Below are 57,671 nucleotides of genomic sequence, written 5' to 3'. Positions count from 1 at the left end.
AGATCATAATATTTGAGATCAATGTCGAGATAGGGATGGATTAATTTATCTTTGATATATTTCCAGATGATACGGGTCATCTCATCCCCATCAAGTTCAACAACGGGGTTTTCTACTTTGATCTTTACCATTAGAAGTCCTTTTTTTTTAAGCGATACTACTTTATAGCACTTTCAAGTTTATAATGAAAAGTAAAAACAAGGGAAAAAAGCATTCAAATATGAGCTTTTAGAATATATTATCAATAGAGTGTAAAGTTTTTTTGGAGGGTTTAATTTTTGAAAAGAAGTGATGTGTTTACAAATCTATAATTATTCTATGATCGATGAAGAATCTGTTTACTAGATAAGGTAGTTAGATCACTGGGGAAGAGGGATTATGCATTTTTATTTATCAGAGATTCTATTTAATAAGTTGATCGTATTCTAAATTATAGTTTCTTGATTTGTTGTGTTAGGTGAATAAGAATCTATTTTTATATCGTATTTCAATTCTAAGATTACGGTCTGTTTGTTTATAGAAAAATTTAATGTGATACAAAGGCACTGTAATTAGAAATGCTTCATACAAAATGCGTTTTGGGGTAAATTTCAGTTTTGAAGGTTGGAAGAAACGTATAAATGATGTGGCTGGTTTTAATTTAAAAATTAACGGCATACGCAAGAATATGGTTTATAAACTTACCGTATCATGAGCTAGAACCCTCTAGTTTTTATATTTTATCGATTTTTATTGTTATCAACTGTGCGCAGTAAAGCACTACTATCGAAATGCAACAAAGAAATTAATCATCTAATGATTCTCGTATCTTTTTTACGAAGAGATCCCTTTAAAAATCTTATTCCTCGTTTTTATTTATACATTCCTCGTTTTTAAAAATACAAATAAAATGAATGTATTAAACATAGAAAAAAGGATTATGGTACGCCCAAGGGGAATCGAACCCCTGTTTCCGCCGTGAAAGGGCGATGTCCTAACCGCTAGACGATGGGCGCAAACCATTGATGAGGCTTATAGAGAGGATCTTTTTACTTCGCAAGCCCTCTGTGTCATTTTTTTTGAAAAAAGTGTGTTTTATTGAATAATTTTTGAGCAATTCCTGTTTGGATTGTTTCTTTTCAGTTTGAGTAGTAGGCAAAAATGATCAAAACATTATTTTAAATGTGTTTATTTTTTGCATATTTTATCGTTTGTTATCTTTTCTTGCACATGAGAATATTATTTAACTTGCTTGAAAGAGCCTTTATACAGAAGCTTTCTTATTTGAGCTTATCATAAAGCAAAAAACTGTATAAATTTATGAAGTATAAAGCAAATATTTATTACCAAATTAACAAATAATAATAATCATACAAAAGTTTTTTGAGGATTAAGCTATATATTACTTTTATTTTAAAAATATAAATATATTATGTATGATGAAAATGAGAATATTAAATCAATTTTACAGAATATATTAAAAATATTTTTCTTATCTTTACTTTTACATGTTTGTGAGAAATTTAAAATTAAAACCCCTTCATTTGTTCCCTCACATATTTGGAAGGTTATTTATTTGAAAATGAATTAGCTTGGGTGAAGGGCAGATTGAGGTTTTTGTCATTTCAATTCGCTAGTTTTTCAAAGGGGTGGCGATAAGTTTAGGTAAAATATTCGAGTTTTGCAAATTTATTCTCCATATTTATAATATTGCAGAATTATGGTGTGCACATATTAAGTTTTGTTTTTTACTTTAATGTAAGGTTCTATTTTGATATATGGGTGCATTAAAGATTTATAGTTCAAGCTATGGAATGGTAGGAAGGAATGTGTTATTATCTACTGCTCTACTTTGTTTTATCCATTCTCTTAATTTATCATATGAAAGAATGTTTTTTGTCCAGTACTTGTTGATTTAGAAGAGATGTTTTTATTCTTTCTTACCAAGTATTCAATATTCTTTAATTTGTTATTGATTATTTTTTAGAACTTTTCTTTATGGCAACTTGCATTTATTAGTTTTACAGATTTTCATTCTGAATTAGATATTTTATAAAGATTCTGAAATCTTTGAAGACAATAAATATTATATTTTTAGGAATGTTGATTGAACAAGCGGGGATAATTCTATTGGAGAACATGGAGTGAATAGAGCGGGGTATTTCTTTTGTTCTTATGGATGTAAGTACTCTTTGTGTTGATTGGCACATCATTTAAACGATTTTTCAGTGAAGATAGGGATCAGTGGTTAATAATGGCAGAAGCTTTAAAAGTTGGTGTTGCGGGACTTGGTACGGTTGGTACTTCAGTTGTTCGAGCTCTATGTGAAAAAGCGAATAGTTTAGCTTGTCAATGTGGGCGATTCATCAAAGTCGTTGCTGTTAGTGCGCGCGATAAAAGCCGTAATCGTGGAATTGATCTCAGTGATATAAAATGGTTTGATTCACCTGTGGAGTTGGCTGCTTCTGATGAGATTGATGTTTTTGTAGAGTTAATTGGTGGTGAATTAGATGTGGTGTACACCGCTGTTAAGAGAGCGCTTGAGGCAGGACATCATGTTGTAACAGCCAATAAAGCTCTTCTTGCTCGACATGGAGTAGAGCTGGCTATAATTGCAGAAAAAAAAGGTGTTTTTCTTCATTTTGAAGCAGCTGTTGCAGGTGGAATTCCTGTCATCAAAGCGATGAGAGAATCACTTGTCAGTAATCACATATCCCGAATTTATGGTATTCTCAATGGAACCTGTAATTATATATTAACACGCATGTTTACGGAAGGCCTTTCATTTAAAGATTGTTTAGCAGATGCACAGAGACTTGGGTATGCTGAAGCAGATCCAAGTTTTGATATTGAGGGAAATGATACTGCTCATAAATTAGCTTTGTTGACAAGCTTGGCATTTGGAACGGCTGTTTCGTTAGATGATGTTTATGTTGAAGGAATTCATAATATTTCGCAAATTGATATTCGGGCAGCTGATGAATTAGGGTATCGGATTAAGCTTTTAGGGGTTGCATTAAAAACGGATTCTGGAATAGAGCAACGCGTTCATCCAACAATGGTACCAACATCTTCAATGATTGCACAGATAAATGGCGTAACCAATGCTCTTTCTATTCAAAGTGATTTATTAGGTGAATTACTGTTTTCTGGTCCTGGCGCCGGAGGAATGGCAACAGCATCAGCCGTTATTGGTGATTTGGCTGATATAGCAAAAGCGCGTTCTGGTTTTCAGTATGCACCTGTTTTAAGACGTCCAGCATTAGAACTTGCTCCTCATAAAAAAGCACGTATTTCGCATCATGCAGGGGGGTATTTTATTCGTTTAAATGTTCATGATCGTACTGGTGTTTTTGCTGCGGTCGCAAGGCATATGGCTGATAATCACATCTCATTGGAGTCGATTGTTCAAAGATCTTTTGTAGAAGATCAAATTGAAAAAACAATTATTTTAATTACGCATGAAACAACAGAGGTGAATGTACGACAGGCACTTGCAGAAATTGAAAAAGATGGACATCTTGTTGCAAAATCTCAATTTATTCGTATTGAGCCTATGGCAGAGAATTGATAACTTTCTTGATAATGACAAAAAGGCAAGCTTGAGTCCTTTTGTCTCTTGTGGAAAATTTTCATCTTTGCCAAAAACTTTATTCTTAGTATTTAATAAGGACTCATATTTTTTCTGGTATTCATTCGGTAGGATTTTTTCATATGCCCACAACTCAGAAGATTTTAAATGGACTTGATCGTATTTTGACGCTTGAATTGGTACGTGTTACTGAACGTGCTGCTGTTGCTGCTGCACGCTGGCGCGGGCGTGGCGATGAAAAAGCTGCGGATCAGGCTGCTGTAGATGCAATGCGGCAGGAACTTAATCGATTGCCTATTGATGGTACAGTGGTGATTGGTGAAGGTGAGCGGGATGAAGCGCCTATGCTTTATATTGGAGAAAAAGTAGGTCTTCAAAGTGGATTGGCGATCGATATTGCACTTGATCCACTAGAGGGAACAACACTTTGTGCTAAAAATATTGCCAATTCTTTGGCAGTAGTTGCAATTGCTGAAAAAGGTAATCTCCTTTATGCTCCTGATGTTTATATGAAAAAAATTGCTATTGGTCCTGGTTATCCAAAGGGAGTAGTAGACATAGATGCTTGTCCTACCGATAATATCTATGCTCTTGCGAAGGCTAAAGGAGTGGCTGTTAATCAGATTGTTGTTTGTATTATGGATAGGCCTCGTCATGAAAAGTTAATTAATGAAGTACGAGCGACAGGGGCATCGATTCGCTTGATTGGGGATGGAGATGTTGCTGCTGTTATTGATACAACTGATCCAGAAGAAACAGGTATTGATATCTATATGGGGATTGGGGGAGCACCTGAAGGTGTTTTAGCTTCTGCTGCTTTGCGCTGTATTGGAGGACAGATGCAAGGTCGTTTGCTGCTAGATACAGAAGAGAAAATTGCTCGTGCAGCTAAAATGGGGATTAGTGATCCCAATAAAGCTTATACAATGGAAGAAATGGCAAAGGGTGATGTTTTGTTTGCAGCAACAGGGGTGACAGATGGCAATATGCTTTCTGGTGTTAAATTTACATCTCGTTACATTCAAACGGAAACTCTCGTAATGCGCTCCCATACGGGTACAGTCCGTAATATTAAAGCGCAGCATAGAGATCATTCAAAATTTGATTAATGTTTTCTTTTTTCGTCATTAAAAATAGAGGGAGTTTTTTAGGAAATACGCTTCCATGAATCTGCTTTCATGGAAGCGTTTATAGATATGAGAATATCTTATTATTATGAGAGCTGGACAGAATGAACCCAGCCATTTTTATCTTCTATGTTCCCTTTTTGAAGGCCAACCAATTGTGTACGAAGCTGCTTTGTAACTTCTCCAACTGTTTCATTTCCAATAATAAATTCTCCCCCTTTATATTTAAAACGACCAATTGATGTGACAACGGCAGCTGTACCACAAGCAAAGACTTCTTTAAGGTGTCCACTCTTTGCATCTTCTTGAAGCGCTGCAAAAGAATAAGGACGCTCTTCTATTTTTAAACCCATTTGTTGAGCTAATCTTAAGATTGAATCACGAGTTATCCCTGGAAGGATAGTTCCATTAAGTGTGGGGGTTACAAGTGTATTATTGTCCATAATAAAGCAGACATTCATACCACCAAGTTCTTCAATCCATTTATGTTCAATCATATCAAGGAAGAGTACTTGGCTACAATTGTTTTCAGTTGCAGTTTTTTGTGCAAGTAAGCTTGCTGCATAGTTTCCACCACATTTGGCAGCGCCTGTGCCCCCTGGACCAGCGCGGCTATAATCTGTTTCAATCCATACACTAACAGATTTTTCTTCTCCTTTGAAATAGGATTCAACTGGAGAGGCTATGATACAAAAAAGATATTCTTGAGAAGGGCGGACTCCCAAAAAGTTTTCATTGCCAAACATAAATGGACGGATATAGAGGCTAGCGTTGGGATGATCAGAAACCCATTTTTGATCAATTTTTACTAATTGATGAACGGCATCCAGAAAAATATCTTTTGGCAATTCTGGCATAGCTAAACGCCTCGCTGATTCTATAAAGCGTTGTGCATTGGCATCAGGACGGAAGAGCAAGATGCGCCCATCTTTTGCTCGATATGCTTTTAAACCCTCAAAAATTTCCTGTCCGTAATGTAAAACGGTACTTGCAGGGTTAATTTCTAAAGCTTTGTATTGAGAAATGATGGCATTATGCCAGCCTTTGTCTTCAGTCCATTGAATAGTACACATGTGGTCTGTAAAAAATTGACCAAAACCGGGACTTTTTAAAATTTCTTCACACTTTTCTTCTGACAGAGGAGATGGGTGTTTTTCTATTTTAAAGGGAAGCGACGATATAGGAGATTTCATAAAAAAACCTTTTGAGTATGTTTCATTTTTATTAATAAAAATAATGAGATATTTTGATCACAACTCTATTATTAACAAAACCTTTGTGTCAATGTTTTATTATAGAACACAAAGAGGTTTATTATAGAATTCAAAGGCTATGATAGATATTTTAATTCTACTTTCGCCTCTTTTTCTCAACTTTATGAAGTAAGCTGGAACTTTTTTCTATAATTATCGTTTTCTCAAAATAAGTATCTGAATAATTTCATATATGCATATTGTCTAGAAATTAAAAGGTAAGGGAATTGAGAAAAGGAATCTACTATGATTGATAAAAATTATCACACATATGAAGAACGTATGGCAGCAGAAAGAAGAGATAGTGAACAACGTGTTTCAATCGCTAAGGGTATTTTTGCTATTCTTCTTGCGATCGTTATTATCTGGTTTGTTTTTGGTTTTTTAGGATCTTTTTTTGCAAAATCTCCTGAACATAGTTCGCGTTATAATACTCCAGAAACAAGTCAAAGCGTAACAACGCCCAAAAAAGATTTAAATTCGCTCCCTCCTGTACCTTATACTTATAAGGGTACGGAATGACTTTTTCATAAATATAATCTTTTAGATAGGGCGAAAATCGACGTAGATTAAGGAATAAAGTCAGCACAAAGACATAAAAAAGATTGGACGATTTTAATTTCTGAAGTTTTTGATAAGTAATTAAATGGTATGGAAATAAATCATGCAACGGTTGTTAAAACCGTTGCATGATTGGTTTAGCGTGTGATGAAGCAGCTTCCACCAGAACTTTTAATGGATTCACAAAGGATTATGGCTTCATTACGGTCTTGCGCTTGAATCCGAACACGGTAATAAGTACCTTTTCCTGGTATAAAAGCGGATTGAATATTTAAAGAACGGGCACCGATAAGGAATCCAAACTTAGATTTCATATTTTTTAAAGAATTTCTAGCTAGCTCATGCGTTGGTTGAGATGCAAGTTGTACGTAATAACTTTCTGAATTTTGTGCTGCGACTTTGTTTGATGATGTGGGGCGAGACGCGGCGGGTGTTTCAACTTGTGTATTTCTTTCTGCATGAGAAGGAATAGGGATAAATTTTTCTTCAATATTTGAGTTAGAAGTACTTTCTGCGATTATTTTATCAATATTATTTTTGAGATCAAGATCTATTTCTTGATTGTTTATATCAGAATCATGCGACGAAACAAGGGACGAATCTTGAAGTTCATTAGGAGTTTGATCAATGTTTTCTTCAGACTGAGCAGCAGTTTTGCCCTTTGTTTGATGTACGGGAGCTAGTGTAACTGTACCATCTTGATTTACAATAACAGTTTGTACTTCTTGCGTGGGAATAGTATGGTTTATGGCTTCTGTGACTGCATCTTCAACATCAGATTCATTTAAAGAAGAAGATGAAGCGTTTGAAGATTCTTCAGGATTTAATTCTTTTAAATTTTCAGGTTGTTCAGAGTTATCAATAAGAAATTGTTGTGTGTTTTCTTGTTTTTCATTTTGTTCAGTTGTTTGCTTATAGATATCTAAATTATGTGCAACATCATTTTTCGGTTCAGTTGTTTCTGGTTTGAATTTAAAAGGCGCATTATCAGCGTGGATAATGATCGTTTCTTCATTTTTTTGTGATGACATAAAAAAGTGCGAATAACCAGCAAATCCAATTCCTATTAAAATAAGTATAAAAATACCTTTAATGAAAGTTTTACCAAAAATAAAACTTTTTAAGGGAGGAGGAGCTGGTGGATGCGTGGGAACTTCATCTGAGCTTGTGTATGATGAATTCTCGCTAAAAGGGGGAAAATTATATTCCATATTGGCAGAAGAAAAATAGTCGGAATTTTGTTCTTTAGAGTTTATATAAACACCTTCTTTTGAATTTTGCATAGACTGATGAAAAACTTCACTAAAAACCTCATTTTTCTGTTGTTTTTGAGAAAAATTATCCGTTGGGACATTTCCTACATTAAGTACATCAGCAAATTCTTCCTCTAAACCACCACTAGTTGGCACATCATATTCTGGCGCTTCATACGGGACTTCTGGAACCATAATAGGGCCAGTTTTTTCTACGATTTCCTCTGAAAATTTATAAGTATCAACATTGGGAGGGGGAGTATCTCTGTGCGTATAGTTATGGGCAAAAAAGCCATCCGTTTGTTTTGTATTCAAAGAGGCTGATGAGGAAAGAAACTCATCTGAATTACTTTCATCATATGAAATTTCTCTATTTGGGTTAGAGGTACTTTCGGTGTTATTGATGTATTGGGCTTGAGCCTCATTATATATTGGAACTTTTTCGCTATAAGTTTCTTTTTGTGAAGGGTTTTCTTCAAAAAAATGGGGATAATTGGTTGTATGATCTTCTTGTGAAGCCCCCTTTAAATAAGATTGTCTATCAACTGGTGGAGAATCCAAAGGTGAGGAGAAGGTACTTTTTGTTTGATTTCTTGCAGTGTTTTGTCTTTCTGACATAAGGTTAGAAGATGAGAAAAACTCATTTGCCTCTGTAGAAGAGGAGACATCAGAATAATCTTTTTTGATCCAATTTTCTTGATCAGCTGAAATTTTATAGGGATGGTTTACAGGAGTGTCATAGAGGTTTTGATTATCATCATGAGTTTGTTGTATATTCGTAGCTTTAGGCTGTTGTGAATTTGTTTGTGAAAAACGATTGGTTTGTTCAACAGATTCTGGAATCTCTTTCTTATTTTCGCGCCTTTCAGATTTATCAAAAAAGAAATTTTCTGATTCTGATTGTGAAATAAGATTACTTTTTTTATGAAACGAATCAGCACTGGTTGCTGTTGTTTTCTCTTGAGGGGATTGGTTCTTCGGGATTGGTAATGGAGAAAGCTCATCTAAAATTTGTTCTTCATCATGACTGCTAGGTGAAGAATATTTCTCTTCAGATAAATTATTTTGTTTTGAATGGTTGAAAGAAGCAGCTTGTGCGATATCTGAGGCTGTTGCGTTGCTGGTTGCATGCAAGTCCCATTGTTTTTTTTGATCATCAAACGGTAAGTCATGTGCTAAATTATTTTCAAGTTCCTCTTCTAGAAAGGACAAATAAAAATCATCATCATGGGATGATGTTTCGGGGTGAGATGTTGATCGATCTGTCTGTAAAGAAGATTGCTCATTTTGGTTTCCGCTTTGTTTGTGCGGATTAAAAATGCGCGTAAGTCTTTCCAAAGGATCATGGTGTTCATGATCGTGTTTTGTTTCGTGTAGATTTTTGCGATCGTTATCGCTCATAGCTTTTCTCACATGGTGATTTGCACTTACGTGCAATCAATGGTTGATTTTGATTTGTTATATTAAAATTATAAATTTTCCCCCTCTCATGCAAGGATACATGAAAAAGTTTATCAATAGAGTACCTATTGTATGTATTTATAGAACTTTTTCAACGCATTTCTATTGGTGCTTCGACTCCTATGATGGTAAGTCCTGATGATAAAATATTGATAACAGCTTGTATCAACCCCAATCTTGCAAAGGATAACTCTTTATCATCAGGTTGAATAAAGCGTAAATTGAGATTTTCACTCCCTTTATTCCAATGGGTGTGAAAGCTGGAAGCAAGGTCATAAAGATAAAACGCTAATCGATGCGGTTCCTTATGAACGACGGCCTGTTCAATGATACGTGGATATTCAGAAAGTTTGCGTATTAACAATATTTCATGGTCATCTGTTAATCGATGAAGATGGGCGATTAATGTATCATTTGAAAAGCTTTTAATATGAAGCGCTTCCTGTGCTTGACGAAAGACTGAGTGACAACGTGCACTTGCATATTGTACGTAAAAGATGGGGTTATCTTTTGATTGTTCTGTTACTTTTGCAAAATCAAAATCAAGAGGTGCTTCACACTTACGGTATAGCATCATAAAACGCACAGGATCACGCCCAACCTCTTCGACAACATCGCGTAGAGTGACAAAAGATCCTGCTCTTTTTGACATGCGTACAGGATGACCGTTGCGAAAAAGTTTTACCAACTGACATAAGAAGACGCTTAATTTAGCTTTATCCCCAGAAATTGCTTTTGCCATTGCCTCTAGCCGCTTTACATAGCCAGCGTGGTCTGCGCCTAGAATATAAATCATTTCATCAAAATGACGATTAAATTTATCCCGAAAATAAGCAACATCAGCAGCAAAATAAGTGTAAGAACCATCAGATTTGACTAAAACACGGTCTTGGTCATCACCAACATTTGTTGAACGGAACAAAGTTTGTTCACTTGGTTCCCAATCTTCTGTATTTTTTCCCTTGGGAGGGGGGAGTTTTCCTTTGTAGATATAACCATTTAAAGTGAGGTCGTTGATGGTGTTACGAATGGCGCGTGCATTATCTGCATAAAGCATTCGCTCAGAGAAAAAGATATCATGATAAATATTAAGAGCAGCCAAATCTTCGCGAATCATGGTCATCATTGCATGAATTGCACGTTCTTTCACAAGAGATAAGGCTTCATCTTTATCCATCGTGAGGAGTTGGTCACCAAACTCTTGAGCAAGCGATTGTCCCAATGGTATCAAGTATTCTCCAGGATAGAGCCCTTCTGGAATTTCATTAATTTCTTGCCCAAGAGCCTCACGATAGCGCAATAGTACAGAGTGGGCGAGGACTTCGATTTGTTGACCAGCATCATTGATATAATATTCTTTCGTAATGTTATAGCCCGTAAATTGCAGCAAATTGGAGAGAACATCTCCAACAACCGCTCCGCGGCAGTGCCCTACGTGCATTGGTCCTGTCGGATTTGCTGAGACATATTCAACATTGACGCGTTTTCCTTGTCCCATTGGGATACGACCATAAGAAGTGCCTGATTCAAGCATGGATTTTATAGCATCTTGCCAAAATAATTTTGTAAGCTTTATATTTATAAAACCAGGACCGGCAACATCTATATTTTCGATAGAGGAATCATTTTTAAGAAGTTCTATGATTTTATCTGCAAGTGCACGTGGATTGATTCCAATAGATTTTGCAAGCACCATAGCAGCATTGGTTGATAAATGACCATGGGAGGAATCACGCGGAGGATCAACAGTGATTTTTGATAAATCTAGATCTTCTCCATTTTTCCCTTTTATATCAGATAATTCAATTGATCTCTTAATTTTTTTTTCGAAGTTTTTAAAGATATTCATATTTAGCTTCCATGATGATTCCAAAAGCCATTAGACGAAATTATCTGTATGGTCAAATAAACGGTGATATTCACGTAGAGCGTAGTGATCTGTCATGCCTGAAAGAAAGTCAGCAATCAAACGTGCTAACTCTTGATTTTTTAAGTGCACTGTTTTGTTCTGCCAACTTTCAGGCATTGTATTTGGTTTTTCATAATAACAATTGAATAATTTTTGTACAATGCGTTTTGCTGCATTGCGACGACTAAGAACTTGTTCATGGTAGTAAAGATTTTTAAATAAAAAGTTTTTTAGTTCTTTTTCATAAACAGTCATTGTTGGTGAAAAGGTGACAATAGTTTGTTTTGCTTGGTGAATATCGTTTATGCTTGCTGGTTTGATGCGTGCTAAATTTTCTTGTGATTGTTTGATAACATCTTCAACCATGGTTGTTATTTGTCTTCGTACAAGTGTGTAACCACGACGCGCTTGGTCGAGATGGGGGTGCTCATCTGTTATATCTTTTAATATTGCTGCTGTTAGTGAAACATGTTCAAATTGATCGAGTGTTAAAAATTGCGAACGTAGACCATCATCAATATCATGCGCATTGTATGCGATATCATCTGCAATAGCAGCACATTGCGCTTCTAGTCCTGCAAAACAATCGAGTGCAAGGTCTTGCTTTGCATTGTATTGTAAAATATCGATAGGAACCTCCTTATTCTTCGCGTGAGGACCTAACAGGGGACCATTATGCTTTACAAGTCCTTCGAGGGTTTCCCATGTAAGGTTAAGTCCATCAAAATTTGCATAGCGCTGTTCTAGTTTTGTGACAATGCGTAATGCTTGTGCATTATGATCAAAGCCACCATAATGTATCATGGCTTCATTAAGCGCATCTTCTCCAGCATGGCCAAAGGGCGTGTGTCCAAAGTCGTGAACAAGGGCAATGGCTTCGGCAAGGTCTTCATCAAGACAAAGGGCACGGGCTAATGTTCTTGCAATTTGAGAGACCTCTATGGAATGGGTTAGGCGAGTACGATAATGATCGCTTTCATCAGCAATAAACACTTGCGTTTTATGTTTAAGACGTCGAAATGCATTAGAATGGATAATACGATCTCTATCTCGTTGAAAAGGTGAGCGTGTGGCGCTCATCGTTTCATGAAATAATCTACCACGGCTTGTTTGCGGATGAGCACTGTACACTGCTCGAGATTGGTAATTGAAGTTGATATTGCCTATATCCATTGCAAGCTGCCCATTATCATCTTAGAATTGAGAGTGGTTTATGACAAATAAACTTCTCTTTGAATATGGGATACTCTTTCTTGATGGTTTAATGCAAGGATATATAAAATGAATGTGAAAATTTCAGATGTTGCTGCCAAAAAAATTGCACAGATACTTTTGCGTGAACCCGATAAAATAGCATTGCGTATTTCTGTTGAAGGTGGTGGGTGTTCTGGTTTTTCTTATAAATATGACTTGGTTTCTGAAATGTGTAAAGATGACCTCGTTCTCAAAAAAGATGGGGCAGTTGTGTTTATTGATTTACTATCACTTCCTTTCATGGAAGGAGCTGAGATTGATTTTGTTGATGATCTTATGGGGCAGTCTTTTCAAATCCATAATCCCAATGCTGTTTCATCATGTGGTTGTGGTGTAAGTTTTTCAATTTAAAATGATGGCTTTGTGATATTGTTTCTTGAAAAAAATATCATGTTGGTCAACAATGTGAAAATGGGTATTCTTATAAAAATAGTGCACCGATGTGTATGGTTGTGCGTGGTGCTTGCTTTATTGATCTGGAGCCACTGTGCTTTTTCTGAAGAAGGAGAAGGGAAAGATCAGCAGCAGGGACAATCAAGGAGTTTTATTGTAAAGTCTCAAGAGCAGGAAAAAGAAAATGTAGCATCTCAAACACAACTCATTTTGAATGCTCGATTAACAAATAGTTATCCGGATATTGAAAAAGGGCTTGTCTGGCGGGTTTATGCCCCTATTATAGGGATTGATAATAAATTACCATTAGTGGCAACCTATAAGGGGGGAAGTGCGCGTTTTGATCTCGAACCAGGAAGTTATCTTGTTCATGTCTCATTTGGTCATATGAGTGCTGTGCGCCATATTCGTTTAAAAAATGGACAGAGTCTTGTAAAAAACTTTAATCTTGAGGCTGGTGGTGTCATTTTAAATGCAACACTGCTCAATGGTGTAATGAATGAAAAGGAATTACGTTTTACCATTTATGAGGATGAAAAAGAAAATGATGATACGGGGGTGATTTTATCAAATGTTAAACCCCAATCAGTTGTGCGTTTAAAAGCTGGCCGCTACCATGTTGCTTCCCATTATGGTTCTATTAATGCGACGGCTCGTTCGGATATTCAAGTGGATGCTGGTAAAATGACAGAAGTTACCCTTGAACATCAGGCCGCTCAGATTGTCTTAAAGCTGGTACGACAAGAAGGAGGGGAAGCGCTTGCAGATACCAGTTGGTCTCTTGCTAATGATTCTGGTGATATCGTTTATGAAACAGTTGGTGCTTATGTTTCACTCGTGTTAGCGGAGGGAGAGTATATTGCAATTGCTAAAAATAAAGATAAAATCTATCAAAAAGTTTTTTCAGTCGTTTCTGGTCATGATGAAGATATAAGTGTGGTGGCGAATGAGCAAAATATGCAACGAATTGATGAAGATGTGGATTGATCGTTGTTCATGGGGGTAAACTATGATGAGAGACGGGGTATGAGTTTTGATTGAAATTTCAACAGTTGGTGTGTTTTTTGCTGGGGCACTCTCTTTTTTGTCGCCCTGTGTTTTGCCATTAGTTCCTCCTTATTTGTGCTATATGGCAGGTGTTGGTATTGATGATTTTCGCTCAGAAAATCGTGATGAGAAAGTCTTTATACGGTGGGCTTTATTGTCTTCTGTTATTGCTTTTGTTCTCGGGTTTACGACTGTTTTTGTTGCTTTAGGTGCCAGTGCTAGCACAATTGGGAAATTCATCGGTTATTATCGTGATTGGTTCGCCCTTGCTGCTGGAATTGTCATTATTATTTTTGGTTTAAATTTTTTGGGGATTTTCAAGATCGCTTTTTTATTCCGTGAAGCGCGTTTTCAGACCAAAAAAACACCTTCTGGTCCTTTGGGCGCGTATATTATTGGGTTAGCTTTCGCTTTTGGTTGGACACCGTGTATTGGCCCCATTTTAGGTCCTATTATAACGCTTGCTGGAACAAAAGAAACTGTGGGAGAGGGAGCTATCTTATTAGCGGTTTATGCATTAGGTCTTGCTATTCCTTTTATGTTGGCAGCTTTATTTTCGAGCAGTTTTATGCGATTTTTAGGAGCTTTTCGTATTCATTTAGGAAAAGTTGAAAAAATTATTGGTGTTTTTCTTATTCTTACAGGGATTTTGTTTTTAACAGGCTCTATGCAGGATCTTTCATTTTGGCTTTTAGAACATTATCCTTCGTTGAGCTATATTGAAGATATTCGTTGGCACGATATTATGATTTTTTTTGGATTTTCTCGTTAGTCTTATGTGTTTTTATGGTTAGAAGTTGTCTTTCTATTGTTCTTGCTGCAGGTGAGGGGACGCGCATGAAATCGTCTCTGCCTAAGGTACTTCATAAAATTGCTGGATTGCCTCTTATATGCCATGTTCTAAAACAAATAGAATTGGCAGGCTCTTCACAATTAGCAGTCGTTGTGGGATTTGGTGCTAAGGAGGTTACGCACGTTGTTCAGTCATTTGTAAAAGATGCGATGATTTTTGAACAAAAAGAGCGTTTAGGAACAGCTCATGCTGTTTTATCTGCTCGTTTAGCTTTGCAAAAGGAAGTGGATGATGTTCTCATTGTTTTTGGGGATACTCCTCTCATTCAGCAAGATTCATTGCACCAAATGCGTGCACAGCTTGCTGATGGAGCAGATGTTGTTTTTGCAGGTTTTCATACCCAAAATCCAACAGGTTATGGGCGTCTTCTTGAAAAAAATGGTCAATTGATCGCAATTGTAGAAGAAAAAGACGCTAGCGATGAAGAAAAAAAGATTTCTTTTTGTAACGGCGGAATACTCGCTATGCGCGGAAAACATGCACTTTCTCTTTTAGAGAAAGTTGATAATAACAATGTGAAAAAAGAGTATTACTTAACAGATATTGCTTCTCTTGCAACACGTGAAGGATTAGATGTGCGTGTTGTTGAAGTTCCTTTTGAAGATATTGTAGGAATTAACAACGGTCTTGAGCTTTCTGAGGCTGATTCTTTATGGCAAAAACGTAAATCGCGCGATTTAATGTTATCGGGTGTTACGCTTTTAAAACCAGAAACACTCTATTTTTCTTATGATACAGAAATTGAACCAGGGGTGGTGATAGAACCAAATGTTTATTTTGGATTAAGCGTGAAAGTACAATCTGGTGCTGTTATTCATGCATTTAGTTATCTCGAAGGTGCTGTGGTTGGTAGGGATGCACAGATTGGTCCCTATGCACGTTTGCGTCCTGGAACAGAGTTGGCGAAGTCCGTAAAGATTGGAAATTTTTGTGAAGTCAAACAAGCTAAGATAGGAGAATCTTCTAAAATCAATCATTTAAGTTATATTGGTGATGCTGAAATTGGTGCACATACCAATATTGGAGCCGGTACGATTACCTGCAATTATGATGGATTTAACAAATATAAAACCATGATTGGTGATCATGCTTTTGTTGGGTCTAATACGGCACTTGTTTCCCCATTGGTAATAGGGGATGGCTCTTATGTTGCTTCAGGAAGTGTTATTACTGAAAATATTCCTATGAACAGTATGGCTTTTGGGCGTGCACGACAGGTTATAAAAGAGGGCTATGCGACAAAATTTCGAGAGCGCTTGTTAGAAAACAAACAGAAAAAATGATTATTTTCAGCTTATTCCTTTGTTTCGTGTTATTCTAACGATCGATAGGATGTTTATTCTTAAAGATTGCCGTACTCCATGTTTGAATTATTTTATTATTTATAGTTTTAAATAAAGGCTGTTGGATTGTTTTATAAGATTTAAATCTTAAGATGTGGGTTGGAGCTTTTTAATGTGTGGAATTATTGGAATTCTTGGAAAGAGGTGTGTTACGTCTTCTTTGGTTGAGGGGTTAAAACGTCTTGAATATAGAGGGTATGATTCATCTGGGGTGGCAACGGTCCATAATGGGCATCTTTATCGTGTACGTTCTGAGGGGAAGCTTGTTCATTTAGAAGAAAAATTAAAAAAAACACCTCTGGAGGGAAGTTTAGGGATTGGTCATACCCGTTGGGCTACGCATGGAATTGCTGTTGAACGCAATGCGCATCCCCATGTGACTGAAAAGCTTGCGATTGTTCATAATGGTATTATTGAAAATTTTGTAGAATTGCAAAAGGAACTCATAGAGGATGGTTATATCTTTGAAACAGAGACGGATACGGAAGTTATTGCACATTTAATAACGCGTGCATTAAAAGATGGTCTTTCTCCGCAAGAAGCTATGCGTACCAGTTGGAAAAGGCTGCAGGGGGCTTTTGCTATTGCTCTTATTTTCGAAGGAGAAGATAACCTTATGATTGCGGCTCGTTCTGGTCCACCTCTGGCAATTGGTTATGGAAAAGATGAATTTTTTGTTGGGTCAGATGCGATTGCTTTGGCACCATTCGTTGATTATATTAGCTATATGGAAGACGGGGATTGGGCTGTTCTCACACGGGAAGGCGTCACAATTTATGATGTATATAATCAACCGGTAAAACGTCCTGTGACAACATTACTTGAAGAGGCTTTATTGATTTCTAAGGGTAATCATCGCCATTTTATGCACAAGGAAATGTTTGAACAACCTGAAGTGATTTCTCATAATTTGGCGCATTATCTTGATCTTGGAAATTATGCCGTTCGACCTTTTAAGAATTTGATTGATTGGAAAAATATTCATCGCCTCCTTTTTGCGAGTTGTGGAACGGCTTATTATTCAACCTTAGTTGCGCGCTATTGGTTTGAGAAATTTGCCGCTTTAAGTGTTGATAATGATGTTGCTTCGGAGTTTCGTTATCGTGAACCTCCTATAACATCTGATGTGTTGTCGCTGTTTGTTTCTCAATCAGGTGAGACAGCTGACACATTGGCTTCTTTGCGTTATTGTCGTGAGCGGGGTGTAAAAACAGCAACAATTGTGAATGTAGAGCAATCAACAATGGCAAGGGAGGCTGATTTTATTCTTCCAACACTTGCCGGACCGGAAATTGGTGTTGCGTCAACAAAAGCTTTTACCTGTCAATTGGCAACGCTTGCTTCACTAGCACTTAGTGCTGCTAAACAACGTGGCTATCTCTCTGTTCAAATGGAACAGCAGTTGGTTCAACAATTGGCAGAAGTTCCACGTATTTTAAATGAGGTCTTAAAATTAGAGAGCAAAATTGAATGTATTTGTCGTGATTTAGTGAATGCAAAAAGTGTTCTTTATCTGGGACGTGGGACTTCTTATCCGATTGCTTTGGAGGGAGCCCTTAAACTGAAAGAGCTTTCTTATATTCATGCTGAAGGTTATGCGGCGGGTGAGTTGAAGCATGGACCAATTGCTTTGGTGGATGAGACAATACCTGTTATTGTTGTTGCACCTTATGATCGGTGGTTTGAAAAAACTTTTTCTAATATGCAAGAAGTGGTAGCGCGTAATGGTCGTATTATTTTAATAACCGATAAAAGGGGAGCAGAAGTAGCTTGTCTTAAGACTTTATCAACGATCACTTTGCCAGAAGTTCCAGAATTTATTTCTCCTATTATTTATGCACTCCCTGTTCAGTTAATCGCTTATCATACGGCTGTTTTATTAGGAACAGATGTCGATCAACCCCGTAATTTGGCAAAATCAGTCACGGTTGAATAAAAGTATATTTCTGAATCTTTGGAAGAATAATCAAGTGTAAGAAACTGATTGATAATGATAGCTTATTTTTTCCACTTTTCTCTGTTGAACGAGAATACCGGAGACGGGATTTTTCTTTCTAAATTCTTTACGATAAAACAAAAAATATTTTCTTACCTGTCAAAAAATAGATCAGCTATGTGAATATAATGATAGAAAAATGCGCAATATTTCTTCTACTGTTTTAATGCAAGAATAATTTAGATTGAAAGAAAAGATGCTGTTGTTGGGTTGTTACTCTTTCATGAAGCATAAAGATGGTAAGGGATTGCATAGATTGTTTATGGGTTATTCTAAGAGAGAGAACCGTATTTGAACAGAGAGGTATTTTAATTTTTATTAGAGGGTCTTTATTATCCTGCTCGCAAGAGGCGTGTAGCATCATCGTGTCCGAAAAGATAAAGCAGCAACCGTAAAGCTTGTCCTTGCTGAGAAGAAAGATGAGGATCGCGTTGTAAAAATAAACGAGCATCTTTTCTTGCCATTGACAAAAGATCACTATGAACAGCAAGGTTTGCTATATGAAATTCAGGGACTCCGGATTGTTTTGTACCTAAAAGCTCTCCTTCGCCTCGCAGACGCCAATCTTCTTCAGCGATTTCAAAACCATCTTCTGTATTGCGTATAATATTAAGGCGTGTTGCTGCTGTTTTAGTCAGTGGATCTTTATAGAGCAAAATGCAGGAAGATTTTTTATCGCCTCGTCCTACACGTCCACGCAATTGGTGCAGTTGTGAAAGGCCAAAATGTTCGGCGTGTTCGATGATAATGATCGAAGCATCTGGAATATCTACTCCCACTTCAATAACAGTAGTTGCAACTAAAATACGTGTATTTCCACATTTAAAAGATGCCATAGCGGCTTCTTTTTCTGCTGTAGACATTTTTCCGTGGATCATACCAACGTGTGCACCAAAGCGTTCATGGAGAAATGCAAAGCGGTTTTCAATTGAAGTGAGATCAAGAGCTGTCGATTCCTCCACTAAAGGACAAATCCAATAGAGCTTTTCTCCTTTTTCTAATGCAATTGCGATTCGCTCTATAAGCTCATGAAGACGTTTCAAAGAAAGCATTGCTGTTGTAATGGGTTGTCGTCCCATTGGTTTTTCTGTAATTTTAGATACATCCATATCACCAAAAGCTGTTAAGACAAGTGTGCGCGGAATGGGCGTGGCGGTCATAACCAGCATATCAGGTTTATTGCCTTTTTCTGTAAGAGCGATACGTTGATGGACACCAAAACGGTGTTGTTCATCGATAATGGTTAAGGCAAGATTGTTATAAGTAATGCTGTTTTGTATGAGAGCATGGGTTCCGATGATAATAGAAACTTGACCTGATAGAATATCATTCAAGATATTTGTCCGCAATTTTCCTTTTTCTCGCCCTGTTAAAAGAGTTGTTTGTAATCCGACCTTTTCGGCAAGAGGAGCGATGGTGGCAAAATGTTGCCTGGCAAGTACTTCGGTTGGCGCCATTAAAGCTGATTGTCCTGAATTTTCAGCAATTTGTGCCATTGCCATCAATGCAACAACAGTTTTTCCTGCGCCTACATCACCTTGGAGTAGTCTTAGCATCGGTTCTGGTGAAGCAAGATCATTTGCGATATCTTCTACTGCTTTTTTTTGTTCGGTTGTGAGTTGAAAGGGGAGGACATTAAGCAATTTTTTAGTATAAATTCCTGTTGCTGGTCGAGAAGTGCCTACAAGAGATTTGGTTTTTAAACGCACGAGTCCTAGCGCCAATTGACAAGCGAGCAATTCATCATAGGCAAGACGTTTGCGTGCTGTACTTTCTAGGGATAGATCGTTGGGGTTAATGGGCGCATGGATACGGCGTAAAGCAACAGAAAAAGAAGAAAAATTTTGCTGCTTTTTCACATTTTCATCTATCCATTCTGGGAGGAGAGGAATAAAATCAAGAGCGTTTTGTATGGCGCGTCTTAGTGTTTTTGCAGTTAGTCCTGCAGTAGAGGGATAGACAGGTTCGATGAGAGGAATCTGATTTGATTGTTCGCTTGGCGCAATATAGTCGGGATGCGCCATTGAAAATTGCCCATTAAACCATTCAACTTTTCCTGATACAGTAACTTTTTTTCCTTCAGGGAGTTGTTTTTTTAGCCAAAGAGGCTGAGCGTGAAAAAAGACTAAATTTATTTTTCCTGTTTGATCATGGGCAATAACACGATAGGGGATTTTGTTGTGACCACGGGGCGGTGGTTGATGTTGATCGATGATAATTTCGAGCGTAACAGTGTCTCCTTCTTTTACACAAGCGATGCTGGGACGCATTCTGCGGTCTATGACGGAATGGGGCATTAATTGAAGAAGATCAATAAGGGTTGCTTCGCGTTGTGTAGGATTAACATTTAAGAGTTTGGTCAGTAAACCATAGGTTTTAGGTGTAATACCAGAAAGAGTTCGAATAGAATTAAAAAGAGGGGTAAGAAGATTTGGAGGCATGAGCAAATTTAACCTGCTCTTTTTGTTTTTTCTAGACCTTTAGAAGAGCTTTTTGGGGATAAAGTCATAAAGAGGAGGTTGCTTTATTTACATATTATTTACACATTGAATTTTAGGAAGAAAAATTAATATTTAAAGATAAATACAATAAAAGGGTGTAAAAATTAAAGTGCTTAGATGAGGTGTATTGTTTTTCTTTTTATTTTAGCTGTTTATTTGCTGTGAATAGAAGCATTTTCTTGATAGAACTCTCTTATAAATATTAATAAAATTGGGATATTGCTCCTATGTAGGATGATGAACTTATAGCTTTAAAGTTATGATAAACAGGAGTTTTTTTCTTTTATAAGGGGTGCTGTTTGGCATTTATTTTGTAGTGGGAAATTGTGAGAGTGGTAAAAAATAAAAATAAAACGCAAGAGAACAAAAATTCTCTTCCTCGCTTTATTCATTTGAGAGTGCATTCAGCTTATTCTTTACTCGAAGGGGCTTTAAAAATCCCTCAAATTATTCAACAGGCGATTTCAGATCATGCACCAGCGGTTGCTATTACCGATACCAATAATTTATTTGGTGCTTTGGAATTTTCACAGCATTGTCTTTCTCATGGGGTCCAACCTATTATTGGTTGTCAGCTTACTGTTGATTTTTGTGATGAAAATGATCATTCAGGTTTGGCTAAATGGCGTAATTCTGCTAATTTTTGCTCTATTGTTCTTTTGGCTGCTAGCGAAACCGGTTATGCTCATTTGGTTCGTCTTGTCAGCCGTGCTTATCTTGATAAATGTGATACTGATCCTCCTCATATTAAAGCTAATTGGTTGTCGGCACACAGTGAAGGAATAATTGCTTTAACGGGAGGTAAGGGAGGACCTATTAATCTTTCTTTGGCGGAAGAGAAAAAAGAACATGCTGTTGAGCGCTTGATTTATTTGAAAAAATCTTTTGCTGATCGTCTTTATGTGGAATTACAACGGCATGGCTCTTATGATCGGAGAGTAGAGGCTGATCTTATTGAATTGGCTTATGCGCATGAAATTCCTCTTGTTGCGACAAATGAAGCCTTTTTTCTGAAGAGAGAAGGGTATGAAGCGCATGATGCGCTGATGGCTGTTTCAGAAGGGCAAATAGTCTCTAATCCAGATCGCAAACGTGTGACGCCAGATCATTATTTGAAGTCACAAGATGAAATGGTTACACTGTTTTCGGATCTTCCAGAAGCTTTAGAAAATAGTGTTGAAATTGCATTGCGTTGCCATATTGCCACACCTCTTCGAAAACCGATATTGCCTCGTTTTATAGAACAATCTGCTAATTCAGAAGCTACTTTAGAAGTAGAAGATAGTGAGTTGTTAAATCAGGCTAAAGCTGGTTTGAAGATGCGGCTTGAAACAATTGGATTGGCTGAAGGGTATACGATTGCAGATTATGAGCAGCGGCTTGATTATGAAATTTCAGTTATTACGCGTATGCAATTTTCGGGATATTTTCTTATCGTTTCAGATTTCATAAAATGGGCAAAGGTTCATGATATTCCCGTTGGACCAGGACGGGGTTCTGGTGCTGGTTCACTTGTTGCTTATGCATTGACGATAACTGATGTTGATCCATTGCGGTTTTCTCTTCTCTTTGAACGTTTTCTCAACCCAGATCGTGTTTCGATGCCAGATTTTGATATCGACTTTTGTCAAGAGCGGCGCGAAGAAGTTATTCAATATGTTCAAAAAAAATATGGACGTAATCAAGTTGCTCAAATTATTACCTTTGGTAAGTTACAGGCACGTGCAGTTTTGCGTGATGTGGGGCGTGTTTTAGAAGTTCCTTATCGTCAGGTGGATTATCTTACAAAATTAATTCCTGCCACACCAGGAAGTCAGGTAGAATTGGCTGATGCTATTAAGGATGAACCTAAATTTGAAGAGGAAAAGAAAAAAGATCCCGTTGTTGGACGCGCATTAGATATCGCACTCCAGTTGGAGGGACTTTATCGTCATGCTTCAACTCATGCTGCTGGGATTGTTATCGGAGATCGTCCGCTTTGGGAGCTTGTCCCGATGTATCGTGATCCTCGTTCTGATATGCCTGTTACACAATTTAACATGAAATATGTTGAACAGGCAGGGCTGGTAAAATTTGATTTTCTTGGATTAAAAACGCTTACTGTTTTGAAAATGGCAGTCGATTTTGTTGCCAGAAAGGGGATTAAAATAGATTTATCAAATATTCCTCTGAATGATGAAACAACCTACGCTATGATGGCACGTGGTGAAACGGTTGGTGTGTTTCAGGTGGAAAGTTCTGGTATGCGCAAGGCGTTGATTGGAATGAAGCCAGACCGTATTGAAGATATTATTGCGCTGGTCGCACTTTATCGTCCAGGTCCAATGGAGAATATTCCAACCTATAATGCACGCAAACATGGGGAAGAGGAAATTGCTTCTATTCATCCTAAAATAGACCATCTGATCAAAGAAACACAAGGTGTTATTGTCTATCAAGAACAGGTGATGCAGATTGCTCAGGTGCTTGCTGGCTATTCGCTTGGAGAAGCTGATTTATTACGTCGTGCTATGGGGAAAAAAATTCATGCTGAAATGCAAAAACAGCGTACGCGTTTTGTTAATGGAGCTGTTGCAGGTGGTGTGGATAAAGATCAAGCTGATATTATCTTTGATCTTTTAGCAAAATTTGCCGATTATGGTTTTAATAAATCGCACGCTGCTGCTTATGCAATTGTTTCTTACCAAACAGCTTATATGAAAGCAAACTATCCCGTTGAGTTTTTAGCTGCTTCAATGACATATGATATGACGAATACAGATAAGCTCAATGATTTTCGGCGTGAAGCATTAAGGTTGGGTATTGAAGTTATTGCACCTTCTATACAAACATCTCATCGTGTTTTTGAGGTTGGTGATAACTGTATTTATTATTCTCTTGCTGCCATTAAAGGTGTGGGAGAAACTGTTGTGGATCATATTGTTACTTGTCGTGGGAATAAGATTTTTAAGGATTTGGAAGATTTTTGTGCGCGTATTGATCCTCGTATTGTTAATAAGCGTGCGATGGAAAGTTTAGTTTGTGCTGGTGCTTTTGATTGTTTTAACATTGCACGTGAGGTTTTATTAGCCAATCTTGGAACCCTTCATGCGCGTGCACTTCGTATTCTCGATGACAATTCTAGCGGGCAGGTTGATATATTTGGAATGGCAGGCGGATTAAAAGAACCATTGATTTTATCGCAAACAACCCCTTGGTTGCCGGCTGAGAAACTTTATCGAGAATTTCAAGCTATAGGTTTTTACTTTTCTGCGCATCCTTTGGAGGAGTATCAAACTATTCTGGACAAAAAACGCATTCAGACTTGGGGTAATTTTGCCAATGCCGTTAAAGGGGGAGCAACGGCTGCACGGCTTGCTGGAACTGTTGTGGCAAAAAACGTGCGTAAAACAAAATCTGGTAAAAAAATGGGAATTATTCATTTTTCTGATACAAGTGGACAATATGAAGCAGTTCTCTTTTCTGAGGTACTATCGGATTATGAAGAGATGCTAGAACCCGGAAAATCTTTTATTATTACGGTAAGCGCAGAAAATCGTTCTGAAGGAGTTAGTTTGCGAATTGAAACAATTCAGTCTTTGGAAAAGGAATCATTACAACAGCATAAAATGATGCGTCTTTTTATAAAAACAGTTGATATGCTTCCACAAATTGAACAAAATTTAAATCTTGGGGGAAATGGAGAGGTTGGGCTTATTTTAATTCAAGAGGATGGATTGCGAGAAGTCGAAATTGCGCTTCCTAAGCGATATAAGGTAAATTCACATGTCGCAAATGCGATGAAATTAATTCAGGGTGTTGTTGATGTAGAACTGAGTTAAAGAAAGATAAAGATGGGAGCTGATTTTGAGTGGTGTTTTTGCTTTTAGGAGAGCTAAAAATTGAGCTTTTAAAATCGGATTGTATATTTTAAAAAATATAGCCTTTATTTGAGTGAATTATGATGGGTTTTAGTGTCATAGAGTCAAAAAATCTCGTTCTTTCGTAATATTCAAAGTACTGGAAAAATTTTATAAGTTTTTATCATTATTTTTTATGGAATTCATTGCATCATACATGTAAAGCCAATTGAGATCTGACATAATGCTCTCTGGTGTACGAATTTTCATCATGAGATTGCGTGCAATTGCTATGGGACCGGTTGCGTGATAGGCTAATCTATTGAAATCTCCGCGTTTTTTTACTGCTGCAATACGGGGGGTGCGTGTTGTTTCGTAAAGCGAAAGTGCTTTCGTTAATGAAAAATCTTGCAATGAAAGTGCTTCTGCTAATGTGGCAGCATCTTCGATTGCCATAGCGGCACCTTGTGCTGCAAAAGGTAAGGCAGCATGTGCGCAATCGCCAACAAATACTTGTCTCTCTAAACCGATAAAACGATTTTGTTTCATTTGAAAGAGTGGCCAATAGCTCCATTCATCAATATGATCAAAGATTTGTAAGATTTTTGAATTCCAATCTCTAAAAAGAGATTTGAGTTTTTCTTTATCTCCTTTATGAGCCCATCCTTCTTTTGAATTTTCTCCATTTGTGATGGCGACAAAATTAAAAATTTTTTCTGACGATTGAATGGGATAGACAACAAGATGATTTTTTGGTCCCATCCAAGCCGTAATTGTCTTCATATTTTGCAATGAAGAACGAAAGTTTTGAGGAAGATTATCAAATGTTGTTGTTGCACGCCAAGCAATAAAGCCACTAAAATTTGCTCTTTCATGAAAAGGAGATTGTTGCCGTAATGTTGACCAAACGCCATCACATCCGATCAGGAGGGGCGTTGAATGAAGCTGTTCTGTTGCCGTATCTGTTTTTATTGTTGTGATTTTAATGTTGCTTGCAGATTGGGTAGAAGATACAATCGTTTCGCCTGCTTTGTATTTGATCAAAGGATTTTCAATCACTGCATTATATAAAATTTTTTGTAAAGCCGCGCGGTGAATCGTCATATAAGGGGCTTTCCAATATTTTTCTGTTAGATTAATAAGATGAGCCCGTAGATGTATTTTTAAAGATAATCCATCTTTTAACTCAAGAAAATGTGGGATTGTAGCGACTGCAGTGAGTTTGTTAAGAAGTTTCCAGCGAGCAAGAATAGATGTTGCATTTGGTGTCAGTTGAATACCAGCGCCTATCGTTTCAAGTTGCTTATACTTTTCGATAATGGTGCTTGCAATTCCTTTATGAGCGAGTGCTAAAGCGGTGCTTAAACCAGCAATTCCTCCTCCAACAATGATGGGTGATTGTTCCACAAATGATTTCATATTAAACAAGCAGAATTAAAAGAGTGGTTATTAAGAAAGCCAAAAAACGCGATTATAATAGCTTTTCTGGATGATATAAGCATCCTGTTGGGTTTGTTTGATCGTATGATAGCGAGGGAACATAACGATAAAGGGTTGAGCAGTAAGGGCAAATTTTCTCATCTGCTGCTCCCATGTCGATAAAGATATGAGGATGATCGAATGGGTGTGTAGCGCCTACACACATAAATTCTTTCACACCAATTTCGATTGTTTTATATCCAAGGTCATTTTGGAAATGAGGGATATTGTGATCAGCCATGGGGTACAAACTCCAGAATAAATTGTCTCATCAGCTATGATTGGGCTCTTCTATTTTATAGGCGTGAGTTTGTAATAAAGCTTATGATAATGCAAGCTGCTTTTTAAGACAAATTTCTCCTATTTTATGCTATATTATAATAATTGTCTTACTTTTAGTGCTTTGCGCATAGAAGATAGTTCCAAGTATTTTTAAATATTAAATGGAAAAATGATAAGGAAAGTTAGGCATTGATATATTATTATGATGATAACATGTTATCAAATGTTATGTGAGATATTTCGTCAAGGATTTTAGAAAATATAAAAGAAAATTATTTAGGATATATGGAACAGAGGGTGGTAGATAAAATTTCTATATCGAATATAACAATGAAAAATCCGGTACGGTTTATTAATCGAGAGTTTTCATGGCTACAATTTAATAATCGTGTTTTGATGGAAGCGGCTAATGCGAGACATCCTTTATTAGAACGTCTACAATTTCTTTCTATTTCAGCTGCAAATCTTGATGAGTTTTTTATGGTTCGTGTTGCAGGATTAGCCGCTCAAATTCGTTCTCGCATTACAGCGTGCAGTGCAGATGGGCACACTCCACAGGAACAACTTGATATTGTATTAGCTGAAATTTCAAAGCTGCAGGCTCACCAACTACGAGAATTGAATGTTTTACGTAATGAATTAAAAAAGAATGATATTGAAATTATTTGTTCTGATGATCTTTCAGAAATTGAAAAATCATGGCTTGAAAAATATTTTCTTGAGACAATTTTTCCTGTTTTAAAACCTTTGCCTGTTGATTCTACTCATCCTTTTCCATTTATTCCTAATTTAGGGCTTTCTATTGCGCTTCAATTGTCTGGAGAAACTGATCAGAACTCTCACATAGTGTTGTTGTCTATTTCAATGCTTTTGAGGCGTTTTATTCTTCTTCCTCAAGAGGGTAATCATTTTCGTTTTATTGCATCTGAAGATGTTATTTGCCTTTTTATTAAACATGTATTTCCTAACTATGAGGTTACAGGAATTGGTATATTTAGAGTAATCCGAGATAGTGATATTGAAGTAGAAGAAGAAGCTGAGGATCTTGTTCATTTTTTTGAAACTGCTCTCAAAAGGCGGCGCCGTGGGCAGGTTATTCGAGTTGAGTTTGACGCAAGAATGCCAGAGAGTTTACGCCAATTTATAGCGAATAGTCTCGCTGTCCCTGATAATTGTATTAATGTTCTTGATGGATTTTTAGCGCTTAATATGGTATCAGAAATTGTTTCTATTCCTCGTGATGATCTCAAATTTATTCCTTATATTTCTCGTGTTCCAGAATGTATTCGTGAACATAAAGGGGATTGTTTTGCGGCTATTCGTGAAAATGATATTGTGATTCATCACCCCTATGAGACATTTGATGTTGTTGTCCAATTTTTACGTCAAGCTGCTTGCGATCCTGATGTTGTGGAAATCAAACAAACACTTTATCGTACATCAAATGATAGCCCAATTGTTAGCGCTTTGATTGAAGCAGCTGAACAGGGAAAGTCTGTGACTGCTTTGGTAGAACTTAAAGCACGTTTTGATGAGGAAGCAAATATTCGTTGGGCGCGGGATCTTGAATGTGCTGGGGTTCAAGTTATTTTTGGTTTTATTGCATTAAAAACTCATGCTAAGATGTCATTGGTTGTGAGACGTGAGGGAAAACGTCTTTGCTCTTATGTTCATCTTGGAACAGGAAATTATCATCCCATTAACGCTAAAACTTATACCGATCTTTCTTTTTTTTCCACGGATGATGATATCGCTCATGATGTTGCGTTATTGTTCAATTATATTGCGCAATATGAGCGTCCAAATGAAACAATGAAGATTGCTTTTTCACCCTTAACATTGCGTGGTCGTATCTTAGAGCATATTGAGGGAGAAATTGTTCATGCACAACAGGGAAGGTTTGCTGCTATTTGGATGAAAGTTAATGCATTGGTTGATCCTGAAATTATTGATGCTTTATATCGTGCCAGTCAAGCAGGGGTGCGAATTGATTTGGTTGTGCGGGGGATATGTTGTTTACGTCCTCGTATTCTAGGAATTTCGGATAATATTCGTGTAAAATCAATTGTCGGGCGTTTTCTTGAACATAGTCGCATTTTTTGTTTTGGGAATGGTCAAGATTTGCCTAATGAAAATGCACTCGTTTACTTAGGCTCTGCTGATATGATGCCTCGTAATCTGGACTATCGTATTGAAATATTGGTTCCAGTTTTTAATAAAATAGTGCGTCAAAAAATTCTTTTACAGATTATGTTGGCTAATATTATTGATAATCAGCAAAGCTTTGATATACTTAAGGATGGAACATCAAAACGTATTACGCCGCAGATAGGTGAAAGTCTATTTAATGCGCAGGAGTATTTTATGGCCAGTACAAGTTTTGCAGGGGAAAATGAGTCTTTTGAGTCTTCTGTTTCGCGCTTGGTTGCGTTGCATCGGCAACAAGCCGAAATACATAAAGACTAAAATCCAATGACATATAGAGATGCTCAAGGTCGGTTAAAAGGGTGTAAGCCTGTTGCTGTTATTGACATTGGCTCAAATTCTGTTCGGTTGGTTATTTATGAGGGGCTTGTTCGCTCACCAACAGTTTTATTTAATGAAAAGATTCTTTGTGGTCTCGGTCATGGTGTGGCAAAAACGGGATTTTTAGAAGAACAATCGATGAAAATGGCATTGCAAACACTGAAACGGTTTCGTACGCTTTGTCGACAGATTGGGGCAGATGAGGTCTATACTTTAGCAACAGCAGCAGCACGAGATGCAAAGAATGGCGTAGCATTTATTCAGCATGCTGAAGATATTTTGCAAAATAAAATATATCTTCTTTCAGGAAGTGAAGAAGCTATGTATTCAGCATATGGAGTTGTTTCTACTTTTTATCAACCAAAAGGTATTTCTGGAGATCTTGGTGGTGGAAGTCTTGAGCTGATTGATATTGATCATTCTGATGTTGGTGAAGGGATAACTCTCCCATTAGGTGGTTTAAGGCTACAGTATATGTCAAATAATGATAGTGCTGTAGCTACAAAAATTGTACATGAGCAATTTTATAAATCGTCTGTTGTTCGTACTCGTAAAGGTACAGCACGTTATTTTTATGCAGTAGGGGGGACATGGCGTAATTTGGCAAAACTCCATATGGCAATGAAACACTATCGGCTCCCTGTTATGCATGGCTATGAAGTTGAAGCCGTTGAAATGGAGAACTTTTTACGTCTTGTAGCACGTGGCAATATTGATAATTTGAGAGGGATTGCAGCGATTTCTCAGAATCGTCGGAAACTTTTATCTTATGGGGCAATAGTTCTTATTGAACTCATTCAGTGTATGCAGTTTGAAAAGATAATTTTTTCAGGTGCTGGCGTTCGTGAAGGTTTTCTTTATTCACGATTGCCGCAGGCGATTCAGCTGTCAGATCCTCTCATTGCAGCATGCACAGAAATGGCTATTTTACGGGCACGTTCACCAAAACAAGCAGAAGAACTCATTGATTTTACGACGAATGCTTTTGAAGTTTTTGGAATTTCAGAAACTGAAAATGAATGTCGTTATCGTCAAGCTGCTTGTCTTCTTGCGGATATTGGTTGGCGTATACATCCAGATTATAGAGGTAATGAAGCAGCAAATCAAATAGCTTTAGGATCTTATCCAGGAATTTCCCATGAAGGGCGCCTTTATGCGGCGCTTGCTGTTTTTTTTCGCAATACGAGTTTATTGGTTGATAAAGAATCTCTTCCCATTTTTCAATTAGCAACTCAAAATATAATTGAGAAAGCACGTATTCTTGGCGAAACTATGCGTATTGCTCATCTTTTTAGTGCTTCTGTTGCAGGAATTTTACCTCATTTATTGTGGCATAAAAAAGCAGATCATATTATCCTGCAGATCCCAAAGAATTACGCTGGGTTATTAGGAGAACGTCCTCTTGGACGATTACAGACGTTATCAAAAATAATAAAACAACCTCTCGCTTTTGAAATTTTTTGATTTTTTTCCTAATTTATTCGTGTTTTATGTCTTATAATAGGGCTATTGACGAGGGATAAACTAGCTAACCTATCATCATGAGCTGGACAATAGGACTTGTTCCATAACTTTCATACCAGACACCACGCAAGGCATTGGTAATGCTCTGAGCATTCATAAAAGAAAACATAATTTTTTTATTCTGTTATTTGCGTCACAAGATGGATTTTTCACTTCATAAGCTTCATGTGAAAATGAAAGCCTTGTCCATTTTTACCTGAAAAGGTTTTCTTTTTATGCTGCGTCGTTATAACGTTTCTGTTTAGCTTGCTCGATTATATTGATAAGATTCGATTGTAACCAACGCGATAAAAAAAACAAACTTTTAAAGGTTTTGGGAGAGATCCATTGGTTACATGACACCGGAATGTTGAAATACTCATATGAAGCAGTTTTGCACTTTCACGGTCTGTCAAAAGAATATCATTTCAGTCATTATAAAATCCTTTCACTATAAAAAATAGAAATAAATCATAACTATTTATTAACCATGATTTTTTGAAAGGCGTTTAATCTATAAAAAACAGCGCTTTATCATATAATTTCTTATGTAAAACTTTATGAGTCTTATTGAGATGGAATGAGAGAATCTTATGATATTCGGGGGTCTAATTTAATATAAATAACGCTAGATTATCTTTATAAATCAGTATGTTGTCTTTGTTAGGTGTTTTAGTTGTTATGCTGGCTGGTTTTTGATTGTTATATTGCAATCTCGGTAGTTTTTTAATACGATATGGGGACGTAAGATATTATATCTTTGTTTGTTCCTATTGCTAGGCTGCTATTTTTGTAATGAGTGCGCTTTTATTATCAGAACTTTTTCTTTTCAAAACTTTTAAATAAGGAGCTGTCTGTTTTTTTAGATTATTTTTAATAGGATTGCTATTTGATTGACTGGGTAAAGATTTAGCTGTCATTTTTAATAAGGGTTCACTATTTAATTTTTAACTTTGTCAGAAGTAGGCTTTATTTATCCTGTTTGCGTTGGTCTATAGGGCATACCAATTGATGTAGATAATGAGTAGCGTAATGGATTTTTCAAAATGAAAATGTAAATTAAAGCTGTTTTGTGCTTATTTTTCCATCGTTAAAGTAAAACCCTATCTGTCCCTTTAGCAGTTGTTCGGCTTTTTGACCAAATATTTCATAGCGCCAGCCATTCATAGCGGGAATATTTTTCTTTATTCCTCCATTGGCAATTTTTTCTAAATCATTAGATGTTGCAATAATTTTAGGGGCAATGCTGTTTTCATTTGCAACAATTTTTAATAACACTTTGAGTAGATCGATAACAGCGGCTGTCGTATCATTGAGTGGATTATGTTTAGGAATGGGGGGTAAAGTAGAAAGATCCACCTCTAAGCCTTCATGGACAGCTTTGATTAATGATTGAGCAATTGAGAGTTTATCCCAGTTCTTATTAAGACTGCGCAACCGCTTTAATGCAGATTCATCTTTTGGTTGTTGGGTTGCTATTTCTATAAGACATTCATCTTTTATGATATGACGACGTGGCATATTGTATTTTCGTGCTTCACGTTCCCGCCAAGCTGCTATCTTTTGTAATACAGCAAGTTCACGTGGCTTTTTAATTTTTCCTTTCACCTTTTTCCATGCTTCATCTTCTGGCATATCATAGGTCTTAGGATTTAAAAGGATTGTTATTTCATCGTCCATCCAGTGAGCACGTTGATTTTTTTCTAACCTTTTTTTCAATAATAGGTAAACGTCTCTTAAGTAGGTTACATCGGCAAGTGCATAGAGCAGTTGTTTTTCAGACAAAGGGCGGTAACTCCAGTCTGTAAAGCGGGAGGATTTATCAAGATGATGCCCCGTGCAGCGTTGTACAATTTGATCATAGGAGATAGAATCACCAAATCCACAAATTGATCCTGCTATTTGCGTATCAAAGAGAGGGGAAGGAATAACACCTCCAAGATGATAAATTGTTTCAATATCTTGGCGCGCAGCATGAAAAACTTTTACAACTTTTTTATCGATCATAAGGTCAAAAAAAGGTTGTAAATCAATATCCGGTGCTATGGGATCAATCAAAACTGTGATATCTGGTGATGCGAGCTGGATTAAACACAGTTGAGGCCAAAAAGTTGTTTCGCGGATAAACTCAGTATCGACTGTTACAAAATCAGAGGTATGTAGAGCGTTAAGTGCAATTTCAAGATCGGTTGTTTGTGTAATAAGATTCATCATTTTATTATAATTCGATAAATTAAATTTGTCCTTTATTGACTTTATTTTTGAGTTTTTATTCTCATATCTTGACAAATGGTTATTAAAAAGAGTTTGTAGCGCATATGAATATTATAATCAAAGGCAAAAAATATGCACCGTTATCGCAGTCATCATTGTGCGGCTCTTCGTAAATGTGATGTAGGAGCACAAGTCCGTCTTTCGGGATGGGTTCATCGTGTTCGTGATCATGGCGGAATTCTTTTTGTGGATTTACGTGATCATTTTGGAATCACACAAATTGTTGCTGACCCTGCTTCGCTGGCTTTTAAAGTTATTGAAAAAGTGCGTTCTGAATGGGTTATTCGTGTGGATGGAGAGGTATGTGCACGTTCCGATGAGGTTATTAATGCAACGCTTCCAACAGGTGAGATTGAAATTTTTGCACAAGAGGTAGAAATTCTTTCAAAATCTGATGAACTTCCTTTACCGGTTTTTGGTGAGCCTGATTATCCAGAAGATATTCGATTAAAATATCGTTTTCTTGATTTGCGTCGGGAGACTATGCACAAAAATATCATGCGTCGGACTGAAATTATTGCGGCTATGAGACGGGCTATGCAAAATAATGGTTTTACGGAATTTACGACGCCACTTTTGACAGCTTCATCACCGGAAGGAGCACGTGATTTTTTGGTCCCAAGTCGTGTTCATCAAGGAAAATTTTATGCGCTACCGCAAGCACCACAGCAATATAAACAATTGTTGATGATGTCAGGTTTTGATCGTTATTTTCAGATTGCTCCATGTTTTAGAGATGAAGATCCAAGGGCCGACCGTCTTCCTGGTGAATTTTATCAATTAGATGTTGAAATGAGTTTTGTTGAGCAAGAAGATGTTTTAGCAACTATGGAACCTATTATGCGTTCTATTTTTGAAGAATTTGCAGATGGAAAAACTGTGACACAAAGCTTTCCTCGCATTTCCTATGATGAAGCAATGCGAAAATATGGTTCTGATAAGCCTGATCTACGTAATCCGATCATTATGGAAGATGTTTCTCAGCATTTTTATAATTCTGGTTTCAAAGTCTTTGCTCAAATTTTAGCGAATGATGAGAATGCACAAGTGTGGGCTATTCCAGCTAAAACGGGTGGAAGTCGTGCTTTTTGTGATCGTATGAATGTATGGGCACAAGGCGAGGGGCAACCAGGGCTCGGTTATATTTTTTGGCGTGAAGAAGAAGGAAAATTGGAAGGAGCAGGGCCTATCGCCAAAAATATTGGTGAACAGAGGACTGAAGCAATCCGTATACAGCTTGGACTTGAAAGTGGTGATGCTTGTTTTTTTGTGGCTGGAGATCCAAAAAAATTCGCATCTTTTGCTGGAGCAGCCCGTACACGGGTAGGGGAAGAATTAGATCTTCTCGATAGAGAGAGTTTCTCTTTGGCGTGGATTGTTGATTTTCCATTTTTTGAATGGAATGAAGATGAAAAAAAGATTGATTTTGGACATAATCCTTTTTCCATGCCTCAAGGGGGAGAAAATGCTCTTGAGACCCAAGATCCTCTTACTCTTAAAGCTTTTCAATATGATCTTGTTTGCAATGGTTATGAAATTGCATCAGGTGGAATTCGTAATCACTTACCAGAAATGATGCTTAAAGTTTTTGAACTTGTAGGACTTTCTAAGGAAGTTGTGAAAGATCGTTTCGGTGGTCTTTATCGTGCATTCCATTATGGGGCTCCGCCACATGGTGGCATGGCTGCGGGAATTGACCGCATCATTATGCTGTTGCAGGGTGTTAAAAATTTGCGTGAAGTTGCTTTATTTCCTATGAATCAACAGGCACTTGATCTTTTGATGAGTGCTCCGTCTGATGTTTCTCCTACACAATTACGTGATTTAGGAATCCGTATGGCTCCTACTCACAAAAATAGCTCATAAAATTGATTATGGATTGTTTTCATCTTTTCTACGTAGAGTGAAGTTTTGATGCCTCTCAAGAGCATCATGTGTGTGTATATGCTGTTTGTGAAATTTAGATAGACAAAAACGCCATTGTGTTGATTCTTTACGAGGCATTTTTATTCCTTGTTTTTATAGTGGCTGTTTCCTTTGTGATAGGTGAGGAAATGATTGTGATTGTTTTATCATGAATACATTAGAAATGAGAGAATTCTGTAATATTTGGAAGTCTCATTTTAGTTGAAAAAAAAATGAATTATCTTTATACGACAATATATTATTTATTTTTTATTGAAGTTTTTACAATGTTGTAGCAGAGAATTGTGTTTCTTCGTTTTTATGAGAATAATGCGGTTTTCTATTCTATGGACTTACTCTGAAAAGTTTAAATTTTATAAGCTTTGAATATTTTTTTAGTTTTTCATGGAAAAACTGAATGGGGTTGTTATACAATTTATCTTTATAATAAAAGATGATGTTTGAAAGGTGCTTTTGTCATTCCAAAAAGAATGAAATAACTCTTTGTGAGCAGTTAAATTATTATCGGATTTGACAAAGCTTTCAATAAATTACTTAGAACAAGGGGGGAAGGACATGTATAAATTTTTCAAATTGATATAATTTTCTGTTCATGTTCTAATCGCAGCGTTTGTTTTTATGTAATTGACTTTTAATAAAAAAGTCGACTCATAGAAGATTTCATTAAATAAATCCTATAAAATAATTTCTTATTATTGTGGGAATTGTTGTTTTAATACTATGTCTGATAAAATGAATTTACCTTTTGATAAAGAACACATTGAACCAATAGAATTACGCTCTGCTTTACAGGAACGTTATTTGGCTTATGCACTTTCTACGATTACACACCGTGCATTGCCTGATGTACGTGATGGATTGAAGCCTGTCCACCGGCGGATTGTTCATGCGATGCGTCTTCTCAAACTAAATCCTGGACAGTCTTATGCGAAATGTGCGCGGATTGTCGGTGATGTCATGGGAAAATTTCATCCTCATGGGGATGCGTCTATTTATGATGCTTTGGTGCGCTTGGCTCAAAGTTTTGCTGTTCGTTATCCATTGGTTGATGGGCAAGGCAATTTTGGTAATATTGATGGTGATAATGCTGCTGCCATGCGTTATACGGAAGCACGTATGACTGAAGTGGCTGCATTGTTACTTGAAGGAATTAATGAGAATGCTATTGATTTTCGTTTAACCTATAATGAAGAAGATGAAGAGCCTGTTGTTTTACCAGGAGCTTTCCCTAATCTTTTAGCAAATGGTTCTTCTGGTATTGCTGTTGGTATGGCAACATCTATTCCACCCCATAATGTTGCTGAGCTTTGTGATGCAGCGCTCCATTTGATTGCGCATCCCGATGTAAATGATGAGGAATTAAATCAATTCGTTCTTGGTCCTGATTTCCCGACGGGGGGAATTTTAGTTGAACCTAAAAAAAGTATTGAGGAATCCTATCGTGTTGGGCGTGGATTCTTTCGCTTGCGTTCACGTTGGCATCAGGAACCTGGTAGCCGTGGTTCTTATGTGATTGTTGTGACTGAAATTCCCTATCAGATTCAAAAGTCACGTCTTATTGAAAAAACAGCAGAGTTATTGCTTGCACGCCGATTGCCAATGCTTGAGGATATCCAAGATGAATCAGCAGAAGATATCAGAATCGTGCTGGTTCCTAAAAATCGGTCGGTTGATCCGGAGCTCCTTATGGAGTCTCTTTTTAAATTGACTGACTTTGAAGTAAGATTTCCCCTTAATCTGAATGTTTTGTCTTTGGGAAAAATACCCAATGTTCTTTCTTTGCGAGAAAGTTTGCAGCAATGGCTTGAACATCGTCAAGAAGTGCTTATTCGTCGCTCTCATTATCGGCTTGATCAAATTGATAGCCGATTGGAAATTCTTCATGGATATCTTATTGCCTATTTAAATCTCGATGAGGTCATTCAGATTATTCGTGAAGAGGATGAACCGAAAAAGAAGCTGATTAATCGGTTTGAATTAACAGAAAATCAAGCTGAAGCTATTCTTAATATGCGCTTGCGTTCTTTGCGTAAACTTGAGGAATTTGAAATTCGTAAAGAATTTGAAAGTTTGAAAGCTGAAAAAGAAAAACTACAGAATTTATTAGCTTCTCCTATAAAACAGTGGAAAATAATTTCAGAAGAAATCAAAAAAGTTCGAAACACTTTTGGTCCTGAAACATTCTTAGGGAAAAGACGTACGACGTTTGAAGAGGCACCAAGACATGATCTTGATGATATTCAACAAGCAATGATCGAAAAAGAACCGATTACTATTGTTATTTCTGAAAAGGGGTGGATGCGTGCTTTGAAGGGACATTTGACCGATTATAAAGCGCTTTCTTTTAAAGAAGGAGACAGTTTAAAGTTAGCATTTCCAGCATTTACAACCGACAAGATTGTGCTGATCAGTACGGGTGGAAAGTTTTTTGCTATTGGTGCAAATAGTTTACCTGGAGGGCGGGGACATGGTGAACCTATTCGTCTTTTAGTTGATATGGATGATGAGCACGATGTTCTCACAGCTTTTGTGCATCACGCCGAGGAAAAATTGCTCTTGGTTTCATCTCACGGTAATGGTTTTATTGTTTCTTCTGCAGAAGTGATCGCCAATACACGAAAAGGAAAGCAAGTGATGAATGTGAAAGCTCCTGATAAGGTAAAGCTTTGTGTTCCGGTAAATGGTGATCATGTTGCTGTAGTCGGTGAAAACCGTAAAATGCTTATTTTTTCTATTGAACAAATACCAGAAATGAATCGCGGTAAAGGTGTTCGTTTACAGCGTTATAAAGAAGGTGGTGTTGTTGATGCCAAGACTTTTAATTTATCAGAAGGCTTAAGTTGGCAAGATACAGCTGAACGAATCTTTAACCGCCAGGCGGACGATCTCTTTGAATGGATGGGAACGCGTGCGGGTGTCGGGCGTTTGGTTCCAAAAGGATTTCCAAAATCAGGAAAATTTATTAATTAAATGTATTTTATAAATGGGAAAATTCCCTATGGTTTTATGATTGTGTAAGATATTAATTTATAAGGATAATTTATTATTTTTATATTGAAAGAAAAATCTAAAGCGTGAGGTTTTTTCTATTTTGATCTTGTTTAGGTTAAATCAATCAAAACTGTTTTTTAAACATTACAGCATTTATGGGTGCTGTCGTGAAATGATTTGATATTTTGAGAGCTGTACCCTTAAACAAACAATGTGAATGTTTAACACAAGAGTGTTCTATTTGGAGATGTTTTATTTGTCTGATAGGTTTATCTCCTTATTGTTCAAGAGAGATGTTATTAATTTTTCGTAAGGGATATTTATTCGTTAGGATTGCTATGATATTGCCTAAAAAGATGTCCACGTTCCGCCCATAAGACGAGGAGTATGGCAATCAGACTAAGAAAGAAAAATCCTGCCGAATTAGGGATGGTCGTCTCATTAAATTGTTGAGCAATAAAAAAACTGAGACCTGTGCCAATAGATGTTTGCAGAAAACCAGATATAGACGACGCGGTCCCAGCTATTTCTCCTACAGGTTCAAGAGCGAGTGTATTGAAGTTTGCCATAATACCACCGCAGGCAAACATCAGTATACAGAATAACAGCATGTAAAAAGCAAAAGGAAGAATACCATCTGTTAAGATAGAGCCAACAAACCATACACATGAAGTGATACAAAAAAGTAAAAGCATCGCGTGAGCGATACGCCGCATTCCAAGGCGTCCAACGAGTTGAGAGTTAAAGAAAGATGATAGAGCTTGAAATGCAGCACCAACTGCAAAGGCAATAGGGAACCAAAGTCCTAGATTATAGATCCCTTCATACGTTTGTTGTGATGTATTAACGGCAGTAAAGATACAGCCTAAAATAATCGAAGTTGCTAGTGTATAGCAAAGTGTTGTGCGATTGGTTATTACAATCCATAAATTATGTTTGACTGAAGAAAAGGAAAGAGAGCGTTGCGCATAAAGAGTTTCCGGCAAGCGGAATTGAATCCAAATCATCAACCCGAAACCAATCATTGCCATGAATATGAAAATAAATTGCCAGTTTCCAAACAGTAAAATGATCTGTCCTGTTGCTGGTCCAATCATTGGTGCAATAAGGAAAACCATCATCACGATAGACATCACTTCTGCCATTTTCCGACCACTATAGAGATCACGTACAATGGAAACTGTGAGCACGCGCATAGCAGCTCCTCCCATACCTTGTAAGGCACGCAAAATAAGCAAGAGAGAAAAATTTGATACAAAGGCAGAACCAATCGCTGCAAATGAATACAAAGCAAGACCAATAAGAATAATCTTACGGCGCCCATAACGATCACTTATGGGACCAAAAAATATCTGTGTGACGCCATAGCTGATAAGATAACTAGAAATGATATAATGCTGATCGTTTTCATTGATAACATTTAAACTGTTTAAAATGTTGGGCATAGCTGGCAACATAATATCAACAGCTATAGAATTGATGGCCATGAGTGAAGCAATGAGAATAACAAATTCTTTATAGCCAATTTTTTCTCTAATCGCATCACTATGCTTTTGTTCGTCGACTGAATATGACATATGCACCCTTTTAATAAAAGTTTCGACTGAACACGATTCTATAAGAAGCAAATAAAATGAGAGACATCTATGATTTATTGCAAGGAATGTCTTTTTCCTTTAGCAGTTCTTGCAATTCGTTATTTTGAAACATTTCTTTAACAATATCACAGCCGCCAACAAATTCACCTTTGATATAGAGTTGCGGAATTGTTGGCCAATTTGAGTAGTCTTTTATCCCTTGACGCAATTCGTTAGAAGTTAAAATATTAATTCCTTTATAATTTAACCCTAAATAATCAAGGATTTGAACGACCTGCCCAGAAAATCCACATTGTGGAGCGTCAGGCGTTCCTTTCATGAATAAAATGACATCATTTGTTTTAATTTCGTTGTCAATAAAATCATGAATAGTAGTCATCTCTATTCCTCAATAGTATAAATTCTTGGAAGTGTGCATTCACGCTCATATTATTTCTAATAGTATTGAGTGAATGAATGCAAGAAGAAATTTTTAAATTATTTGGGAATACTCGTTTGCAGTGCTAAAGCGTGCAAGTCATTTCCCATATTGCCTTTAAGAGCATCATAAACCATTTTATGTTGTTGAACACGGGTTTTACCACGAAAACTTTCAGAAATAACTTCTGCAGCATAATGTTCTCCATCTCCAGCAAGATCACGAATTGTTACAGTAGCATCAGGAATGCCTTCACGAATAAGCGTTTCAATTGCATGGGCACTCATTGCCATCATTATTCTCCTATGTATTCATTTCTTATAAAGGCTGTTGCTTAAGAGAAAAAACAATTTTTACTCTTCACCCATAAATTGTGGAAACCAGTTTTCATAGGCTTTTGTGAGTTTGTCTACTGAAAGTGTTAATATCCCATCTATATTGAGAGAAGTCCCCTCAACTTGACCTAGCTCTGTTAAAGTAACTGTATTGATTTGTGCACGCTCTTTAAGACTATTGAGAGAGTGAGGTTTGACGGCTAAAAGATAACGTCCTTGGTCTTCTCCAAAAAGTTCTGCATGATGGGGTGATTTATTGCTTAACGTTACTTTGATTCCTTTACCTGCTTTAATCACCATTTCGGCAAGTGCTATCGCCAATCCCCCGTCAGAAAGGTCATGGGCAGCGTGAATAAAACCGCTATTAATGGCATCTCGAACAAATTGACCATGTTTTTTTTCAAGTTGTAAATCTACAGGGGGGGGGGCACCTGCATCAATATTTAAAATGTTACGTGCATAGATTGATTGTCCTAAATGAGAGCCGCAATTTCCTACTAAAACAAGAATATCTCCATTTTGCATACCACTTATTGTTACCATTTTAGACCAATCATTAAGAAGGCCTACACCAGCAATTGTAGGGGTTGGAAGAATGGCTTTCCCATTTGTTTCGTTGTAAAGAGAAACATTGCCTGAAACGATAGGAAAATCGAGGATTCTACAAGCTTCTCCTATACCTTTAATAGCCAAAACCAGCTGTCCCATAATTTCAGGTTTTTCAGGGTTACCAAAATTGAGATTATCTGTAGCAGCCAGTGGTGTTGCACCTGTCGTACTAATATTTCGCCAGCATTCTGCGACAGCTTGTTTTCCTCCTTCATAAGGGTCTGCTTCACAATAACGAGGTGTTACATCAGAAGAAAAAGCAAGAGCACGTTTGCTGTTGTTTCCTACACGGATAACGCCTGCATCACCTCCTGGACAAACAAGGCTATTTCCTTGGATAAGGGTATCATATTGTTCATAAACCCATCGCCGTGAACTTTGATCAGCAGAATTCAATAAGGATAGAAGGGCATCACCAAGATTTTCAACCTTTTTGACGTCTTCTGCTTTCAAGGGTGTTTTTTTTGCCGGCTCACTCCAAGGACGATCATAAACAGGTGCTTCATCACCAAGCTCTTTGATGGGAAGATTGACAACTTCTTCCCCTTGATGAAATACACGAAAACGTAAATCATCGGTTGTTTTCCCAATGATAGAAAAATGTAGCCCCCACTTATGAAAAATTGCTTCTGCTTGCTTTTCTAGTTCTGGTTTAAGGACCATGAGCATACGCTCTTGACTTTCAGACAGCATCATTTCATAGGCTGTCATATTTTCTTCTCGAACAGGAACTGTATCGAGATTAAGCTGTATCCCTAAATTTCCTTTTGCACCCATTTCAACGGCAGAAGAGGTGAGTCCTGCTGCTCCCATATCTTGAATAGCAACAACGGCTCCAAGTTCCATGAGCTCTAAACATGCTTCAAGGAGACATTTTTCTGTAAAAGGATCACCTACTTGAACAGTTGGGCGTTTTTCACTGATTGAATCATCAAATTCAGCAGAAGCCATTGTTGCTCCACCGACACCATCACGTCCTGTTTTTGCACCAAGATAAACAACAGGGAGTCCAATACCTTGCGCTTTAGAATAAAAAAGGGCGTCTGTCTTTGCAATACCGGCGACAAAAGCGTTAACAAGGATATTGCCATTATAACGCTTATCAAAATTTACTTCTCCACCAACAGTTGGAACGCCAAAAGCATTGCTGTAACCACCAATTCCAGAAACAACACCAGAAACAAGATGGCGTGTTCTTGGGTGATCAGGAGCACCAAATCGCAATGCATTCATAGCAGCAACAGGACGGGCTCCCATTGTAAAGACATCACGTAAAATACCACCAACACCTGTTGCTGCACCTTGATAAGGTTCAATATAAGAAGGGTGGTTATGGCTTTCCATTTTGAAAACAACACATTGCCCTTCGCCAATATCGACAACACCAGCATTTTCACCAGGTCCTTGGATAACACATTTTCCTTCTGTCGGAAGAGTCGTTAGCCATTTTTTAGATGATTTATAGGAACAATGTTCGTTCCACATTGCAGAAAAAATTCCTAGTTCAGTAAATGTTGGTTCTCTACCGATTAACGTCAGGATACGTTCATATTCATCTTCTTTTAGCCCGTGTTGTGCAATGAGCTCTGGTGTAATAGTGATGTTATTGCAAGGCTTCATGAGTATTTATCCGTCCAATTAATCGAAATTTAGCATTTTTATTTTTTTAATCTAGCAGCTTATATTATAAGCAATACTGTTGTTTAATAATAAAAATATTTATAGACAGTAAGCTGAAGATTTTGTTCGTTTGTTTGGTGGGATTTAAGACTAAAAATGGTCTTAAATAATTATGTGTTTAAAAAATAATATCCATTGTTGTTTGTGAAAAGCTTTGTTCATAGATTTACGATGCGAGAAATGGTATAGATCCTTGTTTTTTAAAAATTATGGAGCGCGAGTATTTTTTCAGCATCATCCATTTACTAACTCTAAAGCACTTTGAAAAAGTAAACGACCGTCAATACCTCCGTGGGCGGGTTCAATAAAGTTTTCAGGATGAGGCATCATACCAAGAATATTACCAGCTTTATTAACAATACCAGCAATATCTTTCATTGAGCCGTTCGGGTTTGTGTTTTCTGCATAGCGAAAAACAATTTGTTCATTATCTTCCATTTGCCTTAGTGTTTCACTATCAACAAAATAATTTCCATCATGATGGGCAACAGGACAACGAATAATTTGTCCTTTAGAATAATATCGAGAAAATTTTGTTTTGGCGTTGACGACTTCAAGTTTGATTTCACGACAAACAAATTTTAAAGAAGCGTTACGCATTAAAGTCCCAGGTAATAATCCTGCTTCCAACAAAATTTGAAATCCATTACAGATACCTATTATTGTCGTACCTTCTTGTGCTTTTTCACGAATGGCTTTTAAGATGGGAGTTCGCGCTCCAATAGCACCACATCTTAAGTAGTCGCCATAGGAAAAACCACCAGGAATAATAATAATATCTACATCTGGAATTGTTGTTTCTGTTTGCCAAATTTTTAGTGGCTCAACTCCCGTTATATGATGTAATGCTGCAACCATATCTCGATCACGATTTAATCCAGGAAGTTGAATGATGGCAGTTTTCATGAGCGTTTCACTTAAAAAAGTTCGATTGTATAATTTTCAATGACAGTATTTGCGAGTAACTCTTCACACATTTGTTCAAGTTTTTTCTTTGCGGTTTCAGAAGGTAGATCATCAAGAACAATATCAAAAACCTTTCCTTGACGAATGGATTGAATGCCTTCGAAAGCTAAACTTTTTAAAGCACCGGCAATCGCTTCTCCTTGTGGATCAAGAACGCTTTCTCTTAAAGTAACTGTAATGCGTGCTTTCATTTCTTGCTTCCTGCTTTTTAAAAGAACCCCTTCTTTGAAGAGGGGTATTTATATAAGGTGATGTTTTTTACCTTGTTTTTACTTTACGAGAACGGGACCACTTGGTCGTGTTGGTTCGTTTTCATTCATAATACCAAGACGTTTGGCAACTTCTTGATAGGCATTAATAAGCCCACCCATATCACGACGAAAACGATCTTTATCCATTTTTTCTTGTGTTTGCATATCCCATAGTCGTGCAGAATCAGGTGAGATTTCATCAGCAAGAACAATGCGCATTGTTTCATCTTCCCACAGGCGACCAAATTCCATTTTAAAATCAATTAATTGGATGTTAACACCGGCAAAAAGCCCAGAAAGAAAATCATTAATACGAATTGAAAGTTGCATGATATCTTCTATCTCTTGTGGGACAGCCCACCCAAAAGCTGTGATATGTTCTTCCGTTACCATGGGATCATCGAGAGAATCATTTTTATAGTAGAACTCAATGATGGATTGCGGAAGCGGGGTTCCTTCTTCTAAACCTAAACGTTTAGCAAGAGAGCCGGCAGCAACATTGCGAACAACAACTTCCAACGGAATGATTTCCACTGCTTTAATAAGCTGTTCGCGCATGTTTATACGTTTGATAAAATGTGTTGGGATGCCCAAACGCCCAAGATGGCTAAAGATATGTTCCGAAATTCGGTTGTTTAAAACCCCTTTTCCGTCGATAATTTCATGTTTTTTTGCATTAAAGGCAGTTGCATCATCTTTAAAAAATTGAATATAAGTCCCTGGTTCAGGTCCTTCATATAAAATTTTAGCCTTGCCTTCATAGATACGGTGGCGACGATTCATCATGATTCTCTATTTATCTTGAGAGGTTTTTAATAACATTGATAAATGATACTATCCTAATTAATAGAATTTCTCAATGATATTGCTATGATACTTTTATAATTTTTGTCATTACACGTCTACCCAAAGGTGAAGATACATAAGCGATGAGAAAGAAGATCACCTCTTTTGGATCAAATTTTTGCAAGAAAGTGAGAGAGGACCATAAGCCCTTCAGGCCAAGGTCCGTGTCCGGATTCTGCGTTAATATGGCCAGAATACCCAGCATCAACAAAGAGTGATCCCCAATCATTGGCAATTTTTTCTGCTACTGAAAATTGACAAAACTCATCGTTGCGACTGGCTATGACAATAGAAGGAAAAGGAAGCTTTTGGCGATGATAGGGGCCAAATGTCATTAAATGTTTGGGACGTATTTTCTCATTGGCGACATCTGGAGGAGCAACAAAGAAAGCGCCACAAATTTTTTCTGTATTTTGTACAGTTGCGTGAATAGCACTGGGAACTCCTAATGAATGAGCAATAAGCATAACAGGCCTTTGAGCTTTTGCAATGGCGGTTTTAACTTTGTTAACCCACTCTTCACAAACAGGCTTTGACCAATGGAGTTGTTCAATGCGGCGGGCTGTCGACAATTTTCTTTCCCAGCGTGTTTGCCAATGATCTGGACCAGATCCTTTGTAGCCAGGAACAATAAGAATATCGAGTTGATTTGCTTTCATGAATTGTTTTCTTTGTTACAACAGATTTTTGATCATAGGTGGAATAGATTTGAGGTTTCTATGTCGCTTTACTGTTCTTCAAAAACACGTTTAAAAATCGTATTGATATGTTTGGTGTGGTAAGAAAGATCAAATTTTTCGCGAAGTTCTTCTTCACTTAAAGCTTTGATAACATCTTTGTCGTTGAGGAGTTCTTCTAAAAAATCTTTTCCTTGTTCCCAAACTTTCATCGCATTTCGTTGTACAATCCGATAAGAATCTTCACGACTGATTCCTGCTTGGGTGAGTGCTAAAAGCACCCGTTGTGAGTGAACAAGGCCACGGAATTTATTGAGATTTTTTTGCATATTTTCTGGATAGACAATGAGATTTTCAATGACAGATGTGAGGCGAGAAAGAGCAAAATCAAGTGTAATAGTCGCATCTGGAGCAATATAACGCTCAACAGATGAATGCGAAATATCACGTTCATGCCAAAGTGCAACATTTTCCATGGCTGGGAGTGCAAATGCACGTACCATGCGGGCTAATCCAGTTAAATTTTCTGTTAAAACTGGATTACGTTTATGAGGCATCGCCGATGAGCCTTTTTGCCCAGGTGAGAAATGTTCCTCTGCTTCCAGAACTTCTGTTCGTTGTAAATGGCGTATTTCTATCGCTAACCTTTCAATAGAGGAAGCAATAACACCAAGTGTTGCAAAAAACATAGCATGACGATCTCTTGGTATTACTTGGGTGGAAACCGGTTCAGCACGCATCCTCAAGGCTTTTGCTACATGTTCTTCAACGCGGGGATCGATATTTGCAAAAGTTCCTACAGCTCCTGAAATTGCGCAAGTAGAAATTTCTTCTCGTGCTGCAAGAAGACGTTTGCGACAACGGGAAAATTCAGCGTATGCAAGAGCAAATTTTACTCCAAATGTTGTCGGTTCAGCATGAATGCCATGACTCCGCCCAATGGTGATTGTTTCTTTATGCTCAAAAGCACGTCTTTTTAATGCTTCAAGAAGTTGATCTATATCCTCTAGCAAAATATCACTAGCACGCATCAATTGAATATTCAGTGTTGTATCGAGAACATCAGATGATGTCATGCCTTGGTGGATAAAACGTGCCTCAGGTCCAATGAATTCAGCTAGGTGGGTCAGAAATGCGATAACATCATGTTTGGTAATTGCTTCAATTTCATCAATGCGATTGACATCAAATTTAGCTGCTGCGCCTTTTTCCCAAATGACTTTGGCGGCTTCTTTCGGAATAATCCCTAAGTGAGCAAGGGCATCACAGGCATGGGCTTCAATTTCGAACCAAATACGATATTTTGTTTCAGGAGACCAAATTGTTACCATTGCAGGGCGGGAATAACGTGCGATCATCATTTTTTTCCTTGTTGTGAGAGGATTGCGGCTTGGCGCAATGCACTCATGCGTGTTTTGTAAAGCTCTTTATTTCCATCTTTATAAATTGCAGAGCCTGCGACAAATACATTTGCTCCAGCTTTTGCAGCTATCCCAATTGTATCAACGGTGATACCACCATCAACTTCAAGATCAATAGGGCGGTTTGCAATCATGCTTTTAACGCGCTTAATTTTATCTTTTATTTCTGGAATAAAACTTTGTCCACCAAAACCGGGATTGACCGTCATGATGAGAATGAGATCTAATTGATCAAGCAAATATTCAAGTACATGTTCAGGGGTGCTTGGATTGAGTGCAATTCCTGCTTTTTTTCCCATTTTTTTGATTGTTTGTAATGAACGATGAAGATGTGGACTTGCTTCAGCATGAATGGTTATAATATCTGAACCCGCTTTTGCAAAAGCTTCCAAATAAGGGTCTACTGGTGCGATCATCAGGTGGACATCAAATATTGCTTTGGTTAATGGGCGTAGAGCCTTGACGATTTCAGGACCAAAGGTGATATTAGGAACAAAGTGTCCATCCATGATATCAAGATGAAGCCAATCTGCACCAGCATCAACAACATCTAACATTTCTTGTCCAAGTTTAGAAAAATCAGCAGCCAAGAGTGAAGGCGAAATGAGATGAGAATGGGGCATTAAAATCTCCTTGATTGGCTGTTTTTATCATATCGCAGTGTATACACAAATATCTTTTGTGTTATGACGGAAAAGAAAAAATATGTATTATAGATCTTTTTATGGAAAGATCGCTTGAAATTTTAAAGCTTTATAAGTGAAAGATATGTCGAATCATAAAACATATTTGATGCCTGAACTTCAACATAAACATACTATCGCGGTTTCTTCCCAAGAATATCGAGATGCCATGAGTCTTTTTGCAGGAGCTGTGCATATTGTGACAACAAATGGTATTAAGGGAAGACGCGGGGTGACTGTTTCGGCGTGTTGTTCTTTATCTGATGATCCTCCGACCCTTCTTGTTTGTCTCATGCGCCATAATTTAAAGAATCAGGTGTTTATGGAGAATGGAAATTTTTGTGTTAATAGCTTGGCAGGAAAGCATCGTTCATTAGCGGATGTTTTTTCGAGGCGTTGCAATTCTACACAAAATGAGCGTTTTGATGTTGCTCAATGGGGAGCTTTGCAAACGGGAGCGCCTAGTCTTTCAGACGCTCTAGCATCGTTTGATTGTCGTTTGATTTGTTGGCATGAGCACGCAACCCATTGTGTTTTGATTGGTGAGGTTGTTGCAATCAACTGTAATAAAGAAAAAGATGCTTTGATGTATTTGAAACGTGAATATCACACTTTGCCTTTATAAAGATTTTATTTTTTTGCATTGCTGAAATGATTTATTATTGCCTCATTTAGATTTTAAACAATAAGAAAGCAGGGGAGAGATCACTCTGATATCTGAATATTAGATTTCCTTCTTTTTGAAGTTTCTCAGTAAGCAAGAAAAATGTTCTGGATGAGATTTGATCAAGAATCCAACCTAAATAGAAAAGCGATTAAATCTAAACAGTGTATTTAGACATATTTGTAGATTGTTATGAAAAACATTTTACTCTTGTGTTGATGGGTATTGCACAATATATAGACCGCACATAGCATATGTGGAGGTTTTTTATTGCATGAGCGAAGAGATTGATGGTCAATATCGCCCCAGTGAAGATGAGCCTTTTATGAATGAGCGGCAAAAGGCGTATTTTCGTGCTAAATTGGTTTCTTGGAAGAATGATATATTAAAAGAAGCTCGTGAGACTTTGGAAAATTTGCAGGAAGAGAATGTTGGTCAACCCGATTTGACTGATAGGGCTTCTTGTGAAACTGATCGTACAATCGAATTACGTGCGCGTGATCGTCAGAGGAAACTTATTTCAAAAATAGATGCTGCTTTAGAGCGCATTGATAATGGGACATATGGCTTTTGTGAAGAAACCGGCGAACCCATTAGTATAAAGCGTCTTGAGGCTCGACCGATAGCCGTTTTATCATTGGAAGCGCAAGAACGTCACGAACGACGTGAAAGAGTTTATCGCGATGATTAAGGTCATTGAAATGATAAACAAACGAAACTCGTGGTGATAAAATTGTATATTTTTATTTTTGAAGGGTAGGAATGAATAAAGATGGTTCTTGCCTCCCCTCAATTTCGGCGGTGATTGCTGAATCTTTTACTGCTTGATTCGTAAAAGGAGAGGGATTTTTATCCGATATATCGTTTCTTTCTGTAGGGGCGGAATTTGGATGTGTGTGTGTTTCTCTCTTTTGTATTTTGGATGTACTGGTAATATCGGATTCTACAACCACATCTGTTAATCCGCCAATAAGGAGCAAATGTTCTTTATTATCGCAACGGACTAAAACAAGGCGGCGTGCTCGATCTATAGAAATTACTTCACATAATGCTAATCGTGATAGACTTTTTTTTCTATTATTGCTGAATCTTCCCGTACTTAAACGACGTAAAAACAAGATAATTATGGTAATAGCCACAATTGTTATTATAAAAAACAAAAAGCTTATCGTTATCTTCGCAGCAGATACACCTATTTGCTCTGATAACCAGATATACATAGATTTTCTCCCATTTTTGTGTGAAAATATCGTTTTTATTGAGATAAATTTATAAACACACCCTTAAAAGGTTCACTTAAATACAAGAAATAAAATTTTTAACATTAAGTGAGCTTTCTTTGAAAGATAATATCATAGTATATACTTTATAACAATGAATATAAAGGAAGTTTTGTGATATAAGAAACAGCTAAATCTAAGGCAATGAGAGATGGATAAAGGTTTTGATAATAATAAAAGATCAGCGTCTTCTGTTCATCGAAGAGTTGTGATTTTTGGTATTGTTTTTATATTATTTTTTCTTTTCATTGTGGGTATTTTAGGTTTTTTTTATCCACAAAGCTATTTGCAAAAGGCTATATTGATATCTTTTTTGATTCTAGCAATTATCGGCGTTGCAACACTCGTTTTGTGTGGAATGGGAATTTTAAGATACCATGTGTGGTCGCATGAAGATTTTGATTTTAGCATCTTTAATCGGAGCGATGATGCAATTGTAATCTCTGACCTTTCTGGTTTTGTTTATTATTCTAATCAAAACTATCGAAAAATTGTGACTTATAAGCCTGAAGTGTCTTGTTATATGGTTATTGCTGATCTTCCAGGAGCTGGTGCACTTTCGTATCGCTTAAAGGTTGCAGCCTGTAATAATCTTGCGGCGCAAGAGGAATTAAGAGTAGAACAACCAATATTTACCGATTCTACACCAAAAAAATCTGTTTGGTATAATATTTCCATTCAACCTATCACAAAACAGAAAAAAAAGCTTTTATTTTGGCGTATTGCTGATATTTCGCATTTACAACAAACACGAGAAGTTTTTTTCTCGAACCTTCAAGAAGCTATCAATCACTTGGATCAAGCTCCTATTGGTTTTGTATCAGTTAATACACAAGGAACTATTCTTTATGCGAATGCGATTTTTGCCGAATGGTTTTCAATTGATTTAGCGAATTTCTCAGTTGGTCAATATAATTTTGATTCGTTATTTGATAGCGTTGGCGCTAAGAGCTCATGGAGTGATATCTGTTTGCAAACCAACAGATATCAAAGTTCAGGTTACTCTTTACCTTATAAGTTTTCGTTATGTTTAAATTCGCAAGCGACTTGTGAGAAAATATTCCATTGTCTTATCTCTGTTTCTTCTCTCTTAGAAGAGGAAGCCGTTTATCGTATTGTGATCATTCCACAACAAATACAAAAAGAAGAGGACGACCAATTAAAATTACCCACTATATTAGGAGAATATTTTGATGCGAGTCCTTTTGCAATAGCCGTGGTAGATCATGAAGGGCAATTGGTTCATATGAATAAAGCTTTTTCATCACTCACGGGATGTATGGACAAAGCTGTCAATTTTTATGACGTTATTTCTCGTCGTGATTGTGTGCAGTTAGAGCGTTCTTTTCAGAGAATTGCGACAAATAAAAATTATTTTGTTTCTCTAGAAACTGTTTTAGAAAAAAATGAAGAATGCCATTTACGGCTCCATATTATGTCTGTACCACCCCATCATGGTGATGCATTGCAAGATTTGCTTATTATCTCTGTGATTGAAACAACCGAACAAAAAACGCTTGAAGATAAAATGATGCAAAGTCAGAAGATGCAAGCTGTCGGACAATTGGCTGGCGGCATTGCTCATGATTTTAATAATGTTTTAACAGCAATTTTAATGTCGTGTGATCTTCTTTTAAATACGCATCGTAGTTCTGATCCTGCTCATGCTGATCTGATCAATATTAAAAATAATGCTAATCGTGCAGCTGCTCTTGTACAGCAATTATTAGCTTTTTCTAGAAAGCAAACACTTCGACCTGAAGAAGTTGATTTTACTGAATTTTTATCAGATATTCGCAATCTTATTTTACCACTTTTGGGGAATAATGTTCAGTTAAAAATTATCCATGGAAGAGATTTGTGGAGTGTTGAAGTCGATCAAGCATCTTTTCAGCGTGTTATTATGAATTTGGTTATTAATGCGCGTGATGCCATGTTAGATGGAGGTATTGTTACGATTGCGACAAACAATATTACAAAGCAACAAAGTGCTGAATTTAATCATCTTGGTTTAGAAATTGGTGAGTATGTACAATTGACTATTTCAGATACAGGGGCTGGTATATCTGCTGCTATACAAGAAAAAATGTTTGAGCCATTTTTTACAACAAAAGAAGTTGGAAAAGGAACAGGACTTGGTTTATCAATGGTTTATGGAATTATCAAGCAGAGTGGTGGGTGCATTTATTGTGAAAGTAAAGAAGGTGAAGGAGCAACATTTTATATTTTTCTTCCCCGTTATATCCCCAATATAAAAGGAAAAACTTCTCAAAAGATTGAAAAAGATGAAGAGAAAGATAAAAATATAGACTTAACAGGGTCTGCAACTGTTTTATTGGTTGAAGATGAAGATGCGGTTAGAATGGGGGGGGTAAGAGCTCTTCAAATGAGAGGATATACGGTTTTAGAGGCAGCGAGTGGGGTGGAAGCACTCTCTATTCTTGAGAAACAAAAAGGAGCTATTGATATTATTGTTTCCGATGTGGTGATGCCAGAAATGGATGGACCCACTTTATTGAAGGAAGTACGTAAAAACTATCCTGATATCAAATTTCTTTTCGTTTCTGGATATGCAAAAGATGCATTTGCTAAAAATCTTCCACAAGATGCTGTTTTTGGTTTTTTATCTAAACCTTTTACACTCAAACAGTTAGCTCTAACAGTTAAAGAAACACTTTCATCATGAGGCAAAAATTTATGCAATAGAAAAATTGCGTATTTAAGATTTTTTAGGCGAAATACGAGAGTATTTTGATAAATAGAACTTGTGATAATGTCATAGAACTGAATAAAAAAGAAGAATTTGAAAATTTAATTAAAATTCAAAAAAAACACACATTCTGTGCAAAAATTTATGAAAAGATAGGCTCTATTACGTCAACATTTAATAGAGATTTTCAATTATAGACACTGAGCACGAATTATATGTAAAACATTGAAAAATGCTTATTAATAGATTGCTGATACACTCAAAAAGATAAAAGCTGTTGCTGCGCATCTACCATTTTGCTCTTCCCTTCAATAAATGCTTTTAAGGCTTCGGGGTAGAGTTTATGTTCTGCTTTAAGAACTCTTTGTCCTAAGCTCTCAGCAGTATCATGAGGATAGACTGGAACGGCTGCTTGGGCAAGGATTTTTCCTGCATCCATGTCTTCTGTAACAAGGTGAACAGTGCAACCCGTGATTTTTACGCCTGCTTGTAAAGCTTTTTCATGTGTGTTTAAGCCTTTAAATGAAGGCAAAAGAGAAGGATGAATGTTTAAAATTCGTCCTTCGTAAAGTTTTACAAAACGTGGCGAGATAAGGCGCATATATCCTGCAAAGCAGAGAAAATCTGGTTTATATTGATTTAAAATCGTAAAAATACTTTCTTCATGCTCTTCTTTTGTTTTGTAAATTTTGCGATCAACAATATGAATAGGTAAGTTATGGTTTCGCGCCTTTTCAATACCGTCTGCACGCGGATTATCGCAAATAACCGCGATGATTTCAGCAGGATATTCCTTTTGTTGACTAGCTTGAGCAAGGGCGACCATATTGGATCCATTACCAGAAATGAAAACGATGATTTGTTTTTTCATAAATGCAGTACCCCTTTATAAAGTATTCCTTTATTTTGATCTTGGCGTTTTGTTAAAATGCCAAGAGGAGTTACGCTCTCTCCTTTTCTTTCAAGAGCTTGCGTAATTGTTTCAGCTGCATGCTGTGCTACGATAATGATCATGCCAATACCACAATTGAATGTTCTTAACATTTCTATTTCTTCTATTTTACCTTGTTTGGCAATCCATGAAAATACTGCTGGAACATTGATGGTAGAAAGATGAATTTCAGCGCATAGAGAAGATGGAACAACACGTGGAATATTTTCAGGAAAGCCTCCACCCGTAATATGAGCAAGAGCTTTAATCCCTTCGTATTTTTTCATGATGGGAAGAAGCGATTTTACATAAATGCGTGTTGGTGTAAGGAGTGCTATACCAAGGCTGTTTTCGGGAGCAAAAGGGGCAGGGTCATTCCATTTGAGATCATGTTGCTGGATGATTCGTCGAACAAGCGAAAAGCCATTGGAATGAATTCCAGAGGCGCTTAGACCTAATATAATATCACCTTCTGTTAAATCTTTTGAAGGGAGTAGCTTGCTGCGTTCGCATGCTCCTACAGCAAAACCGGCTAGATCATAATCTCCCTCTGCATACATTCCTGGCATTTCTGCAGTTTCTCCTCCAATAAGAGCAGCACCGGCTTGTTTACATCCTTCTGCAATACCAGAAACAATTGCAGCACCTTGTTCAGGGTCAAGCTTTCCAGTTGCAAAATAATCCAGAAAAAAGAGAGGTTCAGCCCCTTGTACGAGTAAATCATTGACACACATAGCCACAAGATCAATACCTACAGTGTTATGGTGACCTACTTCAATGGCAATTTTTAATTTTGTTCCCACACCATCATTGGCTGCTACTAGGATAGGATCCGTAAAGCCAGCTGCTTTTAAATCAAAAATTCCACCAAAACCGCCAATTTCTGCGTCTGCTCCGGCTCGTTTTGTCGCGCGTATAAAGGGTTTAATTTTTTCTACCATGGCATTACCCATATCGATGTTTACACCGGCTTTTGCGTAGGTAAGACCAACTTTGGATTTATTATTTGTAAGATCTTGGTTGCTCATTGGAGCCTTCCTTTAATGGAAAATCGGGTTTTGATATTATGCAATGCCATGATAGAGTTCTCTCTGCAAGAGATATTGATAAGAAAATAAGCAACTTTGCTTGTACCTTATTTTGAAGATGTTTATAATTTTTTGTGAAGAATTTTTTAGGATATTTTATGAGCAAGATATCAGATAATCACGGTCAGTCTTCTTGGCAACTTATGAAAAAGAAAGTGAGTGAGAATACATCTCGTGATCGTTATAAGACTTATGTGCCAGCGTATACTCAATTACCGTTGCCGAATAATATGAAAAGGCAAATCTTTTTTTGGCTTGGTACGCTGATTTTTTTCATTTTTTTTATGTTTGTTTTTGGATCGATTTTGCTTCCTTTTGTGGCAGGGATTGTGCTGGCTTATTTTCTCAATCCCATTGTTCAATTACTTGAAAAATTTGGTATTCGACGGGTGTTTGGGACTGTCCTCATTACCTTATTTATTGTTGTTACCTTTGTTGCTGCTTTAGTTATTTTGATTCCTGTTATTAGTTGGCAAATACAGCAATTCATGAGTGATGGTTTACCTGTTTATATTAATCGTATTCAAACCTTTTTTGTTGAGCATGATTTTGATTGGATAAGGCGCTATTTTGGAAGTGATCCAAATGAATTACGGAATAATATTAAAGGATTTTTGGGAGAAGGTTCTGATTTTATTACGTCTCTTTTGAATTCACTTTTAAAGTCAGGAAAATCTATCGTTAATATCGCTAGCTTATTTGTTGTGGCACCTGTGGTGGCATTTTATATGTTATTAGATTGGCCGCGTATGGTAACAGCAATCGATTCGTTAATACCGCGTGATCATCTTGAAACCGTTCGGAGTATTTTTCATGAAATGGATAGAGCTATTGCAGGCTTTGTTCGTGGACAAGGAACAGTTTGTCTTATATTGGGAGGCTATTATGCTATTGGTTTAACGATTGCAGGACTCAATTTTGGTCTTTTAATTGGTATGTTTATTGGTCTTATTAGCTTTGTTCCTTATATCGGCACAATGAGTGGTTTGGTCCTTTCTGTTGGTATTGCATGGGTCCAGTTTTATCCCAATAATTGGGGAGGAATCATCGTTGTGATGGCACTTTTTTTAATTGGTCAATTTATTGAAGGTTATATTCTTCAACCCAAGCTTGTAGGTTCATCAGTGGGATTACATCCCGTATGGCTGATGTTTTCACTTTTTGCTTTTTCTTCACTCTTTGGTTTTACTGGTATGCTTGTTGCTGTTCCTGCGGCAGCGGCTGTTGGCGTTTTAGTTCGTTTTGCTCTTCATACTTATCTTAGTTCTCAGATGTATTCGCGAAGGGGAAATTCGGAGCCGCTAAAATGAATGGGTGTGAAACGCAATTATCTTTAAATTTTCCTTATGATCCGATTTTTCAATTTGAGGATTTAGTGGTAACGGAAAGCAATCGTATGGCTTTTCAGCTTATTGATCACTGGCCCAATTGGAGCTTACCTATTGCAGTTTTGGTTGGCAAAGAAGGATCTGGAAAAACGCACTTTTCTAATATATGGCTCCAAAAAGCAGATGCTTTCAGGATTCAGCACAATGAAATTGATCAGGCTGTTACTGTGGCTTCTTTAGGCAGATCATTTTTGATAGAGGATATTGATGCAGATGAAATCAAAGAGACAGAACTTTTTCATTTAATTAACAGTATTAAGCAAGCTAATCTTGATGCACGACAAGCTACTTTATTGATGACGGCACGGACACTTCCTTCCGCTTGGAATTTAAAGTTAAATGATCTAAAAAGTCGTCTTAATTCGGTGATGTTCGTTGAAATTAATCAGCCTGATGATGCATTATTAACAGCTGTTGCATTTAAGCTTTTTTCCGATAGGCAACTTATTGTACATCCAGACACGGTTTATTATCTTGTAAGTCGTTGTGAACGTTCTTTATTTTCATTGAAGCGTGTTATTGATTCTGTTGATCAGTTGGCATTACAAAGAAAAAGAAAAATAACACGTGCTGTTATTGCTGAAGTTTTGAATAGAAGAAATCCGTAAACACTCCCTATCATGGCTTACTTATTCTGTCTTTCTATTATCGTTTCAATATGTGGCAAGACAAGTCATTTAAATTTTCTTCTTTTTTGATATCCGTTAAGAGTGAAAAATAGTATTTTTTACTTTAGTCATGTGTTTATCTTAAATAGCTTTGAGATTTTATTGTATGATGTTGACTTTTTTCCATCTTTGCATTTGAAATTTTTTCTAAAAAAAGCGCTTTATTTTATTTATAATGGAACTTTCGTGCTTTGAAAAAATGTCTGTTGTTTATGGATTTGGATTGTAGAAGATTCTAGAATTTTTATAAAAGAGTTCTTTGCAAGATAGAAAAAGAGGGGAAAAAGCTTAATACAGCTGATTTTTTGGCTTGTGTTCTCTTTTGGAAAGTTTTTCTATGATATTTAAGTCGTTTTTTTCTAAAATTGTATCTGTAGAATGCGTTTTGATACAGTGAGAGTTTGCTTAAAGCAGGATGAAAATTATGAAATCCTTACAGAGAAATTCGTTATTTTTTAATATAGATTGGATTCTTTACGGAGGTTGTTTTCTATTATTTGTCAATAAATATGTTATTGAGTAGGGAAAAAATTTTTAAAACGTGCTTTTTTGTAAAGAAATGCAATAAAATTAAAAAAAAGTGTGTTTTTCTCTTGCACTTCTGTTGTGAAAATTTTAGGAAATGTGCATCAAGTAAATGTAAATGGCGGAGCGTAGCGCAGCCTGGTAGCGCACCTGATTTGGGATCAGGGGGTCGTAGGTTCGAATCCTATCGCTCCGACCATATTTGATTAAGTGTGTGAGAATGACCCAATTGGGTACGTGTGGTGGAAAACTATCATTCAAGCGTTGTGTAATCTGAAGGAAAAAGGCATGATCGCACGTATTTATAGTCCTGCTAAGACAGCTATGCAGTCAGGTAAGGGGAATAGAGGTTTTTGGATTCTAGAGTATGAGCCGGTGAAAGCAAAAATGCTTGAACCTCTTATGGGGTACACGGCAACGTCTGATATGAATAATCAGGTGAGGATCAGATTTAATAGGAAGGAAGAAGCGATTGCTTTTGCGCGTAAGAATGCTATCTCTTACCGTGTAGAAAAGAAACGTACGTCGATTCGACGTGCTATTTCTTATTCTGATAATTTTCGCAGTGATCGGCAGCACTCTTGGACACATTGAATTAAAGATGCTATTTTGAATTGAGAAAATAATCAGTTGGGTCCCGTAGCTCAGCTGGATAGAGCAACGGCCTTCTAAGCCGTGGGTCACAGGTTCGAATCCTGTCGGGATCACCATCCGGTTTTTACCCATGTATAATGTATTTATTCTTTGTAATTTTTTTTAAAGTTCGGGAACATTAACAAAAGTTCGGGAATAGGATTTTCCAACATACTTTTACAAAGCTCATCTGTTTCCTCCAATGTTCTCTAATAATTTTTTAAATTCTTTGAGAACCACTATTTTAAATGTACAAAGATATTGTCTATCGCATCCATAAAGACAAGCAAAATTAATAATCCATTTTCTAAAGAATTTCGCGCGTCTCAGAGTATGTGTAGAGTCGAATATTTGGTTTTTGTGTAAAAATATTTACTAATGCATCCATAAGGCGTGCAAAATCAATGATAAGCAAAAAGAGGATGAATGCTATCCACTTCATCAAGCGAGACATCATTTTTACACTTTGATAGGTGACGATCATTTCCTGAAGTATTTCTTTTTCTGCTTCTGTAAGCTCTATATCGTCTTGTGTTTTTTTTCTAGCCATGTTTCCACCCACACACACACGTTCACCTTGTTTATTGTGCTTTAAGATCTCTCTTGCTAAGTTTGAACTGATGGCGTTCAGATCTTGCTTATCTAAATAAATTGGCAACCAGCCAACACAAGAAGAAACATATTTATTTGTCGCGCAACCAATCAGAGAGAGCAGCACGCACATCAGCATCACTTTTTTGATTAATTTCATTTTCTACCTCAAGCCGTGTTGTGGCTGCTTTTAAAGCTTTTTCTGTTTGCTTTTGTTGCTCTGCTTTTTTCCCAAGAGTAAAAGCTCTTGCTAAAATCATAAAAAAAGCGGCTAAAACCGCGCCTGTTAGCATCAGATTTCTTTTCATCCATAAGATCATAGACGATGCTCCTGAAAGCGTTTAGCAACAAAGAAAATACCAGCACA

43 protein-coding genes, 3 tRNA genes and 1 pseudogene (1 of these 47 running past the window's edge) are annotated in these 57,671 nt (G+C 37.0%); 21 read left to right on the top strand and 26 right to left on the bottom strand.

Annotation, left to right across the window (positions count from 1 at the left end):
- Positions 1-131, bottom strand: the 5' portion of a protein-coding gene (locus ACFIKJ_RS05280; protein ID WP_375626936.1) for an NADP-dependent isocitrate dehydrogenase. Its footprint begins 1,084 nt before the window's first position; 131 of the gene's 1,215 nt are visible here — the first part of the coding sequence; the start codon lies at positions 129-131; its stop codon lies beyond the left edge, outside the window.
- 789 nt (positions 132-920) lie between these two features.
- Positions 921-995: transfer RNA gene (locus ACFIKJ_RS05275), tRNA-Glu, on the bottom strand.
- Between the two features lie 1,238 nt (positions 996-2,233).
- On the opposite strand from ACFIKJ_RS05275, the gene ACFIKJ_RS05270 reads away from it, so the two are divergent.
- Both ACFIKJ_RS05270 and glpX read left to right on the top strand, forming a co-directional pair.
- On the top strand, positions 2,234-3,550 hold the full coding sequence (locus ACFIKJ_RS05270) for a homoserine dehydrogenase (protein ID WP_375625979.1): 1,317 nt from the start codon (positions 2,234-2,236) through the stop codon (positions 3,548-3,550).
- 143 nt (positions 3,551-3,693) lie between these two features.
- Positions 3,694-4,680 carry a class II fructose-bisphosphatase gene (gene glpX / locus ACFIKJ_RS05265; protein WP_375625978.1) on the top strand — a complete coding sequence of 329 codons (987 nt, stop codon included), beginning with the start codon at positions 3,694-3,696 and terminating at the stop codon, positions 4,678-4,680.
- Between the two features lie 104 nt (positions 4,681-4,784).
- Here glpX and ACFIKJ_RS05260 read toward each other — a convergent pair whose 3' ends face one another.
- Positions 4,785-5,891, bottom strand: coding sequence for a branched-chain amino acid aminotransferase (locus ACFIKJ_RS05260; RefSeq protein ID WP_375625977.1), 1,107 nt, complete (start codon positions 5,889-5,891; stop codon positions 4,785-4,787).
- 306 nt (positions 5,892-6,197) lie between these two features.
- On the opposite strand from ACFIKJ_RS05260, the gene ACFIKJ_RS05255 reads away from it, so the two are divergent.
- A complete protein-coding gene (locus ACFIKJ_RS05255; RefSeq protein WP_375625976.1) occupies positions 6,198-6,473 on the top strand; it encodes a hypothetical protein in 276 nt (91 codons plus the stop codon).
- Between the two features lie 176 nt (positions 6,474-6,649).
- Here ACFIKJ_RS05255 and ACFIKJ_RS05250 read toward each other — a convergent pair whose 3' ends face one another.
- The 3 genes from ACFIKJ_RS05250 to ACFIKJ_RS05240 all read right to left on the bottom strand — a co-directional run bounded on the left by ACFIKJ_RS05250 (position 6,650) and on the right by ACFIKJ_RS05240 (position 12,308).
- Entirely contained in the window at positions 6,650-9,166 is a 2,517-nt protein-coding gene (locus ACFIKJ_RS05250) for an SPOR domain-containing protein (protein ID WP_375670323.1), read from the bottom strand.
- 151 nt (positions 9,167-9,317) lie between these two features.
- Entirely contained in the window at positions 9,318-11,075 is a 1,758-nt protein-coding gene (argS, locus tag ACFIKJ_RS05245) for an arginine--tRNA ligase (protein WP_375626928.1), read from the bottom strand.
- A gap of 30 nt (positions 11,076-11,105) precedes the next feature.
- On the bottom strand, positions 11,106-12,308 hold the full coding sequence (locus ACFIKJ_RS05240; RefSeq protein ID WP_375625971.1) for a deoxyguanosinetriphosphate triphosphohydrolase: 1,203 nt from the start codon (positions 12,306-12,308) through the stop codon (positions 11,106-11,108).
- A 108-nt stretch (positions 12,309-12,416) separates the two neighbouring features.
- On the opposite strand from ACFIKJ_RS05240, the gene ACFIKJ_RS05235 reads away from it, so the two are divergent.
- From ACFIKJ_RS05235 to glmS, 5 genes are all read left to right on the top strand, one after another.
- Positions 12,417-12,740 carry an iron-sulfur cluster assembly accessory protein gene (locus ACFIKJ_RS05235; protein WP_015856510.1) on the top strand — a complete coding sequence of 108 codons (324 nt, stop codon included), beginning with the start codon at positions 12,417-12,419 and terminating at the stop codon, positions 12,738-12,740.
- A 39-nt stretch (positions 12,741-12,779) separates the two neighbouring features.
- Positions 12,780-13,769: a carboxypeptidase regulatory-like domain-containing protein gene (locus ACFIKJ_RS05230; protein WP_375626070.1), complete on the top strand. Its 990-nt coding sequence runs from the start codon at positions 12,780-12,782 to the stop codon at positions 13,767-13,769.
- Between the two features lie 46 nt (positions 13,770-13,815).
- On the top strand, positions 13,816-14,601 hold the full coding sequence (locus ACFIKJ_RS05225; protein WP_375625969.1) for a cytochrome c biogenesis CcdA family protein: 786 nt from the start codon (positions 13,816-13,818) through the stop codon (positions 14,599-14,601).
- A 14-nt stretch (positions 14,602-14,615) separates the two neighbouring features.
- Positions 14,616-15,965 (top strand): bifunctional UDP-N-acetylglucosamine diphosphorylase/glucosamine-1-phosphate N-acetyltransferase GlmU, encoded by a 1,350-nt coding sequence (glmU, locus tag ACFIKJ_RS05220; protein WP_375625968.1) that lies wholly within the window; start codon positions 14,616-14,618, stop codon positions 15,963-15,965.
- Between the two features lie 172 nt (positions 15,966-16,137).
- Positions 16,138-17,961, top strand: a complete 1,824-nt coding sequence (gene glmS, locus ACFIKJ_RS05215) for a glutamine--fructose-6-phosphate transaminase (isomerizing) (protein WP_375625966.1) — start codon at positions 16,138-16,140, stop codon at positions 17,959-17,961.
- Positions 17,962-18,353: 392 nt separating this feature from the next.
- Here glmS and recG read toward each other — a convergent pair whose 3' ends face one another.
- Entirely contained in the window at positions 18,354-20,462 is a 2,109-nt protein-coding gene (recG, locus tag ACFIKJ_RS05210; RefSeq protein ID WP_375625964.1) for an ATP-dependent DNA helicase RecG, read from the bottom strand.
- A gap of 392 nt (positions 20,463-20,854) precedes the next feature.
- Here recG and dnaE point away from each other — a divergent pair, with 392 nt between their 5' ends.
- Positions 20,855-24,343 carry a DNA polymerase III subunit alpha gene (gene dnaE / locus ACFIKJ_RS05205; protein ID WP_375651840.1) on the top strand — a complete coding sequence of 1,163 codons (3,489 nt, stop codon included), beginning with the start codon at positions 20,855-20,857 and terminating at the stop codon, positions 24,341-24,343.
- Between the two features lie 189 nt (positions 24,344-24,532).
- Here dnaE and ACFIKJ_RS05200 read toward each other — a convergent pair whose 3' ends face one another.
- Entirely contained in the window at positions 24,533-25,780 is a 1,248-nt protein-coding gene (locus tag ACFIKJ_RS05200; protein ID WP_375626915.1) for an FAD-binding protein, read from the bottom strand.
- Positions 25,781-25,832: 52 nt separating this feature from the next.
- On the bottom strand, positions 25,833-26,081 hold the full coding sequence (locus ACFIKJ_RS05195; RefSeq protein ID WP_375611536.1) for a zinc-finger domain-containing protein: 249 nt from the start codon (positions 26,079-26,081) through the stop codon (positions 25,833-25,835).
- Between the two features lie 326 nt (positions 26,082-26,407).
- Between ACFIKJ_RS05195 and ACFIKJ_RS05190 the strand changes: the two genes are divergently transcribed.
- Positions 26,408-28,588, top strand: coding sequence for an RNA degradosome polyphosphate kinase (locus tag ACFIKJ_RS05190; RefSeq protein ID WP_375626912.1), 2,181 nt, complete (start codon positions 26,408-26,410; stop codon positions 28,586-28,588).
- A 6-nt stretch (positions 28,589-28,594) separates the two neighbouring features.
- Positions 28,595-30,112: an exopolyphosphatase gene (ppx, locus tag ACFIKJ_RS05185; protein ID WP_375626910.1), complete on the top strand. Its 1,518-nt coding sequence runs from the start codon at positions 28,595-28,597 to the stop codon at positions 30,110-30,112.
- A gap of 273 nt (positions 30,113-30,385) precedes the next feature.
- Here the strand turns inward: ppx and ACFIKJ_RS05180 are convergent.
- A pseudogene (locus tag ACFIKJ_RS05180) lies at positions 30,386-30,573 on the bottom strand (helix-turn-helix transcriptional regulator).
- A 637-nt stretch (positions 30,574-31,210) separates the two neighbouring features.
- Entirely contained in the window at positions 31,211-32,365 is a 1,155-nt protein-coding gene (gene rnd / locus ACFIKJ_RS05175) for a ribonuclease D (RefSeq protein WP_375626908.1), read from the bottom strand.
- A gap of 132 nt (positions 32,366-32,497) precedes the next feature.
- Between rnd and aspS the strand changes: the two genes are divergently transcribed.
- Both aspS and parC read left to right on the top strand, forming a co-directional pair.
- Positions 32,498-34,291, top strand: coding sequence for an aspartate--tRNA ligase (gene aspS / locus ACFIKJ_RS05170; RefSeq protein WP_375653901.1), 1,794 nt, complete (start codon positions 32,498-32,500; stop codon positions 34,289-34,291).
- A gap of 780 nt (positions 34,292-35,071) precedes the next feature.
- On the top strand, positions 35,072-37,321 hold the full coding sequence (parC, locus tag ACFIKJ_RS05165) for a DNA topoisomerase IV subunit A (protein ID WP_375626904.1): 2,250 nt from the start codon (positions 35,072-35,074) through the stop codon (positions 37,319-37,321).
- A gap of 341 nt (positions 37,322-37,662) precedes the next feature.
- Here parC and ACFIKJ_RS05160 read toward each other — a convergent pair whose 3' ends face one another.
- The 10 genes from ACFIKJ_RS05160 to rpe all read right to left on the bottom strand — a co-directional run bounded on the left by ACFIKJ_RS05160 (position 37,663) and on the right by rpe (position 46,766).
- Positions 37,663-38,919, bottom strand: coding sequence for a multidrug effflux MFS transporter (locus tag ACFIKJ_RS05160; protein WP_375626902.1), 1,257 nt, complete (start codon positions 38,917-38,919; stop codon positions 37,663-37,665).
- A gap of 67 nt (positions 38,920-38,986) precedes the next feature.
- Positions 38,987-39,319 carry a Grx4 family monothiol glutaredoxin gene (gene grxD, locus ACFIKJ_RS05155; protein WP_375625948.1) on the bottom strand — a complete coding sequence of 111 codons (333 nt, stop codon included), beginning with the start codon at positions 39,317-39,319 and terminating at the stop codon, positions 38,987-38,989.
- Positions 39,320-39,417: 98 nt separating this feature from the next.
- Positions 39,418-39,651, bottom strand: a complete 234-nt coding sequence (locus tag ACFIKJ_RS05150; protein ID WP_375625946.1) for a BolA/IbaG family iron-sulfur metabolism protein — start codon at positions 39,649-39,651, stop codon at positions 39,418-39,420.
- 60 nt (positions 39,652-39,711) lie between these two features.
- A complete protein-coding gene (gene purL, locus ACFIKJ_RS05145) occupies positions 39,712-41,922 on the bottom strand; it encodes a phosphoribosylformylglycinamidine synthase subunit PurL (protein WP_375670322.1) in 2,211 nt (736 codons plus the stop codon).
- Between the two features lie 294 nt (positions 41,923-42,216).
- On the bottom strand, positions 42,217-42,888 hold the full coding sequence (gene purQ, locus ACFIKJ_RS05140) for a phosphoribosylformylglycinamidine synthase subunit PurQ (protein ID WP_375625942.1): 672 nt from the start codon (positions 42,886-42,888) through the stop codon (positions 42,217-42,219).
- An 11-nt stretch (positions 42,889-42,899) separates the two neighbouring features.
- Positions 42,900-43,139: a phosphoribosylformylglycinamidine synthase subunit PurS gene (purS, locus tag ACFIKJ_RS05135; RefSeq protein WP_375625940.1), complete on the bottom strand. Its 240-nt coding sequence runs from the start codon at positions 43,137-43,139 to the stop codon at positions 42,900-42,902.
- A 78-nt stretch (positions 43,140-43,217) separates the two neighbouring features.
- On the bottom strand, positions 43,218-43,982 hold the full coding sequence (gene purC, locus ACFIKJ_RS05130) for a phosphoribosylaminoimidazolesuccinocarboxamide synthase (RefSeq protein WP_273724109.1): 765 nt from the start codon (positions 43,980-43,982) through the stop codon (positions 43,218-43,220).
- A 173-nt stretch (positions 43,983-44,155) separates the two neighbouring features.
- Entirely contained in the window at positions 44,156-44,704 is a 549-nt protein-coding gene (locus tag ACFIKJ_RS05125) for an RBBP9/YdeN family alpha/beta hydrolase (RefSeq protein WP_375625938.1), read from the bottom strand.
- A 68-nt stretch (positions 44,705-44,772) separates the two neighbouring features.
- Entirely contained in the window at positions 44,773-46,080 is a 1,308-nt protein-coding gene (purB, locus tag ACFIKJ_RS05120) for an adenylosuccinate lyase (protein ID WP_375626898.1), read from the bottom strand.
- Entirely contained in the window at positions 46,080-46,766 is a 687-nt protein-coding gene (gene rpe, locus ACFIKJ_RS05115; RefSeq protein WP_375625936.1) for a ribulose-phosphate 3-epimerase, read from the bottom strand. Before rpe ends, purB begins: the two co-directional genes overlap by 1 nt.
- Before the next feature lie 145 nt (positions 46,767-46,911).
- On the opposite strand from rpe, the gene ACFIKJ_RS05110 reads away from it, so the two are divergent.
- Positions 46,912-47,451 (top strand): flavin reductase, encoded by a 540-nt coding sequence (locus ACFIKJ_RS05110; protein WP_375611549.1) that lies wholly within the window; start codon positions 46,912-46,914, stop codon positions 47,449-47,451.
- Positions 47,452-47,764: 313 nt separating this feature from the next.
- Positions 47,765-48,181, top strand: coding sequence for an RNA polymerase-binding protein DksA (gene dksA / locus ACFIKJ_RS05105; protein ID WP_015856486.1), 417 nt, complete (start codon positions 47,765-47,767; stop codon positions 48,179-48,181).
- A gap of 52 nt (positions 48,182-48,233) precedes the next feature.
- Here dksA and ACFIKJ_RS05100 read toward each other — a convergent pair whose 3' ends face one another.
- Positions 48,234-48,710, bottom strand: a complete 477-nt coding sequence (locus tag ACFIKJ_RS05100; RefSeq protein WP_375625934.1) for a hypothetical protein — start codon at positions 48,708-48,710, stop codon at positions 48,234-48,236.
- A 211-nt stretch (positions 48,711-48,921) separates the two neighbouring features.
- On the opposite strand from ACFIKJ_RS05100, the gene ACFIKJ_RS05095 reads away from it, so the two are divergent.
- On the top strand, positions 48,922-51,456 hold the full coding sequence (locus ACFIKJ_RS05095; RefSeq protein ID WP_375626893.1) for a response regulator: 2,535 nt from the start codon (positions 48,922-48,924) through the stop codon (positions 51,454-51,456).
- A gap of 283 nt (positions 51,457-51,739) precedes the next feature.
- Here the strand turns inward: ACFIKJ_RS05095 and purN are convergent, their stop codons facing one another.
- Both purN and purM read right to left on the bottom strand, forming a co-directional pair.
- Positions 51,740-52,351, bottom strand: coding sequence for a phosphoribosylglycinamide formyltransferase (purN, locus tag ACFIKJ_RS05090; RefSeq protein WP_375625930.1), 612 nt, complete (start codon positions 52,349-52,351; stop codon positions 51,740-51,742).
- The gene (purM, locus tag ACFIKJ_RS05085; protein WP_375651848.1) at positions 52,348-53,439 is read right to left on the bottom strand and encodes a phosphoribosylformylglycinamidine cyclo-ligase; all 1,092 of its coding nucleotides are present in this window, start codon (positions 53,437-53,439) and stop codon (positions 52,348-52,350) included. The genes purN and purM overlap by 4 nt, the downstream gene beginning before the upstream one ends.
- 158 nt (positions 53,440-53,597) lie before the next feature.
- Between purM and ACFIKJ_RS05080 the strand changes: the two genes are divergently transcribed.
- The 5 genes from ACFIKJ_RS05080 to ACFIKJ_RS05060 all read left to right on the top strand — a co-directional run bounded on the left by ACFIKJ_RS05080 (position 53,598) and on the right by ACFIKJ_RS05060 (position 56,790).
- A complete protein-coding gene (locus tag ACFIKJ_RS05080) occupies positions 53,598-54,809 on the top strand; it encodes an AI-2E family transporter (protein ID WP_375625926.1) in 1,212 nt (403 codons plus the stop codon).
- A complete protein-coding gene (gene hdaA / locus ACFIKJ_RS05075; protein ID WP_375626887.1) occupies positions 54,806-55,495 on the top strand; it encodes a DnaA regulatory inactivator HdaA in 690 nt (229 codons plus the stop codon). The genes ACFIKJ_RS05080 and hdaA overlap by 4 nt, the downstream gene beginning before the upstream one ends.
- Before the next feature lie 707 nt (positions 55,496-56,202).
- A tRNA-Pro gene (locus ACFIKJ_RS05070) sits at positions 56,203-56,279 on the top strand.
- An 89-nt stretch (positions 56,280-56,368) separates the two neighbouring features.
- Positions 56,369-56,674 carry an ETC complex I subunit gene (locus tag ACFIKJ_RS05065; RefSeq protein WP_375626885.1) on the top strand — a complete coding sequence of 102 codons (306 nt, stop codon included), beginning with the start codon at positions 56,369-56,371 and terminating at the stop codon, positions 56,672-56,674.
- A gap of 39 nt (positions 56,675-56,713) precedes the next feature.
- Positions 56,714-56,790 (top strand) — tRNA-Arg (locus tag ACFIKJ_RS05060).
- Positions 56,791-57,020: 230 nt separating this feature from the next.
- Here the strand turns inward: ACFIKJ_RS05060 and ACFIKJ_RS05055 are convergent.
- Together ACFIKJ_RS05055 and ACFIKJ_RS05050 are read right to left on the bottom strand one after the other, a co-directional pair.
- Complete coding sequence (locus ACFIKJ_RS05055) at positions 57,021-57,263, bottom strand: hypothetical protein (protein ID WP_375670321.1); 243 nt, start codon at positions 57,261-57,263, stop codon at positions 57,021-57,023.
- A gap of 133 nt (positions 57,264-57,396) precedes the next feature.
- A complete protein-coding gene (locus ACFIKJ_RS05050; protein WP_375670320.1) occupies positions 57,397-57,624 on the bottom strand; it encodes a hypothetical protein in 228 nt (75 codons plus the stop codon).
- Positions 57,625-57,671: the final 47 nt, after the last annotated feature.

The organism is Bartonella sp. PS7NMGDW (genome assembly GCF_042193585.1).
GTDB classification, from domain to species: domain Bacteria; phylum Pseudomonadota; class Alphaproteobacteria; order Rhizobiales; family Rhizobiaceae; genus Bartonella; species Bartonella grahamii.
This window is presented reverse-complemented; position numbering and strand designations above follow the sequence as displayed.

Coding starts and splice junctions, on each gene's coding strand:
- ACFIKJ_RS05270 (WP_375625979.1), top strand. CDS start 2,234: ATGGCAGAAGCTTTAAAAGTTGGTGTTGCGGGACTTGGTACGGTTGGT.
- glpX (WP_375625978.1), top strand. CDS start 3,694: ATGCCCACAACTCAGAAGATTTTAAATGGACTTGATCGTATTTTGACG.
- ACFIKJ_RS05260 (WP_375625977.1), bottom strand. CDS start 5,891: ATGAAATCTCCTATATCGTCGCTTCCCTTTAAAATAGAAAAACACCCA.
- ACFIKJ_RS05255 (WP_375625976.1), top strand. CDS start 6,198: ATGATTGATAAAAATTATCACACATATGAAGAACGTATGGCAGCAGAA.
- ACFIKJ_RS05250 (WP_375670323.1), bottom strand. CDS start 9,166: ATGAGCGATAACGATCGCAAAAATCTACACGAAACAAAACACGATCAT.
- argS (WP_375626928.1), bottom strand. CDS start 11,075: ATGAATATCTTTAAAAACTTCGAAAAAAAAATTAAGAGATCAATTGAA.
- ACFIKJ_RS05240 (WP_375625971.1), bottom strand. CDS start 12,308: ATGGATATAGGCAATATCAACTTCAATTACCAATCTCGAGCAGTGTAC.
- ACFIKJ_RS05235 (WP_015856510.1), top strand. CDS start 12,417: ATGAATGTGAAAATTTCAGATGTTGCTGCCAAAAAAATTGCACAGATA.
- ACFIKJ_RS05230 (WP_375626070.1), top strand. CDS start 12,780: ATGTTGGTCAACAATGTGAAAATGGGTATTCTTATAAAAATAGTGCAC.
- glmU (WP_375625968.1), top strand. CDS start 14,616: ATGGTTAGAAGTTGTCTTTCTATTGTTCTTGCTGCAGGTGAGGGGACG.
- glmS (WP_375625966.1), top strand. CDS start 16,138: ATGTGTGGAATTATTGGAATTCTTGGAAAGAGGTGTGTTACGTCTTCT.
- recG (WP_375625964.1), bottom strand. CDS start 20,462: ATGCCTCCAAATCTTCTTACCCCTCTTTTTAATTCTATTCGAACTCTT.
- ACFIKJ_RS05200 (WP_375626915.1), bottom strand. CDS start 25,780: ATGAAATCATTTGTGGAACAATCACCCATCATTGTTGGAGGAGGAATT.
- ACFIKJ_RS05195 (WP_375611536.1), bottom strand. CDS start 26,081: ATGGCTGATCACAATATCCCTCATTTCCAAAATGACCTTGGATATAAA.
- ACFIKJ_RS05190 (WP_375626912.1), top strand. CDS start 26,408: ATGGAACAGAGGGTGGTAGATAAAATTTCTATATCGAATATAACAATG.
- ppx (WP_375626910.1), top strand. CDS start 28,595: ATGACATATAGAGATGCTCAAGGTCGGTTAAAAGGGTGTAAGCCTGTT.
- rnd (WP_375626908.1), bottom strand. CDS start 32,365: ATGATGAATCTTATTACACAAACAACCGATCTTGAAATTGCACTTAAC.
- aspS (WP_375653901.1), top strand. CDS start 32,498: ATGCACCGTTATCGCAGTCATCATTGTGCGGCTCTTCGTAAATGTGAT.
- parC (WP_375626904.1), top strand. CDS start 35,072: ATGTCTGATAAAATGAATTTACCTTTTGATAAAGAACACATTGAACCA.
- ACFIKJ_RS05160 (WP_375626902.1), bottom strand. CDS start 38,919: ATGTCATATTCAGTCGACGAACAAAAGCATAGTGATGCGATTAGAGAA.
- grxD (WP_375625948.1), bottom strand. CDS start 39,319: ATGACTACTATTCATGATTTTATTGACAACGAAATTAAAACAAATGAT.
- ACFIKJ_RS05150 (WP_375625946.1), bottom strand. CDS start 39,651: ATGGCAATGAGTGCCCATGCAATTGAAACGCTTATTCGTGAAGGCATT.
- purL (WP_375670322.1), bottom strand. CDS start 41,922: ATGAAGCCTTGCAATAACATCACTATTACACCAGAGCTCATTGCACAA.
- purQ (WP_375625942.1), bottom strand. CDS start 42,888: ATGAAAACTGCCATCATTCAACTTCCTGGATTAAATCGTGATCGAGAT.
- purS (WP_375625940.1), bottom strand. CDS start 43,139: ATGAAAGCACGCATTACAGTTACTTTAAGAGAAAGCGTTCTTGATCCA.
- purC (WP_273724109.1), bottom strand. CDS start 43,982: ATGAATCGTCGCCACCGTATCTATGAAGGCAAGGCTAAAATTTTATAT.
- ACFIKJ_RS05125 (WP_375625938.1), bottom strand. CDS start 44,704: ATGAAAGCAAATCAACTCGATATTCTTATTGTTCCTGGCTACAAAGGA.
- purB (WP_375626898.1), bottom strand. CDS start 46,080: ATGATCGCACGTTATTCCCGCCCTGCAATGGTAACAATTTGGTCTCCT.
- rpe (WP_375625936.1), bottom strand. CDS start 46,766: ATGCCCCATTCTCATCTCATTTCGCCTTCACTCTTGGCTGCTGATTTT.
- ACFIKJ_RS05110 (WP_375611549.1), top strand. CDS start 46,912: ATGTCGAATCATAAAACATATTTGATGCCTGAACTTCAACATAAACAT.
- dksA (WP_015856486.1), top strand. CDS start 47,765: ATGAGCGAAGAGATTGATGGTCAATATCGCCCCAGTGAAGATGAGCCT.
- ACFIKJ_RS05100 (WP_375625934.1), bottom strand. CDS start 48,710: ATGTATATCTGGTTATCAGAGCAAATAGGTGTATCTGCTGCGAAGATA.
- ACFIKJ_RS05095 (WP_375626893.1), top strand. CDS start 48,922: ATGGATAAAGGTTTTGATAATAATAAAAGATCAGCGTCTTCTGTTCAT.
- purN (WP_375625930.1), bottom strand. CDS start 52,351: ATGAAAAAACAAATCATCGTTTTCATTTCTGGTAATGGATCCAATATG.
- purM (WP_375651848.1), bottom strand. CDS start 53,439: ATGAGCAACCAAGATCTTACAAATAATAAATCCAAAGTTGGTCTTACC.
- ACFIKJ_RS05080 (WP_375625926.1), top strand. CDS start 53,598: ATGAGCAAGATATCAGATAATCACGGTCAGTCTTCTTGGCAACTTATG.
- hdaA (WP_375626887.1), top strand. CDS start 54,806: ATGAATGGGTGTGAAACGCAATTATCTTTAAATTTTCCTTATGATCCG.
- ACFIKJ_RS05065 (WP_375626885.1), top strand. CDS start 56,369: ATGATCGCACGTATTTATAGTCCTGCTAAGACAGCTATGCAGTCAGGT.
- ACFIKJ_RS05055 (WP_375670321.1), bottom strand. CDS start 57,263: ATGGCTAGAAAAAAAACACAAGACGATATAGAGCTTACAGAAGCAGAA.
- ACFIKJ_RS05050 (WP_375670320.1), bottom strand. CDS start 57,624: ATGATCTTATGGATGAAAAGAAATCTGATGCTAACAGGCGCGGTTTTA.